The sequence below is a fragment of the Bradyrhizobium sp. SRS-191 genome (genome assembly GCF_024586915.1).
Taxonomy (GTDB): Bacteria; Pseudomonadota; Alphaproteobacteria; order Rhizobiales; family Xanthobacteraceae; genus Bradyrhizobium.
This window is the reverse complement of sequence record NZ_JANBVS010000004.1, coordinates 285,281-342,402: the sequence shown is the minus strand read 5'-3', so window position 1 is coordinate 342,402 and position 57,122 is coordinate 285,281. Positions and strand designations below refer to the sequence as shown.

Genomic DNA, 57,122 nt, shown 5'->3' with positions numbered 1-57,122 from the left:
CTCGGGCTCGGCACGCTCGGGATCGACGCAGCCGAGGTGCTCAAGCGCATCGGCTTCCAGGTCGCCGGCTGGAGCCGCAGCGACAAGCAGGTCGATGGCATCGAGACCTTCCACGGCGCGGCACAGCTCGACGCGTTCCTGGCGCGGACCGATATCCTGGTGTCGCTGCTGCCGCTGACGCCGGATACGCGCGGCATTCTCGACCGCAGGATGTTCACGAGGCTCCGGCGCTCTTCCCCGCTCGGCGCGCCGATCATGATCAACGCCGGCCGCGGCGGCCTGCAGAACGAGGCCGACATTCTCGCCTGCCTCGACGACGGCACGCTCGGCGCCGTCTCGCTCGACGTGTTCGGCCAGGAGCCGCTGCCGGCCGACAGCCCGTTCTGGCCCCATCCAAAGGTGGTGCTGACGCCGCACAATGCCGCCGACACCGACGCCGACGCGATTTCGCGCTATGTGGGCGAACAGATCGCGGCCTTCGAGGCCGGCGGCGCGCTGCGCAACCTGGTCGATCGCGTCAGGGGGTACTGAGGCGTCACTTGCCGCCCAGCATCACATCGATCGCACCGGCGACGATCGCCTCCAGCTCCTTCCGCGGCACCCGCGCCCGGGCGCGGACCGCAATGGAGTGGATCGTCGCCGACGCCAGCTGCGCCAGCACCGCGGGATCGGCGTTCTCAGCCAGCTCGCCCTTCTCCTTGGCGCGCCGGAAGCAATGCCCAAACGCCTTGTCGAGCTCGGTCAGCGCATTCTGCACCATGGCGCGGATATCGGGATCGGCGACCGCTTCCGAGCCCGCCGTCATCACCGTGAAGCAGCCGCGCGGCCCCTCCTCGCCGGACAGATAGATGTCGAGCGCCGAGGCGAAGATCTGCTCGAGCTGCCGCCGCACCGGCCAGTCGTTGCGGAAGATGTCGCCCATCAGGGCGCGCGCGTTGTCGCGGTAGCGCTGATAGCTTTTGATATAGAGCTCGCGCTTGTCGCCGAACGCGCCATAGAGGCTCGGCCGGTTCATGCCCGTGGCGGCGCTGAGATCATCGAGCGAGGTCGCCGCGAACCCGGTTGTCCGGAACAGATCGAGCGCCTTGCCGAGCGCGACCTCCGGTTCATAGGCACGCGGCCGCCCGCGCCGCTTCGGCTCGGCGGCCGCTGCTTCCTTCTTATGCGGAGGGTCGCCATTCGGCGGCCCTTTCTTTTTTTGTACCATTTCGCACTAAATTCCTTGGCCCGCGTTATATTATGCAAGACAGTATAAAAATCAATCAACGCTCCAATAGGGAGCCCCAGGGAGACGTCCAATGGACCTGTATTTCTCGCCACTCGCCTGTTCGCTCGCCACGCGCATCGCGCTCTACGAAGCCGGCGCGCAGGCAAACTATCTCGAGGTTGATCCGAAGACGAAGATCGTGCGCAAGGACGGCTCGGACTTCCGCACCGTCAATCCGCTCGGCCTCGTTCCCACGCTTCGTACCGATGACGGCGAGCTGCTGACCGAGAACGCCGCCATTCTTCAATACGTCGCCGACCGTTTCGCCGCCGCGAAGCTCGGCACCGGGCCCGGCATGGACCGCAGCCGGCTGCATCAATGGCTGTGCTTCATCGGCACCGAGCTTCACAAGGGCTTGTTCATTCCAATCCTCGACAGGACCGCGCCCGAGGAGATGAAGGTCCATGTCCTCAAGAAGAACCTGTCGCGGCTCGATCATCTCGACACTCATCTTGATGACCGCGAGTTTCTGCTCGATCATTTCACCGTCGCCGATGCCTATCTCGTGACCGTGATCAACTGGACGATGGCCACGCCGCCGATCGAGCTCGCCAAATGGCCGGCGGTGAAAGCCTACTACGAGCGTCTGCGCGCGCGGCCGTCGATCGCACGCGCCATTGCCGAGGAGTTCGAACTCTACAAGGCGGAACTCGCGCGGCACAAGGCCGCGGCATAGACGCGCACGAGTCTCATCTCCCTCTGCCGGGGAGATGAGACCTCTGCAAGGAAGGCGAACCTGCGTTCAATGAACACCACTCCACCGCGCCGAACGCTTGACCGCGAAGAGTTCGGGTTGCAATCCTCGAATCGCAGGAGGATTGCAGGTGGCAGGAACATCCGTACGAGACCGATTGCTGGCGGACCGGCGCGCGCTGCTCGATCTGGGCACGCGCAACCGGCTCGTGCACATCCCGCTCAAGACCAAGACCACCCGCACGATCGATATCGTCGGCGCACGCTCCGCGACGCTGTTCGAACTGCTCGGCGAAGGCAAGCGCTTCACCTTTCTTCCGAGCAAGACCCTGACCTCTGCGGAGCAGGAAACGGCATCGGCTCCGACGCTGCCACTTCCCCCGCCCAACGCACCGGCTGTCGACGGCGAGCAGACCAACAACGAATCGGAGACGCAAAGCCGTCCAGCCGACACACGGCTCCAGACACGCTTGTCGTCGGAGGCGCTGCAGAAGCGCCTGCTCGACATCTGGTACGACGCGCGCACGCTGGAAGAGGAACAGGGCGTCAACATCCTCTATCTCGCCTTCGGCCTGCTAAAATGGTTCGAGGACGACAAGTCGGACACCGAACGGTTCGCACCGCTCGTCCTGCTGCCCGTGCGTCTCGAGCGCAGCAGCGCAGCTGATCGGTTTCATCTGGTCTCGCGCGCCGAGCCGCCCTCGCCGAACCTCTCGCTCCAGGCCAAGCTCGACGCCGAGTTCGGATTGAAGGTCGCCGATTTCGGCGACGAGGACGATGTCGACATCGCGGCCTATCTGGCGGGCATCGCGGAGACCGTCGCCAACAAGAAGAGATGGGAAGTCAGGGCAGACGCGATCGTCCTCGGCTTCTTCTCATTCTCCAAGTTCCTGATGTATCGCGACCTCGATCCGGAAAACTGGCCTTCCGACGGCGCGCTGGACCGGCATCCGCTGATCGCGGCGCTGCTGCAGAATGGTTTCGAAGCAAGTGAGCCGATCGTCCCCGACAACGGCAAGATCGATCCCGTGATCCAGCCGATCGCGATGAACCACGTCGTCGATGCCGATTCATCGCAGGCCGTGGTGATCGAGGAGGTGGTTCGCGGCCGCGACCTCGTCGTGAAGGGACCACCGGGCACCGGCAAGTCGCAGACCATCACCAACATCATCGCCTCTGCTGCGGCCGAGGGCAAGACGGTGCTGTTCGTCGCAGAGAAGATGGCAGCGCTGGACGTCGTACACCGGCGGCTGAAGGCCGTCGGTCTTGGCTCCCTCGCGCTCGAGCTGCACTCCAACAAGGCGAACAAGCGCGTGCTGCTCGAAGAGCTGAAGCGCAGCAAATCCGCGGCGGTCCCGGTGCCGCGGGGCGAGGCAACCCTGGTCCAGCGCCTGACCGACAGTCGCGACGCTCTCAATCACCACGCCGACATGATGCACCAGCCGCATCAGCCGAGCGAGCTGACACCTTTCCGGCTGCTCGGCCACCTCGTCCGCTGCGGCGAGATATCCACCCACCCGGCGCTGCCATTGCAAGGCGCGCCGTCCTGGACTCCGCTGGACCTGGAACGACGGCGCGAGCTGATCGCAGAACTTGCCGAGCGGATTGCCGCCGACGGAGCCCCGCATCAACACCCGTGGCGCGGCGTCGGCCGTGACGCGCTGGATCCGGCCGAGATGGCGGAGCTGCGCAAGCTGCTAGGCGACACTTCAAGCCTGCTTGGACGCGTCGGGACGGGCACCTCACGCATCGGCGCTCTATTGGAGGTGCCGCTGCCGTCGACGTTGGCAGATGCTGTGGGCCTGCTGGCGTTAGCCGAAGCCACCGCCGCGATGCCGGAGAGCGACAAGGCTGCTCTTCGCGACCCGATCTGGAGCCGGCCGCAGGAGGTTGCCGACGTCGTCGACAGAGGGGTCCGCTACGCCAAACTGAAAGCCGCATTCGAATCGGCGTTCGTCGAGTCCGCCTGGGATGCCTCGATGGCCGACTGCCGCAAGGTCATTGCCGAGAAGGGCAGTTCCTGGCTGCGCATATTGAGCGCTAGCTATCGCGCACAGATGGCGCTGCTGACCTCCTATTTGAAGGTACCCATGCCGAAATCGCTCGACCAGCGCCTGCTGCTGATCGATGGTCTCATCGCCGCGCAAGCCGCGCGCAAGTCCTTCGAAGCGGTTGATAGTGCCGGCAGCGCGGCTTTCGGCACGGCCTGGCGGAAGGAGCAGTCGGACTGGGACGCGCTTGCGAAGCTGACAGCCTGGTGGAACGCCTTCCCGAAACCATTCGCGAATGACGAGACTCGTCAACGCCTGACGCAGCTGACGCTGTCCGCTGACGACCGGCAGGCGATCGATGAACTCAAGAACGATCTCACCGGCCTTCGGTCCAGCCTTCAGCGTCTGATCGATTTTCTCCAGATGGAGCCGGGCCGCATTCCGCTCGACCCCGGCGATCGGCTTCGTGTAGACGAACTATCGCAGACCCTTTCCGAGTGGCAGAGTTCGACAGAACGCCTCACCCGCTGGATCGCATTCATGGAGCGCGTCCGGCGCGCCCGCGCGGACGGTCTCACAGCGCTGGCCGACCGCACGCTGGACGGCACGCTGCCGGGCGATGCGCTGGTACAGACCTTCGACAATTCCTATTACGACGCCATGCGCGGCGTGATCTTTGCGCAGCATCCGCAGCTCAAGCGCTTCGACGGCGAATCGCATGACAGGCTGGTCGACGGCTTCCGCAAGCTCGATGTCGAGCGCATGCAGCTCGCCCGCGACCAGATCGCCCATGAGCATGCCGCGGCGCTGCCGCGCAACGCTGGCGGCATCGGTCCGCTTGGGGTGCTCAACGGCGAGCTCGCCAAGAAGCGCAATCACCTGCCCATCCGCCAACTCCTGGAGCGCGCGGGTCCGGTCATCCAGCAGATCAAGCCGATCTTCCTGATGAGCCCGCTGTCCGTCGCTCAATTCCTGAAGCCCGGCGCGATGGCGTTCGACCTGCTCGTCGTCGACGAAGCCTCCCAGATCGAGCCGGTCGATGCGCTGGGCGCAGTCGCGCGCTGCCGGCAGATGGTGGTCGTCGGCGACGAACGGCAGCTGCCGCCGACGCGCTTCTTCGCAAAGCTCACCGGAAACGATGAGGAGGACAGCGACGACGAAGATCAGCCGACCTTCCAGGTGAAGGATGCCGAGAGCATTCTCGATCTCTGTCTCGCCAAGGGTCTGTCGCACAGGATGCTGAACTGGCACTATCGCAGCAAGCACCAGTCGCTGATCGCGGTGTCGAACAAGCAGTTCTATGACAACCGGCTGTTCATCGTGCCGAGCCCCTATGACGCCGTCGCCGGGATGGGGCTGAAGTTCAACTACAACCCCGATGCGCATTACGAACGCGGCAGCAGCCGGACCAATCCGAGCGAGGCCCGGATCGTGGCGGAGGCGGTCATGCGTCATGCGCGTGAGATGCCGGAGAGAAGCCTCGGCGTGGCGACCTTCTCCGTGGCCCAGCGGCAAGCGATTCAGGACCAGCTCGAAGTCTTGCGGAAGGAGCGCCCCGACACCGAGGAGTTCTTTTCCCGCGGGACCAGCGAGCCGTTCTTCGTGAAGAACCTGGAGAACATCCAGGGCGACGAGCGCGACGTCATCTTCATCTCGATGGGCTACGGCAGGACGAAGGAGGGGTTCGTCTCGATGAGCTTCGGCCCGCTGAACTCGGACGGCGGCGAGCGTCGGCTGAACGTGCTGATCTCCCGTGCCAAGCTGCGCTGCGAGGTGTTCTCCTCGATCACCGGCGACGACATCGACCTGTCGCGCGCCAAGGGCCGCGGCATGGCGGCGCTGAAGACGTTCCTGACCTTTGCGCAGACGGGCCAGCTCGGCATCGCACAGGAGACCGGCCGCGATCCAGATTCCGTGTTCGAGGAGCAGGTCGCCGCAAAGCTGCGGGCGCTCGGCCACGATGTGAAGACCCAGATCGGCACCGCCGGCTTCTTCGTCGATCTTGCGATCGTCGATCCGGACAAGCCGGGTCGCTTCCTGCTCGGTATCGAATGCGACGGCGCGCAGTATCACGCGTCGCGATCGGCGCGTGATCGCGATCGCCTGCGACAGAACGTGCTGGAAGCGCACGGCTGGGTGCTGCATCGGATCTGGTCGACCGATTGGTTCCTGCGTCCCAAGGAGGAGACCGAGAAAGTGCTTCGCGCGATCGACGCCGCGAAGGCGCATTGGAGGGAGGTCGACGAAGGGACTGCTGCAAAGCGGCCCGAGCCTGCAGTTGGTGCCGATGTCGGCGCGCCGGAGCCGACCGACGACCGCCCTCCGGCGGTCCTCGCTCCAACGCCAATGATGGCGCCCTACGAGGAGGCCAAGCTGCGGGTACGCCGGGAGACCGAGCCGCACGAGACGTCGCTTGCCACGATGACGAAGCATGTCGTCGAGATCGTCGCCGTCGAAGGGCCGGTGCATGAATCGGAAATCATCGTCCGCATCAGGTCGGCCTGGGGCCTTGCCCGCGCCGGCAATCGCATTCGCGATGCGGTGAAAGCGGCGCTGAACGCGGCGGTCGCGAAAGGCCAGATCGCTGGAGGTCCGTTCTATGTCGTGCCCGGCCAGACGATCGTCGTGCGCAACCGCGAGGACGTACAATCGACGACCTTGCGCAAGCCCGAGATGCTGCCGCCTGATGAGATCAAGGCCGCCATATTGCAGGTCGTCGAGCAGAACTTTGGCGCCGAGGAGGACCAATTGATCCAGGCGGTCGCCCGCCTGTTCGGCTTTGGATCCACCAGCGCCCAGCTGCGCGAAGCCGTGCAGGGCGGCCTCGAGGATCTCATCGACGCCGGCGGCCTGCGTCGCGAGGGAGAGCTGCTGACCAAGCCGCAGGAGGTCTCCCCGGCCGCACCCACTTGACCGGCCAGACTAGGCGAGGTCGGCCTTCATCAGGTCGCGCAGCGCCTTCGGAATCGGCTGCGCCTTGCCGCCGCAGATGAAGGCGACGCGGACCTCGGCCTTGACGAGCACCTCCTCGCCGCGCCGCACCTCCTGCGCCAGCGTGATCGAGGCACCTTTCACCGCGATCGGCCAGGTCACGACATCGAGCACGTCGTCCATGCGCGCCGGCCGAAGAAAATCGAGCGTCATCGAGCGCACGACGAAGGCGAAGCCCGGGGCTTCGCTGGCTGCCTCTGCAAAGAGAGCATGCTGCTCGGCGCCCATCAGCCGCAGATGATTGGTGCGGCCGCGCTCCATGAAGCGGAGGTAGTTGGCGTGGTAGACGATGCCTGAAAAATCGGTGTCCTCGTAGTAGACGCGCACCTGCATATGATGACGGCCGTCGCGGATCTCGCCGTCGAGATGCTGTTGGGTCATTGGAAATCCTCGATCGCCGGACATGCGATCGTTTCGCGCAAGTCAGCCGCGAGCGCAAGCTTAAGACGTCACCTCCATTTGTTCCCCGCCGATCGTGACCTGCACGATCTCCGGGGGCACGCCGATTCGCACGGGCATCAGGCTGCAGCCGAGACCGCCGGAGACGATCACGTCGCATTGCGTGCGGATGTGGCCATAGGCAAGGTCAACGCCGTTGCGGGCCGGCACGGCGGGCGACCAGCCGAGCACGCGGACCTGGCCGCCATGCGTGTGACCAGACAGTTGCAGCGAGACCCGGGACGGCACGCGCAATGCCACGTCAGGCTCATGCGCAAGCAAGATGACCGGTGCACCGTCCGTGACCTTGCGCAGCGTGCCGGCAAGATCATCAATTCCGATCCGCGGCACCGAGCGGAAGCGGCGCGCCGCCATATAGGCCAGTTGATCTCCGAGGCCGGCCAGCCAGAAGGCATGTCCATCCTTGGTGAGTCGCACGACCTCGTTCTCGTAGACTGGAATGCCGGCGGCCTCGAGCGCTTTCTGGGCGTAGGGCGCGCCGCGGCCGTCGCGCTGCACAGTCTTGTCGTCCCAATAGTCGTGGTTGCCGAGAATGGCGTGGACGCCGAGCGGCGCTTTCAATCCGCCCAGCACGGGCGCCCAGTCCGAGGCATCGATACGTCCGATGTGGTGACGATGACCGGCGACGTAGTCGCCGAGCAGCACGATCAGGTCCGGCCGCAGCGCATTGGTCCGCTGCACGATGCCGTCGATATGCGCGAGCGACATCCAGGGATCGCAGGCATGAATGTCGGCGATGGCCGCGATCTTCAGCTTCAGCCCGGCCGGCCAGCCGCGTGGATGAATATGATAGTCGGTAATGCCGAGGCGGAGCGGCTCGATGCCGACGCCGTAGGTGGCGGTGGAAAAACCGGTGGCGGCGAAAGCGCCTGAGAATTTCAGAAAGCGACGGCGTGACAGCATGGACGAACTCCTCGCACGCAATCCTTTTCCTCGCTCATTGCAACCGATTTCGGGTGCGTCTGTGCAGATTGTCAGCAGTTTCGTTAATCATCACCGTCATTGCCGAACAGGCCGATCTGGCTGGGATCGCGGTTCGCAGGCTCGGCCATGCCGAGATGCTTGAAGGCATGCGACGTCAGCAGACGGCCGCGCGGGGTGCGCTGCAGATAGCCGCATTGGATCAGGTAGGGCTCGATGATGTCCTCGATGGCATCGCGCGGCTCCGACAGCGCTGCGGCCATGGTCTCGACGCCCACCGGGCCACCACCGTAGTTCAGCGCGATGGTCGAGAGATAGCGCCGGTCCATCGCATCGAGCCCGGCGGCATCCACCTCCAGCGCGCTCAGCGCGTGATCGGCGATGGCGCGATCGATCGCACTGGCATCGGCAGCGGAGGCGAAGTCGCGCACGCGGCGCAGCAGACGGCCGGCGATGCGCGGCGTGCCACGGGCGCGGCGCGCGATTTCATTGGCGCCGTCGGGGGTCATGCCGATCCCGAGCACGCGGGCGCCGCGCGTCACGATGCCTTCGAGCTCCTCGACGGTGTAGAAGTTCAGGCGGATCGGAATGCCGAAACGGTCGCGCAGCGGATTGGTCAGCAGGCCCGCGCGCGTGGTCGCACCGACCAGCGTGAACTTCGAGAGATCGATCTTCACCGACCGCGCCGCCGGGCCCTCGCCGATGATGAGGTCGAGCTGAAAGTCCTCCATTGCCGGATAGAGCACCTCCTCGACCGCCGGGCTGAGACGATGGATCTCGTCGATGAACAGCACGTCGCGCTCTTCGAGATTCGTCAGCAGCGCCGCGAGATCGCCAGCCTTGGCAATCACGGGCCCAGAGGTCGCGCGAAAACCGACGCCGAGCTCGCGCGCGACGATCTGCGCCAGCGTTGTCTTGCCGAGGCCAGGAGGACCGACGAACAGCACATGGTCGAGCGCCTCGCCGCGCTTGCGCGCCGCCTCGATGAAGATCGACAGGTTCGCGCGCGCCTGCTGCTGGCCGACGAACTCGGACAGCTGCTGCGGACGCAGCGCGGTGTCGCCGACATCATCGGAGCGCCGCTCCGGGCTGACCATGCGCGCAGGCGGCTTCATTCGTTGCCGCGCCGGTATTTGTTCGGCAGCAGCTCGCCGATGGTCACGACATCCGGTCCCTTGCCGTTCGACGGCACGATGACGCGCGCCTTGGCATCATAGTCGTGGATCAACTCGCGGCAGGTGCCGCACGGTGAGACCACGGCGACCTCGCCGGGCTCACCGGGTTTGGGATGGCGCACCGCGACGATGGTCTCGATGCCGTGGTCGCCGTGCTCGGTGATGGCCCGGCCGATGGCGATGGCCTCGGCGCAGACGGCGTTGCGGCCGAGATAGGCGTCGATGTTGACGCCGGTGATGATGCGGCCGTCGCGGGTGCGCATGGCCGCGCCGACCTCCTGCCAATCGTTGCGGTAGCGGTTCTTCACCGCCGATGTCGCCGCCTCGATCAGCTCCTTGTCCTTCTTGCTCACCATGGGGAAGATCGTTGTCCTTCTGCTCGCCCGGTGCGGCGACCTATTTGGCCAGCTCCTTGAGGCCGAGGCGGATGAGTTGCGCGGTCTCGGCCTTGTCGCCGGCCGCGCGCGACGCCGCGGCGATCGCGGCGGCCGCCTGCGGCTGGCCATAGCCGAGATTGATGAGCGCGGAGATCGCATCCGCGATCGGCTGCGGCGCGCGGGATTCTTCGATGGCGCCGGACAGGCGGACCACGCCGGGATCGACATCGGCAAAGGCCGGCGCCTTGTCCTTGAGCTCGGTCACGATGCGCTCGGCGACCTTCGGCCCCACACCCGGCGTGCGCGCCACCGCAGCCTTGTCGCGCAGCGCGATCGCATTGGCGAGATCGGCCGGCGGCAGGGTGCCGAGCACCGCGAGAGCGACCTTGGCGCCGACGCCCTGCACGGTCTGCAAAAGACGAAACCATTCCCGTTCGACATCCGAGCGAAAACCGAACAGCTTGATCTGGTCCTCGCGCACATAGGTCTCGATCGACAATGTGGCGGCTTCACCCGGCGACGGCAAGGCCTGCAGGGTGCGCGCCGAGCAATGCACCTGGTAGCCGACGCCGCCGACATCGAGGATGACGAAATCCTCGGCGTAGGAATCGATCAGGCCCTTGAGCTTGCCGATCATAGGCCGGCCACCTTCATACGCAGCGCCTGGCCCTGGCGGTGGTGCGCGTGGGTGATCGCTATCGCCAACGCATCGGCAGCATCCGCCGATGGCGGCTCGGCCTTGGGCAGCAGGATCTTCAGCATCACCGCGATCTGGCCCTTGTCGGCATGCCCGGCGCCGACCACGGTCTTCTTGACCTGGTTGGGGGCGTATTCGGCGACCGAAATTCCGAACATGGCCGGCGCCAGCATGGCGATGCCGCGGGCCTGGCCGAGCTTCAAGGTGGCGACGCCGTCCTTGTTGACGAAGGTCTGTTCGACCGCGGCCTCGAGCGGCTGGAAGTCGTTCAGGACCTTAGCCAGTCCCTCGTGGATCGCCAGCAGCCGGTTCGCCAGGGGAAGATCGTCGGCCGGCTCGACCGAGCCGCAGCCGACATAGATCAGCCGGTTGCCCTCGCTCTCGATCACGCCCCAACCGGTGCGGCGGAGGCCGGGATCGATCCCGATGATGCGGACGGCGGCGCGAATCGGCTGGGCTTTCATGGGTTAGAGATAGCCTCGCGCCGCGCCAGTGGAAACATAAACGGAACGGCCGGAGCAGTATGGTTAACCGTCCGTCAACCGCCCATCTTCGCCATCAGCGCGTCCGAGATCTCGAAATTGGCGTAAACGTTCTGGACGTCGTCGTGCTCGTTCAGCAGATCCATCAGCTTCACCAGCTTCTCGCCGGTTTCGTCGTCGACCGCGACCGTGTTCTGCGGCTTCCAGGTCAGCGCCGCCTTGCGCGGCTCGCCGAACTTGGCCTCGAGGTTCTTGGCGACCTCGTGGAAACTGTCCGGCGAGGCGTAGACCTCGTGGCCGCCCTCGCCCGAGATCACGTCGTCGGCGCCGGCTTCGATGGCGGCATCCAGCACCGCATCGTCGGAGGCGACGCTGCGGTCGAACTCGATGATCCCGACGCGGTCGAACATGAACGCGACCGAGCCGGTCTCGCCGAGATTGCCGCCGGACTTGGTGAAGTAGGAGCGGATGTCCGAGGCAGCGCGGTTACGGTTGTCGGTCAGCGCCTCGACGATGACGGCGACACCGCCGGGACCATAGCCCTCGTAGCGGATCTCGGCATAGTTCTCGCCCTCACCGCCCAGCGCCTTCTTGATGGCGCGCTCGATATTGTCCTTCGGCATGTTCTCGGCGCGGGCCGCGACCACCGCGGCGCGCAGCCGCGGGTTCATCGCCGGGTCCGGCGTGCCGAGCTTGGCCGCGACGGTGATTTCGCGCGCCAGCTTGCCGAACAGCTTGGACTTCATCGCATCCTGCCGGCCCTTGCGATGCATGATGTTCTTGAATTGGGAATGGCCGGCCATGCGAGATCTCTTGCAATCGTCTGGAGGTCAGTTGGGGAAGCGCGGCCTTATAGGCCGGGAATCGTCAAAATCAAAGATTTGGGGTGGTTTCAAGGGGGGGCGAGCAGCATTGGGGACCGCCGCGCCGCCTGCCCTCATAAGCCAAATGTTAACCATGGCTTCACTGTCAAGTGCAAGGATACCGGCCTTGTGCACCTTTTCACGCGCGACCCGGGGGCTACCCCAATGGCGTTTGGTTTGTTTGCGAGACGTGCCCCTGCGCCCGAACCGGTGGTTGAGCCGAAGCCGGTGGCAGCGCCTGAACCGCCGGCGGCGCCGGATGATTCGGCCAAGGCGATTCTCGACCTCCTGGAGCTCGAACTCGGCGGCATGATCCGCCAGCTCGAACGCGCCGCCAATGCGGTGGCGAGCGGCGCCGAGGCGACGGCGGGGACGCTGACCGACATCCGCCAGCGCGCCGACGCCCTGTCCGGCCGCAGCAGCGCCGCGCAAGGAACCGCCGCGACCTTTGCCCACGCCGCCGAGAAGGTGACCCAATCCGCGCACGGCATCCGCTCCCAGGTGCAGGACGCCGGGCAGCTCGCCGACCAGGCCAGCGCCGCCGCCCGCGAGGCGCGTGAGAATGTCGACCGTCTGCGCGAATCCTCCGCGGCGATCGGCAACGTCGTCAATCTGATCTCGCAGATCGCCCGCCAGACCACGCTGCTCGCCCTCAACTCCACGATCGAGGCCGCCCGCGCGGGCGAGGCCGGCCGGGGCTTCGCGGTGGTCGCGACCGAGGTCAAGGCGCTGGCGGTGCAGACGCAGAACGCCACGGAGGAGATCACCCGCAAGATCGAGGCGCTGCAGAAGGACGCCGCCGGCTCCGCCGACGCCGTCCACCGCATCGCCCAGGCGATCGAGGCGATCCGCCCGGTCTTCACCAACGTCAACGGCGCGGTCGCCGAGCAGAACCAGACCACCGGCGAGATGTCCGATAACGCCGCGCAGGCCTCGCAATTCATCTCGTCCGTGGTCGACAGCGCCGCCGACATCGGCAGCGCCACCCAGCAGGCGGAAAGCTATGGCGAGCGGGTCACCAGCGCCGGGCGCGCGGTGACGATGTATGCCCAGAAGCTGAAAGCGCGCTGCGCCGTGCTGCTGCGCCAGGGCGATCGAACCGCGCGCAGCGGCAGCGAACGGCTGCCGTGCCATCTCAAGCTCGAGATCAAGTCGGGCGGCCGCACGATCAGCGCGCCGGTCTACGAGATTTCCAACGACGGCATTTTGATCACCGGCCCCGATGCCAGCCGCCTTCCCGTGAATGAGCGTGTCGACGCCGTGCTGGAGGATGTCGGCCCCTGCCGGCTGCGCATCACCGAGCAGGTCAAAGCCGGTGCCCAGGCGCGGTTCGATGCGCCGGGCGCGGAGCTGCGCGAGAAGATCGAAGACAAGCTCTGGGCGCTGCACGAGGAGAACAACGAGTTCGTTGCGCGTGCCATGGAGGCCGGCACCGAGCTGAACCGGATGTTCGAGAGCGCCATCGTGCGCGGCGAGATCACGCTCGAGGACATGTTCGACACCAACTATGTCGAGATCCCCGGCACCAATCCGCAGCAGCACCGCAGCCACATCCTCGACTGGGCCGAGCGCGCCTTGCCGTCCTTCCAGGAGGCCTTTCTGGCCAAGGACACGCGCATGGCGTTCTGCGTCGCGATCGACCGCAACGGCTATCTGCCGGTGCACAACAAGATCTATTCGCATCCGCAGCGGCCGGGCGATGTCGCCTTCAACACCGCCAACAGTCGCAACCGCCGCATCTTCAACGATCCGGCGGGGCTGGCGGCCGGCCGCAACCAGCGGCCCTATCTGATCCAGAGCTACGCGCGCGACATGGGCAACGGCAACACCGTCATGATGCGCGAAATCGACGTGCCGATCCGCGTCCGCGGCCGGCACTGGGGCGGCTTCCGCACCGCCTACAAATTGTGAGCCGCGCAGCGATCTGCTGAATTCGTCAAGTCCGGGAGCATGAACATGTCGGTCGCGCAACGCGCCATTCTGGAAAGTCACGATGCGCGCACCGGCGCCGAACGGCTGATGGACGAGATCGCCGACCGCATCGGGGGGCTCGGCGTCGAGCTCGCCGACGTCGCCGGCAACGTGCAGGAGGTCGCCAACCGCGTCAGCTATCAGTCGCAGCGCTTCGGGCACCTGCAGGCGACCGCCAAGACCATGGTCGCGGCCAACCACGACATCGCCACTGCCTCGCAGGCGGTGCAATCGGCCACGACGGCCGCGGTCGGCGACATCGCGCAGTCGCGCAATGTGGTCGAGACGGCGGTGCGCCACATCTCCGAGCTGGTCGATTCCGTCGAGCGCATCGAGCAGCGGCTCGGCTCGGTCGGCGATGCCCTGTCGCAGGTCGCCAAGGTCTCGGTCGCGATCGAGGCGATCGCCAAGCAGACCAACCTGCTGGCGCTCAACGCCACCATCGAGGCGGCCCGCGCCGGCAATGCCGGCCGCGGCTTCGCGGTGGTCGCGAGCGAGGTGAAGTCGCTTGCCGAGGCGACGCGGCAGGCGACGCAGCAGATCGGCGACACCTTGCGCGGGCTCGATTCGCAGGTGAAGAGCCTGCTCGGCGAGAGCGGCCAGGCCTCCTCGCGCGCCAAGACCGCGGGCGAAGGCGCCCAGCAGATCGGCGGCATCATCGTCCGCGTCCAGGACGGCTTCACCAGCGTCGGCCAGGAGATCGACGGCGTCGCGAAGGCCGCGACCTCCAACCTCGCGCATTGCGACACGGTCATCAGCGAGCTCGCGGAGCTCGCCAAGGGCGTCGACCAGTCCTCGCTGGAGCTGAAGCAGGCTGACAGCCGCATCGCCAAGCTTCTCGATCATTCCGAGGCGCTGATCGGGCTGATCGCCGAAAGCGGCGTCGAGACCGCGGACGCGCCGTTGATCCGCACCGTGGTCGAGACGGCACGGCAGATCTCGGCCACCTTCGAGGCGGCGATCGATCGCGGCGAGATCGCGCTCGCCGACCTGATGGACGAGAACTACCGCGAGATTCCCGGCACCAATCCGAAGCAATATCTCACCCGCTACGTCGAGTTCACCGACCGCGTGCTGCCGGCGATCCAGGACCCGATCCAGGGCAGCGACCCGCGCATCGTGTTCTGCGTCGCCTGGGCCCGCGGCGGCTACCTGCCGACGCACAATCCGAACTACCGCAAGCCGCAGGGGCCCGACCCCGTCTGGAACAACGCCAACTGCCGCAACCGCCGGCTGTTCGAGGACCGCGCGGTGAAGAAGGTCGCCGCCGCCGGCAACAAGCCGTTCCTGCTGCAGACCTACCGCCGCGACATGGGCGGCGGGCAGTTCGTGCTGATGAAGGACCTCTCCGCGCCGATTGTCATCAAGGGCCGGCATTGGGGTGCGTTCCGGATGGGCTTCCGCATCAAGGCCTGATCCCGTTCGTTCGTCTCACGCGCCCCAGAAGGTCGGTTTCGCCTGCGACAACCGGCCGCCGATCCGCACCGGCGCGATCCGCTCCGCCAGCCCCGTGGCGTCGTCGGTCTCGACCGCGACGCCGCTCAGGGTCGCCTCGCCCATCGCCGGCTCGAAGCGCGCCGACGGAATGCCGGACTGGAAGCGGCGCAGCGGCTCGTCCTTCTGCATGCCGATGATCGAATCATAGTCGCCGGTCATGCCGGCATCGGTCATGTAGCCGGTGCCGCCCGGCAGGATCTGGTGATCGGCCGTGGGCACATGGGTGTGGGTGCCGACGACGAGACTGACGCGGCCGTCGCAAAAATGGCCGAAGCCCTGCTTCTCGCTGGAGGCCTCGCAATGCACGTCGACCACGATCGCATCCGCCGCCTCGCGCAACGGACAGGCGCCGATCTCGCGCCCGATGGCGGCGAACGGATCATCGAACGGAGTCATGAAGACGCGGCCCAGCACGTTGACGACCAGCGCGCGGGCGCCGGTCTTGGTTTCGATCAGCGCCGCACCGCGCCCGGGCGTCCCCGGCGGATAGTTCGCGGGCCGCACCAGGCGCGGCGCGCGCTCGATGAACACCAGCGCCTCGCGCTGATCCCAGGAATGGTTGCCGAGGGTGACGGCATCGGCGCCGGCATCGACCAGCTCCTGATAGATCGCTTCGGTTATGCCGAATCCGCCGGCCGCGTTCTCGCCATTGACGATGACGAGATCGAGCCGCCAGTCGCGGATCAGGCCTGGAAGATGGTCTGTGACGGCGCTGCGGCCGGCCCGGCCGACGACGTCGCCGACGAAGAGAATGCGCAACTCAATGGCTCCGGAAATCCAAGGTCTCGCGCTCGGTTAGCACATAATCCAGCGCCGCGTCGTGGGCCAAGGCCGGGACCTGCTCGGTTTCCTGGACCGCGAAACCGAGGCCTATGCCGATGACGTGGTGCGATTTCCGCAGGTGCGAGAAGGTGTAGTCGTAGTACCCACCGCCATAGCCGATGCGATGGCCGGTGCGGTCGAAGGCGGCGAGCGGCACCAGCATGACCTCCGGCACCAGTTCGGCGGCGACCGGCGACGGCTCTGGGATCCCCAGCGCGCCGAGCGTCAGCCGGTCGCCGGGCGCATAGGCGCGGAACGACAGCGAATGGCCGCGCGCCAGCACCACCGGCAGCGCCAATCGTGCGCCCTGCCCGGCCAGCGCGTGCATCAAGGGCGTCGGATCGAGTTCATTGCGGATCGGCGCATAGCCGGAGACCACGGTGCCGGGCTTCAGGGGGAATGGCAGGCCGCGCGCGGCGATGGCCTGCGCGGCCGCGCTCCTGGCATCCTCGCCGAGGGCGTCGCGGGCAGCTAGGGCGGCCGCGCGCAATTGCTGCTTGGTGTGCTGAGCGGCCTTCATCGGCATGCGACGGGACCTCCGTTCAGAGCGCGCGGACGCGGGCACTTCAACGTTGCAGAAACGCGGCAGGTCGGCAACCGAAGGGGGACAGGCAGGCAGGAAAGCAGGAAGGAAACAAGAGCGAAGCCGCAATCGCCGTTGAAACGCTCGATCCCGGAGTTCCCTACGAAAGTAGGTGGGCACCATATGTCCAGGTCCACGGACCTGGCCAGGGACAGTTCCCTTAAGGATCGATAAGGCCCCGGGGATATGTTGGTTCCGGACGCGCGTCGCAGCCTCGCCAAGGCAATGTAACCATGGCCGGGTGATTTTGCCAGCGGTCGACGTGGATTGAGCCGGGACACTGTGCCTCCCCCTCGGTGTCGTCGCCCGGCTCGACCGGGCGACCCAGTACGCCGTGACGGTAATGGATGAATCGACAGGCCGCGGCGTACTGGATCGCCCGCCTTCGCGGGCGATGACAATTTTCGAGTGGTGGGAGCCGGGCCGACCGCGGCAGCAGATCAGAACAGGCATGACTTCGCTTTCTCGCGGCGCGCAGCGTCCGAGTTCTTGAATTCGATCGCCCCCTTCGAAACAGAGGGCACAGGGAAGGCCGGGCGTCGGCTGACGCCCGTGGCCCGCCTGCGAGAAAAAATGCAGGCGGCAGGTACCACAGGTGCAGCCGGACACGCCCGGCCTTCCCTGCGCGACGGTTTTAACGGCTGCTTCGCGCTCTCTCCGGTCTACAAAAAAGACAGTTGCTCCCTGGTGCGCCGGGCTTGTTGGCCACCATGCCGCACAACGCGCTTCCGCACGTTGCGCGGGAGACACCAGCTTCGGGGTGTCAGGACCACGCGACTTGACCGGTCGTGTCTCGCCGTTCGTCCGCGCGAAGTTCATCACGCTGCGGCAATCCACGCCCATCGCATCCCACTGCCAACGTCTCGTGACGGTCGCGACACGCCCCTCATGCGGCAGCAGGACGAGCGAGAGCATCGGCCTGATTTGCCCGACAGGACAAGCCGCGCCGCCTGCGACATCGTAACGCGACGGGCAGTTTGCGCATGAGAGACATGCGCGGATGGCCCGTCGCGCAGCGCTGCGCGGGGGCGATGTGGGTGCACTTGCCTTGCCCCGACGCCAACCCAAAACTCCGCCGTCGTCCCTGCGAACGCAGGGACCCATACCGCGGATGCTATCGAGGAACATGGCTGTCAGTTATCTGTCTCATGGCCGCCGGTGGCTCTGAGTCCACGCTTGAGGCCGCGACGACGGCAGAGTTTCGGCGAGCCCACGCCCGTCTCGACACGCGCCGGGCCCAAAACTACGTCTGTCTCTTGTGTCAGTTGGTCTCGCCCACCGCGCCCAACTGATAGCTTCCGCGGTATGGGTCCCTGCGTTCGCAGGGACGACAGCGGCGGGCTTGGCCAGCGGATCTGCTCTTCACCGTCATTGCGAGGCGCCTTTGCGCCGAAGCAATCCAGAAATCTTTCTGCCGCCGCAGTCTGGATTGCCTCGCTACGCGCTGCGCGCGCAATGACGACTGGCGAGGATGACGGCGCTTGCGCGGCGAGTTCGCAGCGAGGCTGCATAGTCTCGCCATGATTGGGGCCCATCGAGTGCAGCTGGGGTTGTGGTGGATCACGGCCACATCCAAATGCCCTGCAGCGTACATAGTTGTCGCGTATCCGCGTTCATGGAGAGTTGGCATGCGCCTCGATCTCAGACCCGTCACAGCCGCCTGCGTGTTGTTGATCGCATCGACCGGCGCGGGCTTTGCCGCCGACGTCAAGATTCACCGCGTCTCGATCCAGGTCGATCAGAACGATCCGGCGATCATGAACCTCGCGCTCAACAACGCCAGCAACATCATGGAGACGTTCAAGGAGAAGGGCGAGGAGGTCGAGATCGAGCTCGTCACCTACGGCCCTGGGCTCAACATGCTGCGTGAGGACACTTCGCCGGTGAAGGACCGGCTGAAGCAGATTTCCGAGCTCAGCTTTCCCGCCAAGATCAGATTCTCCGCCTGCAACATCACCAAGCGCGGCATGGAGAAGCGCGAGGGGCATCCGATTCCGATCGTCTCCGAAGCGAGCCTGGTGCCGTCCGGCGCGGTCAGGCTGATGGAACTGCAGGAGAGCGGCTGGAGCTATCTGAAACCTTAGGTAGTTTCCGCCGCAAAACCGCCCGGTTTAAGTCGCACAACGATACGACCTTGGATTGAAGCGGTCACATCAGTCTGCTCACGGGGACACGAGGGCAGACGCGATCGGGGGACTATCGTCATGCGTCGAACGCTCGCGAGCCCAGCGCTGATGGCGCTGGCAACGATCTTTGCTGCCTTCTTCATTTTCGACACCACGGCGTGGGCGCAAGAGCAGCCCACAGCGCCACTCTCCCTAAAACCGGCGCGCGCACCCGAGCGACGCGCCGCCGAGCCTCGAGCCGCTGAAACTCGGGCCGCCGAAACCAGGGTGGTCGAGACCCGCGCGCCCGAGCCGCGCAGCGCCTCGGACGAGCTTGCCATCAAGGCGCGCATGAACCAGTGGACCGTCGGACTTGCCGCCGGCCTGCCCGATGGCGGCTTCGTGCGCTTCGCCAGCGAAATGGCACGGACGATGGATGACGGCGACAACATGCGCCTGATCCCGATGGTGACGCGCGGCACCACGTCGAACATCGCCGACCTGCTGTATCTGCGCGGCGTCGACGTGGCGATCACCTATGCCGATGCCTTCGACTTCTATGCCAAGCAGGCCGGCCTCTCCAACATCAACGACCGCATCCGCTACGTGCTGCGCTTCTTCATCTCCGACGTGCACATCTATGCGCGGGACGACATCAAGACGCTGCAGGATCTGAAGGGACAGAAGGTCGCGGTCGGCACCGCGGGCGTCGCCGCGGCGCATACGGGACCGCTGATCTTCCGGCGGCTCGGCATCGATATCGAGCCCGTCGCCGTCGGCGGGCCTGTCGCGCTGGAGAAGCTGCACAAGGGCGAGATCGCGGCGATGGTCTATGTCGCGTCCAAGCCCGGCGAGCTGTTCAGCGGCAAGAAGGCCGATCCGGGATTCCACTTCGTGCCGGTGCCGTACACGCAGCAGTTCGCCGACTTCTACTATCCGACCAGCATCAAGCCCGAGACCTATCCGGGCCTGGTGGCGCCCGACACCGCGGTGGAGACGATCGCGGTACCGTCGGTGCTCGCAGTCTACAACTGGAAGCCGGGCAGCGACCGCGCCGATCGCGTCAACCGCTTCGTCGACACGCTGTTCACCAACCTTGCCCGGCTGCAGCAGCCGCCGTTCCACCCCGGCTGGAAGGACCTCAATCTCGAGGCCCAGGTGCCGGGCTGGCAGCGCTACCCCTATGTCGAGACCGTGCTGGAGCGGATGAAGAAGGAAGCCGACATCGGCCTGCCGCCGGCCGCCACCGGCAGCCTGACCCAGCAGGAGCGCTTCGAGGCCTTTCTCGCCTCGCAAGCAAAGGCGCCGCCGTCGAAGGCAGAGAAGGAGGAGCTGTATCGCTCCTTCCTGGAATGGAGCCGGAAGCGGCAGAAGTGAGGGAGGTTGGAAAGGGCTGGGTACGGCGCTGCCGACTCATTCGTCGATGATAGTCGAGTGAGACGATCCGTCGCCACTCGCGCAGTCTGCTCCCTCTCCCCGTTCTTCACGGGGAGAGGGTTGGGGTGAGGGGCAAGCCGCATGGGCGGTGCATGTGCTTCTGCCACGTTGAGCCATCCTGCCCGTCCGATGGCCCCCTATGTGCCACGCCCCTCACCCGGATTGCTTACGCAATCCGACCTCTCCCCGCAAAGAGCGGGGAGAGGTTTGCACCGAGCGAGCTGCCGGACTCTTCGTCCAACAAACCTACGGATCAACTCAACAACAACGCCATCCCCGGATCACCCTTCGCCATCGCGCGCTGATAGGCCGGGCGGGCGCCGATGCGCGACAGATAAGCGCGGATGTTGGGATATGGCGCGAGATCGTAGGGTTGGAAGTAGCGCATCGTGGTCAGCGAGAACACCGTCATGATGTCAGCGGCGGTGAGCGCATTGCCGGCGAGATAGTCCGCTTCGCCGCAGCGCGCCTCGACGGCCGCAAAAGCACGGTCGAGCCGCGCCCGCATCGCGCCGAGCATGGCGTTGTCGTCCGGCAGATTGAGCCGGTTGAGGATCATCAGCCGGCCCATCGCCGCCTGCAAGGTGCCGTTGGCGAAATGAAACCAATAAAGATACGGCGCGAAGGCGGGATCATCGGGCCCGGGCCGCAGGCGGCCCTGGCCGTATTTGGCGATGATGTAGTCGACGACCGCACCGGATTCGGCGAGCACGAGCTCGCCGTCGGTGATGACGGGCGCCGCACCGATCGGATGCAGCGCCTTGTACTCCGCCGGCGCCAGGATGGTCCTGGCGTCGCGCGTGTAGCATTTCAACTCATAGGGGATCTCCAGCTCCTCGCAGAGCCAGACGATGCGTTCGGACTGAGATTTTCCGAGATGATGAACAATGAGCATGCGCTACCTTACCATCGCGCCATAGACGATGTCCTGCACCTGCTCGCGATAATATTTGCGCAGCTCGCCGGGCGCCGCCGTGCCGACCACCACCACGAGGCGCTCCTTAGGATCGCAGAAGAACTGCGTGCCGAAGGCGCCGTTCCAGCTGAATTCGCCTGGATTGCCCGGCACCGCCGACAGGCCCTCGCTCACGCGCACGGCAACACCGAGGCCGAAACCGAAGCCGGCGCGATGCGGCTCGACATTGGCGACGGTGTTCTTGATCTCGGGCCCGAGATGGTTCGAGGTCATGTGATGCACCGTCTTCGGGCTGAGGATACGCGCGCCGTCGAGCTCGCCGCCATTGAGCAGCATCTGGCCGAAACGGATGTAGTCGCCGACGCTGGCGAACGAGCAGGCGCCGCCGCAGTCGGACTTGGTCGGTGTGTCCAGCAGCCTGATCGCCTGCGGCTTGCCGGTGAGCGGATCGTTCGGGAACGGCCGCGCCAGCCGCGGCCGCTGCGCGTCTGACGGCGCGAAGGTCGCGTCCTGCATGCCGAGCGGCTTCCAGACATTGTTGGCGAGATAGTCACCGAGCCGTTGCTCGCTGACTTTCTCGACGACGGCGCCGAGCACGTCGATGGAGTAGCCGTATTCGAACTGCGTGCCCGGCTGATGCGCCAGCGGCAGCTTGGTGAGGCGCTCGATGAGAGCCTGCGTGTCGCCCTCGATCGCCGGCGAAATGCCGTCGGGATAGAGCCGTGCCACCGGGCTCGCGCTGTCGGGCCGGCCGCCATACATCAGGCCGGAGGTGTGGCGATAGAGATCGTGGATCAGGATCGGCCTCGCCTGCGGCACCGAGAGCAGCGCGCCGTTCTCCTGCACCACGCCGACCTTCATGTCGGCAAACGCCGGATAGTAGTCGGCGAGCTTGGACTGCAGCGGCAGCCGTCCCTGCTCCATCAAGGTGAGCGCGCCGACCGCCGCCATCGGCTTGGTCATCGAGGCCAGCGCGAAGATCGCATCCAGCGGCATCGCCGTGCCCTTGACCGGATCGAGCTGGCCATAGGCCTTGTAGTGCACCAGCTTGCCGTCGCGCGCGATCGCCACGACGGCGCCGGGCACGCGCTTGGCCGCGATCTCGCGGGCGAAGAAGTCGTCCATGCGCGCAAGGCCAGCCTGCGAGAAGCCCACCTCGTCGGGCTTGGCCTCGGGCAACGGCGCGGCGGAAAGCTGCGTGGCGAGCGTGGTGAACGCAAAGGCTGCGGCCGCCGTGATCAGCGTCTTCATGAAACCTCCCTGATGCGCGGACGATCCCGCTTATGAGTGCGAGAGTCGACAGATCCGCCGCTGCAAGCAGTAGGACAGCACGCGGCGAACGACAAGCGCTCGCAACACGATCGCATCGCGGCGATGTGATCGTGTTCGCTGCCGCACAACGGAGGAGTGGACAGACGAATCCAAGGGACGGGTGAGACCACGGTTGCGCGAGGACCGCATGCTGAGGACGATCGGACTCATCCTTCACGCGTTATGGGCTGTCTGCGCGATGGCAGCCGGCGCATTCGCAGGAGTGGCCATCGGCCTCCAATCGAGTGGCTGGATCGGCGCCGTCGTGCTCGGCCTCGTCGGCCTGGTCGTCGGCGCGCTGGCAGCAGCATTCCCGTTGGAAACCATCGCACTGATCCTCGAGGGTCTTTGATCGCGTTTCGGAACCGTTGCCGCTGCGACCAGTTGGCTCACTCTCGTCGTGTCGGACCGCAGCCCCATGAATTCAGCCGAACTGGCCAACCACTATCGCGCCTACATCGTCTGCCTGAATGCGCAGGCCTGGCCGGCGCTCGGGGATTTCGTGCACGAGCACGTCGTCCATAACGGCCGGCAGCTTGGACTGACCGGCTATCGCGACATGCTGATCGGCGACTTCGCCGCCATTCCCGATCTTCGCTTCAATATTGGTTTGCTGGTGGCGGACCCGCCGCGTGTCGCGTGCCGGCTGGACTTCGACTGCACGCCGTCAGGCGAATTTCTCGGCCTTCCGATCAACGGCCGGCGCATCGCCTTTGCCGAGAACGTGTTCTACGAATTCCGCGACGGCAGGATCGCGCAGGTGTGGTCGGTGATCGACAAGGCGGCGATCGAGGCGCAGCTGTGAGTGAGGCCTCACAGGCCATTCACAAGTATGTCGTCGACCGAGCCATCGCCAAGCCCACCGGTGTCGTCCCTGCGAACGCAGGGACCCATAACCACTGGCCTTGTTGAGGCAGGCAACTGGCAGCCACGTCCCTCGATAGCATCCGCGGTATGGGTCCCTGCGTTCGCAGGGACGACACCGATAGTGTTGCGCGAGTCGGGCAGACCGGCAGTCCGTGCCCCGCACGTGCGGCTACGAGGTACACGACCTACCCGATCGCCACTCCACCACCAATGGTGCGGTTCAGCACCTGCGTGGTACGCTCGATGCGTTCGGCGGCGGCGTTGAGGGCCTTGGCCACGGCGACTTGCGTGGCGCGGGCGCGGTCGACGGATTGGCTGCGCACGTTGCGCAGGCTGTCGAGCTCCTGCTCCAGCATCTGCACGCGCTGGTTGGCGTCGATCAGTTCGTCGCAGACGGTGAGCGCAGCCATCACGGTGAGCCTCGCATCGCCGATCTCACCGAACTTGCCGCGCAGATTGGTGATGCGCGTCTCCAGGCTCTCGGCGAGCTTGAGCAGCCGCAGTTCCTGGCCCTCCTCGCAGGCCATGCGATATTGGCGGCCGTTGATGGTGACGTTGATGTGGCTCATTCATCATCCTCGTCGTCATGTGCGCCGTCTTGGCCGGCGCCATTGAGCACTGCGCGGATGGTGCCGATTGCGGTGTCGAGCCGCTCGGCGATCTCGCGGTTGGTGCGCTCCAGCCGGCGTGTCTTCATCAGCGAGCCGTCGAGCTCGTCGGCAAGACGCGAGCGGTCGGCGCCGAGCGCCTGGATTCGCGTCGCCAGCTCGTCCTCGTCGCGATCGGCCTCGCGCCGCCGCTCGACCGCGCTCTCCAGCGCGTCGAGCGCGGTCATCAGGCGCCGCGTCGCCGCCTCCAGATCGGCAGCGCCGGGTTCCACCTGGCCGGCAAGATTGGCAGGGTGATCGTTCATGACGCGGATGCGAGGCCCTTATACCGCCTGGGGATAGCGATAAAAGGCGCTGTCCGGCAAGCGTTTACGGGCAGAATCTTACGTGCTGGGCGAGCCGAGTGCAACGCTCGGCGGAAACTATGCACTACTAAGCAACTTTTGGGACGCAAACGACGTTGCATTGCCTTTGATTCCCGGAACTGAGGTGCTAATCAGCCCGCAAAATCCCGGCCCGCCAGCGATACCGGCGGCTCCCCTGTCATCAGCATTTCACGTTTGGACGGATTCCAGCATGACGCAGGTCGATCACTCCCGCATGGCCAACGCCATCCGCGCGCTCGCAATGGACGCCGTCGAGAAGGCGAAATCCGGCCATCCCGGCCTGCCGATGGGCGCGGCCGACGTCGCCACCGTGCTGTTCACCCGCGTGCTGAAATACGATGCCGCGGCGCCCGCCTGGCCGGACCGCGACCGCTTCGTGCTGTCGGCCGGCCACGGCTCGATGTTGCTGTATGCGCTGCTGTATCTGACCGGCAACGAGGAGATGACGCTCGACCAGATCAAGCGCTTCCGCCAGGTCGATTCGCTGACCCCCGGCCATCCGGAGAATTTCCGCACCAAGGGCATCGAGACCACCACCGGCCCGCTCGGCCAGGGCATCTCCACCGCGGTCGGCATGGCGCTGGCCGAGAAGATGTTGCAGGCGGAGTACGGCAAGAAGATCGTCGACCATCACACCTATGTGCTGGCCTCCGACGGCGACCTGATGGAGGGCATCTCCCAGGAAGCGATCGCGATGGCCGGTCACTGGAAGCTCAACAAGCTGATCGTCCTATGGGATGACAACGGCATCTCGATCGACGGCCCGCTGTCGATCGCCGATTCGGTCGACCAGGTGAAGCGCTTCAAATCGGCCGGCTGGGCCGCCGAGCTGATCGACGGCCATGATCCCGAAGCGATCGCAGCAGCCATCGCGCGGGCGCAGAAGTCCTCGCGTCCGAGCCTGATCGCCTGCAAGACCACCATCGGCTATGGCGCACCGACCAAGGCCGGCACCTCCAAGGTGCATGGCGAGGCGCTCGGCGCCGAGGAGCTCAAGGGCGCCAAGGAGAAGCTCGGCATCTCCTTGGAGCCGTTCTCTGTGCCCGACGACGTGCTCGCCGCCTGGCGCGAGGCCGGCCGCCGCGGCGCCGCGGCCCGCACCGAATGGGAGACCCGGCTCGGCGAGATGGGCCCGCGCAAGCGTTCAGAGTTCGAACGCCGGCTGCGCCACGAGCGTCCCGCCGCACTGTCGAAGGCGCTGAAGGACCACAAGAAGGCGCTGCTGGAAACCCCGCTCAACGTCGCCACCCGCAAATCGTCGGAGGCCGCGATCGAGGCCATCGCCGCGGCGATGCCGTTCGAGTTCGTCGCGGGCTCCGCCGACCTCACCGGCTCCAACAACAACAAGGCGAAGTCGGCCACCTCGTTCTCGGCCAAGACGCCGAAGGGCCGCTTCATCCATTACGGCATCCGCGAGCACGGCATGGCCGCGGCCATGAACGGCATCTTCCTGCATGGCGGCTTCGCGCCGAACGGCGCCACCTTCCTGGTGTTCTCCGACTACGCCCGCGGCGCGATGCGCCTGTCGGCGCTGATGGGCGCCGGCGTCGTCTACGTGCTGACCCACGACTCGATCGGCCTCGGCGAGGACGGCCCGACCCACCAGCCGGTCGAGCATCTCGCCGCGCTGCGCGTCATCCCGAACATGCGCGTGTTCCGCCCGTGCGATTCGATCGAGACGGCGGAGTGCTGGGAGCTCGCGCTCAACCGCACCAACGGTCCGACCGTGCTGGCGCTGACGCGGCAGAACCTGCCGCAGCTGCGCACGTCGACCCCATCGGACAATCCTTGCAGCCATGGCGGCTATGAGCTGGTCCCAGCGCAAGGCGAGGCCAAGGTGTCGCTGTTCGCCACCGGCTCCGAGGTCGAGATCGCGGTCGCGGCGCAGAAGCAGCTCGCCGAGCGCGGCATCCCGGCGCGGGTCGTCTCGGTGCCGTCGCTCGAGCTGCTGCTCGAGCAGCCGGCCGACGCCAAGGCGAAGATCATCGGCAACGCGCCGGTCAAGATCGCGATCGAGGCCGCCGTGCGCTGGGGCTGGGACGCCGTGATCGGGACCGACGGCATCTTCGTCGGCATGCATTCGTTCGGCGAGAGCGGCCCGGCCAAGGAGCTCTACAAGCACTTCGGCATCACCGCCGAGGCGGCGGTGGATGCCGCGGTCAAGCGGCTGGGCTGAGCGTTCTGCCTCAAGCGGCTGCATCGTCAGCCTCAGATCTCGAACCTCATGGTGAGGAGGCGCGCAGCGCCGTCTCGAACCATGAGGCCAGAGTTCGGGCCTCGCCCTTCGAGACGCCCGCCTGCGGCGGGCTCCTCAGGGTGAGGAGCGGCATTGACTAGGACGCGGCGAGAAGTGGACAATACGAGAACGAGCGCGGATTGACGCGCTCGTTCATCGGACCTTTCGGAAGCTCCCGCACAGCCCATGCCCTCAGCCCCTAACGCCAAGACCGATACGGCCGATCGCGCGCTGGCGGTGCTGCATTCGGTGTTCGGGCTGCCGGGGTTTCGCGGCGCGCAGGAGAAGGTGGTCCGGCATGTCGCCGCGGGCGGCAATTGCCTGGTGCTGATGCCGACCGGCGGCGGCAAGTCGCTGTGCTACCAGCTGCCGGCGCTGCTGCGCAAAGGCTGCGGCATCGTGGTGTCGCCGCTGATCGCCTTGATGCGCGACCAGGTCGCGGGCCTGATCGAGGCGGGCGTCAACGCCGCCGTGCTGAACTCCACGCTGTCGCGCGAGGAGGCCGATGAGGTCGAACGGCGGCTGATCGTCGGTGATCTCGATCTGCTCTATGTCGCCCCCGAACGGCTGGTGACGCCGCGCTGCCTGTCGCTGCTGGAGCGCGCGGAGATCGCATTGTTCGCGATCGACGAGGCGCATTGCGTATCGCAATGGGGGCACGACTTCCGCCCGGAATATATCGGCCTGTCGATCATCGCCGAGCGCTTCCCCGACGTGCCGCGGATCGCACTGACGGCGACCGCCGACGAGCTGACGCGCAAGGAGATCGCCGAGCGGCTCAGCCTGACCGACGCGCCGCAATTCGTCGCGAGCTTCGACCGTCCCAACATCCGCTATGAGATCGTCGACAAGAACAACGGGCCGGCGCAGCTGAAGGCCTTCATCAAGGAGCGCCATCCGGGCGACGCCGGCGTCGTCTATTGCCTGTCGCGCGCCAAGGTCGAGGACACCGCGGCGGCGCTGACCGAGGCCGGCATCACCGCCATCCCCTATCATGCCGGGCTCGATCCGGCCGTGCGCTCGCGCAATCAGGACCGCTTCATCAACGAGGACGGCGTCGTCGTCGTCGCCACCGTCGCCTTCGGCATGGGCATCGACAAGCCTGACGTCCGCTTCGTCGCGCATCTCGATCTGCCGAAGAGCATAGAGGCCTACTACCAGGAGACGGGCCGCGCCGGCCGCGACGGCAAGGCCTCGACCGCGTGGATGGCCTATGGCCTGTCCGACATCGTGCAGCAGCGCCGCATGATCGACGAGTCCACCGGTGCCGACGCGTTCAAGCGGATGTCGATCCGCAAGCTCGACGCGCTGGTCGCGCTCGCCGAGACCGCCGGCTGCCGGCGCAAGTTGCTGCTCAGCTATTTCGGTGAGAGCCCGGCGGGTGAGAACTGCGGCAATTGTGACAACTGCGTGTCGCCGCCGAAGATGCGCGACGGCAAGGTGATCGCGCAAAAGCTATTGTCCTGCGCCTATCGCACCGGGCAACGCTTCGGCGCGATGCACCTGATCGACGTGCTGGTCGGACGCGCCACCGAGCGCGTCAAGCAGTTCGGACATGATCAATTGTCAGTGTTCGGCATCGGTCGCGAGATGAATGAGAAGCAGTGGCGCGCGGCGCTGCGCCAGCTGGTGGCGATGGGGTATCTCGCGCCCGACACCGAGGCCTATGGCGCGCTGAAGCTGACGGAGAGCTCGCGCGGCGTGCTGAAGGGCGACGTCCCCGTCATGCTGCGCGAGGAGACGGCGAGCACCCGCGCCATCCGCAGCAAATCGCGGCGGGGCGAATTGGTGCAGCGGCCGGCCGCGGCGGCCGATGCTCCGCTGCTCGCAAGCCTGCGGGCCTGGCGCTCGGAGATCGCGCGCAAGCGTGGTGTACCAGCCTATGTGGTGCTGCACGACGCCACCATCGACGGCATCGCCAGCGCCCGTCCGACCACGCTCGGCCAGCTGCGCGATATACCAGGGATCGGCGACAAGAAGCTCGAGCACTACGGCGACGAGCTGCTGGCGCTGATCAATGCTGCGCGCTCGGCAGGAGCAGGATCGCCGCCAGACAGTTGAGGTTTCCGCGAAAAAGGTCTACCAAAAGGCCCTTATCGTCCGCTCCCGCCCGGCAGAACCGGTCGGCATTAGTTCCAAAACCCTCGTGGCGCCCCTGTTGGGAGGACGCAGACGGGGACGAGAAACGTCATTGAAGGAGACGAAAATGGCAGTCCGGGTCGGGATCAACGGGTTTGGCCGCATCGGCCGCAACGTTCTGCGCGCCATCGCGGAATCGGGCCGCAAGGACATCGTGGTGGTGGGCATCAACGATCTCGGCCCGGTCGAGACCAATGCCCATCTGCTGCGCTTCGACAGCGTGCACGGCCGCTTTCCCCACACCGTGACCGTCGACGGCGACAGCATCGATATCGGCCAGGGCAAGATCAAGGTCACCGCCGAGCGCGACCCGTCGAAGCTTCCCTGGAAGGATCTCGGCGTCGACATCGCGCTCGAATGCACCGGCATCTTCACCTCCAAGGACAAGGCCTCCGCGCACCTGACCGCCGGCGCCAAGCGCGTGCTGGTCTCGGCGCCTGCCGACGGCGCCGACGCCACCATCGTGTACGGCGTCAACCACGCGACGCTGACCAAGGATCACCTCGTCGTCTCCAACGGCTCCTGCACCACCAACTGCCTGGCCCCGGTCGCCAAGGTGCTGAACGACACGGTCGGCATCGAGACCGGCTTCATGACCACGATCCACGCCTACACCGGCGACCAGCCGACGCTCGATACCATGCACAAGGATCTCTACCGCGGCCGTGCGGCGGCGATGTCGATGATCCCGACCTCGACCGGTGCGGCCAAGGCGATCGGCCTGGTGCTGCCGGAGCTGAAGGGCAAGCTCGACGGCGTCGCGATCCGCGTGCCGACGCCGAACGTCTCGGTGGTCGATCTCAAGATCGTCGCCAAGCGCAACACCGAGCCGAAAGAGATCAACGAGGCGATCAAGCGCGCTGCCGAGCAGGAGCTCAAGGGCGTGCTCGGCTACACCAACGCGCCGAACGTCTCGATCGACTTCAACCACGACCCGCACTCCTCGACGTTCCACATGGACCAGACCAAGGTCATGAACGGCAACCTCGTGCGCGTGATGTCCTGGTATGACAACGAGTGGGGCTTCTCCAACCGCATGGCCGACACCGCCGTCGCGATGGGCAAGCTGCTGTAACTCTCTCAGTCATTCCGGGGCGCCTCGCAGAGGCGAACCCGGAATCTCGAGATTCCGGGTTCGGTCCTTCGGACCGCCCCGGAATGACGGCTGAGCAAAACATCATGACCCTTCCTCACTGGCTTGGAATTCCCGGCGTGATCCTGCTGATCGGCTTGATCGCGTACGGCATGCGCCAGGGCGGCAAAATCACATCTCGGCAGGATTCGACACCGGAGCCACCACCTGGCGCTGGCTCCTCATGACCTCCGCCAACAAGCGAGCATGACATGACACAATTCCGTACCCTCGATGACGTCGATCCCAAGGGCAAACGCGTGCTGCTGCGCGTCGATCTCAACGTGCCCATGGAGAACGGCCACGTGACAGATGCAACGCGCCTGGAGCGCGTTGCGCCGACCATCAATGAGCTCGCGAGCAAGGGCGGCAAGGTCATCCTGCTCGCCCATTTCGGTCGGCCGAAGGGCCGCGACGCCAAGGACTCGCTGAAGCCGGTTGCTTCTGCATTGTCGCAGGTGATCAAGCGCCCGGTCGCCTTCGCCGAGGATTGCATCGGCGAGCCCGCGGCGAAGGCAATCGCCGCGATGAAGGACGGCGACGTGCTGTGCCTGGAGAACACGCGCTTCCACAAGGAGGAAGAGAAGAACGATCCGGCGTTCGTCGCCGAGCTCGCCAAGCTCGGCGACATCTGGGTCAACGACGCGTTCTCCGCCGCGCACCGCGCCCATGCCTCGACCGAGGGCCTCGGCCACAAGCTGCCGGCCTATGCCGGCCGCACCATGCAGGCCGAGCTCGACGCGCTCGACAAGGCGCTGGGACGTCCCGCCAAGCCGGTGATCGCGATCGTCGGCGGCGCGAAAGTCTCGACCAAGATCGACCTGTTGGAAAACCTCGTGACCAAGGTCGACGCTCTGGTGATCGGCGGCGGCATGGCCAACACCTTCCTGCATGCGCAGGGCGTGCAGATCGGCAAGTCGCTCGCCGAGAAGGATCTCGCCGCGACCGCGCTGCGGATCATGGAGAAAGCTGAAGCGTCGAACTGCGCGATCATCCTGCCCGTGGATGCCACCGTGTCGTTCCACTTCGCAGCCAACTCGCCGTCATTCGCCTATGGCCTCGACGCGATTCCGCCTGACAGCATGATCCTCGACGTCGGCCCGCAATCGACCGCGCGCATTCATGCCGCGATCGACGACGCGGCGACCCTGGTCTGGAATGGCCCGGTCGGCGCCTTCGAGCTGACGCCGTTCGACCGCGGCACCATGGTCGCCGCCAAGCACGCGGCGGAGCGCACCAAGGCCAAGAAGCTGGTCTCGGTGGCGGGCGGCGGCGATACGGTGGCGGCGCTGAATCAGGCCGGCGTGGCCGGCGATTTCAGCTACGTCTCGACCGCCGGCGGCGCCTTCCTGGAATGGATGGAAGGCAAGCCGCTGCCGGGCGTCGAGGTGCTGAAAGCCTGATGCTTTAACGATTGTCAGCCATGGATGTTTCTGTTATGTTCCATCCATGGCTGATCTCCCGACAGACGCCGTCCATTCGATCCTGATCAAGATCCAGGAGAGCATTGCTGCACTCCGGATGGAGGTCGGGCAGTTCAGGCAGGACAACCGAGCCGAGCACGAGCGGATGGAAGCCTTGATCCGCAAGCAGCGCCGAGATTCCGCTGGCATGCTGGTCATGATGCGTGCGGCTGCCGGCGACTTCGACGAGCGGGTCAGCGCGGTTGAGGAGCGCATGGCGGCTCTCGAAGCCAGGAAGACTTAAGCTGAAGACCTGACCTGGCGCTTTCGAGGCTGTGAGCCAATGGCGCTCGCTCGGGCTGCTGACCTAAACATCGCCTGACTGCTCCCTCCACTTATCTGCGTCGCCGCCACCCTTGGATTCCGCCGATCACCGCGTTATGCACGGTGCAGCCGTTTCGACGCGTGCGCCAGCTGCCGCACGGTCCAATTCTTGATCAGGGAGTTCCAGCCATGGCCCGCATTACCTTGCGTCAATTGCTCGATCACGCGGCGGAGCACGACTACGGCGTCCCGGCGTTCAACATCAACAACATGGAGCAGGCGCTGGCGATCATGACGGCGGCAAGCTCTGCCGACGCTCCGGTCATCATCCAGGCTTCGCGCGGCGCCCGCGCCTACGCCAACGACGTCATGCTCAAGCACATGATGGACGCGCTGACCGAGATCTATCCGCAGATCCCGATCTGCGTGCATCTCGACCACGGCAACGGCGCCGACACCTGCATGACCGCGATCCAGTCCGGCTTCACCTCGGTGATGATGGACGGCTCGCTCAAGGCCGACGGCAAGACGCCGGCCGACTGGGACTACAATGTCGGCGTCACCAAGACGGTCGCCACCATGGCGCATCTCGGCGGCATCTCGGTCGAGGGCGAGCTCGGCGTGCTCGGCTCGCTCGAGACCGGCATGGGCGACAAGGAGGACGGCCACGGCGCCGAGGGCAAGCTGTCGCACGACCAGCTGCTGACCAATCCCGACGAGGCCGTGAAGTTCGTCCAGGAGACCAAGGTCGACGCGCTGGCGATCGCGATGGGCACCTCGCACGGCGCCTACAAGTTCACCCGCAAGCCGGACGGCGACATCCTCGCGATGAACGTCATCGAGGAGATCCATCGCAAGCTGCCGAACACGCATCTCGTGATGCACGGTTCGTCCTCGGTGCCGCAGGACCTGCAGGAGATCATCAATTCGTTCGGCGGCAAGATGAAGCCGACCTGGGGCGTGCCGGTCGCCGAGATCCAGCGCGGCATCAAGCACGGCGTGCGCAAGATCAACATCGACACCGACAACCGCATGGCGATGACCGGCCAGATCCGCAAGGTCCTGTCGCAGCATCCGGAAGAGTTCGATCCGCGCAAATATCTGAAGCCGGCGATGGAAGCGATGACCAAGCTCTGCAAGCAGCGCTTCGAGGAATTCAACACCGCAGGCCAGGCCGGCAAGATCAAGCGCGTGCTGACCACCGCCGAAATGGCCAAGCGCTACGCCAGCGGCGAGCTCGATCCGAAGGTGGCGTGAGCGACCAGCTCAGGTTCGGTATTGCTCAACCTCGTAGCCGGCCGCGACGGCGGTGAGCTCCCCTCCCCCTTGCGGGGAGGGGTCGGGGGTGGGGGTCTCCGAGTCGGACTGTTGATGATGAGTATGCTTCCGCCTGTATGCGATATTGCTCTGACGACCAGTTGAGGTGTGTACGAGTTCTCTTGCGCACACCGTCAACGAGGCGGCGGACGAGCCCGGGCGCAGATCATTGAGTTCAGCGCCCGTGGCCCCCACCCCCACCCCCAACCCCTCCCCGCAAGGGGGAGGGGAGCCGACTGCCGCGGACGTGAGAGATCGTTCAGCCAACGACAATGAACTCCCCGTTCACCTCTGTGAGAGCCTGCCCCAGCCGCGGCCAATGTTTGCTCGGCAACCGCCCGAGAACGGTCTAGTTTGACGGGCAGGGCAGATGTCGTCTGGAGCAGATGATGGACATCTTCGCACTGAACCCCGTCGCCGCACCGACGCCGGCACCCGGCACGGCGATTCGTGCCCCCCGACCGGAGGCGTCCGGCGGGCTTGCGGATCACCGCACCAGGGTTTACCCGCAGAGCGCACGCCCCGCCTCCGGGCGCGCCGTGGCTCACTGCATCGACAATGACAGGATTCCCCGCTACCTGATGGCGCGGCGCGACAAGAAGGCGGCATAAATTGTCCGGCAAAACCACTCCCGCGCGGCCCGAGCCGCGCCTCTATCTGGCGACGCCGGTCGTGGCCGACGCGGCGGCGCTCGCCGCCAGCCTGCCCGCGATCCTCGCCAGCGCGGATGTCGCCGCGGTGCTGGTGCGGCTCAAGGACAGTGATCCGCGCAGCATGATCACGACCGTGAAGACGCTGGCGCCCGCGATCCAGGGCACCGGCGCCGCGCTGCTGATCGACGGCCATCCTGACATCGTCGCCCGCGCGGGTGCAGATGGCGCACATTTGACCGGCATCACCGCACTGGAAGAGGCGCTGCCGGGCCTGAAGCCGGACCGCATCGCCGGAGGCGGCGGGCTGTCGACACGACACGATTCGATGCGGGCGGGCGAGGTCGGCGCCGACTACGTGCTGTTCGGCGAGCGCGACGCGCAGGGCCGGCGGCCGTCGCCGGATGCCGTCAATGAGCGCCTGGCGTGGTGGGCCGAGCTGTTCGAGCCGCCCTGCGTCGGCTATGCGATCTCGTTGAAGGAGGCGGCCGACTTCGTCGCCGCGGGAGCGGATTTCGTGCTGGTGGACGATCTCGTCTGGAACGATGCACGCGGCCCGGCGGCCGCGCTGGCCGAGATCGGCGCGACGATCCGGCAGGCCCATGCGGCGGCCCCCGTCGCCATCGCCGGAAGCTGAACGGCCGACCATGACGATGCTGCGCCTGACATGCCTCGTTGCTGCGCTCCTGGTCATGGGAGCGGGTGCGCGCGCGCAGATCTCGTTGACACCGCCCGCCCTGCAGCCGCCGCCGGCGGAAAAGCCCAAGCCGGTCGAAAAGCCCGCCGAAAGGGCTGTCGAGAAACCGAAGCCGCCTGCGGCCGCGGCGAAAAAGCCGGCCCCCGCTCCCTCGGCCAAACCGGCCGCGCCCGCCCCCGCCCCGACGCAGCAGCCGGCGGCCAACGACCCCAATGTCGATCTGGTCTACGGCGCCTATCAGCGTGGCCAGTACAAGACCGCCTTCGACCTGGCGACGCCCCGCGCGCAGGCCGGCGACCCCAAGGCGATGGCCATGCTCGGGCAGCTCTATGAGAACGCCCAGGGCATCCGCCGCGACTATGAGAAGGCAGCGATCTGGTACAAGCGCGCCGCCGAGGCGGGCGACCGCGAGGCGATGTTTGCGCTCGCGATGATGCGGCTCGCGGGCCGCGGGGGCGCCGTCGACAAGGCGGAGGCGGTCAAGCTGCTCGCCTCTGCCGCCAAGCTTGGCGAACCCAAGGCGGCCTACAATCTCGCACTGCTCTATCTCGACGGTCAGACCTTCCCGCAGGACCTCAAGCGCTCGGCCGAGCTGCTGCGCCTGGCGGCGGATGCCGGCAATCCCGAGGCGCAATATGCGCTGGCCACCTTCTACAAGGAGGGAACCGGCGTGCCGAAGGACCTGGAGAAGGCCGCGCGCCTGCTGCAGGCCGCAGCCCTCGCCGACAATCTCGATGCCGAGGTGGAATACGCCATCGCGCTGTTCAACGGCACCGGGGTGCCGAAGGACCAGCCGGCCGCGATCGCGCTGCTGCGCCGTGCCGCCCGGCAGAACAGCCCGGTGGCCCAGAACCGGCTGGCCTGGGTGCTTTGGTACGGCATCTCCACGCCGCTGGATAAGATCGAGGCGTACAAGTGGCATCTGGTGGCCAAGACCGCCGGCAAGGGTGATCCCAAGCTGGAGGAGAAATTCGCCGACATGCCGCCCGAGGACCGCGCCAAGGGCGAAGCGGCCGCCAAGCGCTGGCTCGGCACGATCAAGTAACCTCGACAAGTCACCCGGACATGAGCCGGCGCCTGATCCGGCCTTGACGCGGCGGCCCCTTCAGGGCACCCACAGCCAGCCATTTTCAACCGCCTCTCCCGCTTCGGCCGAGGCGCGCACCGCAAGGTGCGGTCAGCGCAGCGCATCGAGCACATGATTCATTCCGCCCTCATCAATGTCATGGTCAAGGCCGCGCGCCGGGCCGGCCGCAACCTCAAGCGCGATCTCGGCGAGATCGAGCATCTCCAGGTCTCGCTCAAGGGCCCGGCGAACTTCGTCTCCCGTGCCGACAAGAAGGCCGAGGAGATGCTGTACGAGGACCTCTCCAAGGCCCGTCCCGGCTACGGCTTCCTCGGCGAGGAAGGCGGCAAGCGCGAAGGCAGCGACAAGTCGCACACCTGGATCGTCGATCCGCTCGACGGCACCACCAACTTCCTGCACGGCATCCCGCAATTCGCGATCTCGATCGCGCTGCAGCGCGAGGACACCGTGATCGCCGGCGTGATCTACAATCCGGCCAATGACGAGCTGTACATCGCCGAGCGCGGCAAGGGTGCGTTCCTCAACGACCAGCGGCTGCGCGTCGCCGCCCGCAAGCAGCTGCATGAATGCGTCATCGCCTGCGGCCTGCCGCATATCGGACGCGGCGACCACCAGCAGTTCCTGCGCGAGATGACCTCGCTGCAGGTCAAGGTCGCGGGCCTCCGCCGCTTCGGCGCCGCCTCGCTCGACCTCGCCTTCGTCGCCGCCGGCCGCTTCGACGCTTATTGGGAGCGCGACCTTCAGCCCTGGGACATCGCCGCCGGCATGATCATGGTGCGCGAGGCGGGAGGTACGGTGTCGGGCATCGACGGCAAGGAGGATGCGCTGGCGACCGGGCACGTGGTGTGCGGCAACGAGGTCATCCACCGCGAGTTGGTGAAGGTGCTGAAGGCGGCGGCGTAGGTCCTTCGATCTCGCTGGCGTTTGGACCCAGGCTATCGCCTCGCATTCGGTGTCATCATCCGCGAAAGCGGATGATCCAGTACGCCGTGACGATTGTGATGAACACTACGACCTGCGTTTACTGGATGCCCGCCTTCGCGGGCATGACGGCTGTGGGTAACGCTGCCACAGCGGCCGCCCCGAACACGGTGCCGTCCCGGCCTTGAGCCGGGACCCATAGCCACCGGCCGTCGTAATTGAGCGAGATGGGGCGACCAGCGTGCCTCGAACATTTCCCTGGGGTTATGGATCCCGGATCGGCGCGCGCGTGCCGCGCGCTTGTCCGGGACGACAGCGAGGGTGGAGTTGGCGGCCGAACTCTATCGCCTGAACGCCATCTGCAGCCTGAACGCTATCTGCGCCCGCTGGTGAACGCCTGCGGCGTCGCGCCGGGCAGTGCCGGCGAGTTGATGTCGCTGTCCATCCGGTCCGACGACTGGCCGGCGTAGCTGAAGCCGAGCGACAGGCTGACGTTTGAGGTCGGCTTGAATTCGACGCCGCCATTGATCGCGTAAGCCGGGGTCGAGGTGGAGCGCCCGTCGAACGTCGCGAACGGGCCGCCGAGGCCGGGCGTGACCTTCAACGCCTCGAAGCCGCCATAGAAGCTGACGCCGCTCTTGAACGTATAGCCGTATTGCGCGCCTTCAGTGGTGTAGGAGCCGAGCGAACCGTAGCGATTGACGAGGCTTGAGCTCAGGCCGACGCCGGCCAGGCTCGACCAGTTGTTCGCCACGCTGTAGCGCCGCGCGAAGAACCCGCTGTCGCGGCCATCGGCGGTGAAGCTCGGAAAATTGCCGTAGGAATCGAGACTGCCGGACTCGCTGAAGCCGACCGGCCAGCCGGGCAGCCAGTATTGCACGGGGCCAGATTGGGCATGGGCCGCGGAAGTGCCGAAACAGAGCCCAGCGAGCACGAGCGCGAATACAGATTTGCGAGAGACCATCGACATGCCATTGCCGCTACACGTCGGCGGATCATACAGGCAGAGGACGAGGAACTCCAGTACTGGGGTAAACTCGACGTCAGCCGCGAAGACGGTGAGCTCCCCTCCCCCTTGCGGGGAGGGGTCGGGGGTGGGGGTCCACGAGTCGCGCAGGATGCGGTGAAAACGCGATTCTGTTCATCTCGACAGAGATGATCGGAGCTTAGCGTGAGCGTCGCCCGGCTGATTGATTTCTGACTTGTGAGCGGGCCCTAGCGCCGTTCGGCGCCCGGAGACCCCCACCCCCAACCCCTCCCCGCAAGGGGGAGGGGAGCGCGCCGGTCGCGGCGTGACAGTCGGGCTCAGTCTCTAAAGGTGACCATCATCACTCAGGGCTTCGCGGGCGCCGGCGGCCCGTAAGCCTCGCGCTCTGGCGCCGGCTCCGTCTTCTCCCGATCGCCCGCGAGCACGCGCTGCACCGAGACGAAGAAAACCGGCACCATCAAGAGCGCCAGGATCACCACCGCGATCATGCCGCCCATCACGTTGGTGCCGAGCGCCTGCTGGCTGGCGCCGCCGGCACCGGTGGCCATCGACATCGGCAGCACGCCGCAGACGAAGGCGAGGCCGGTCATGATGATCGGGCGGAAGCGCAGCGAGCAGGCCTCGATCGTCGCCGCGATTAGCGGCTTGCCATGGGCGCGCAGATCCTTGGCGAACTCGATGATCAGGATCGAATCCTTCGCCGCGAGGCCGATGATCGTGATCAGGGCCACCGTGAAGTAGACGTCGTTCGACAGGCCGCGCAGATTGGCCGCGACGACGGCGCCGAGGATGCCGAGCGGCACCGTCAGCAGCACCGCGAGCGGAATCGTCCAGCTCTCGTACAGCGCGGCGAGACACAGAAACACGACCAGCGCCGACAATCCCAGCAGCAACGGCGCCTGCGAGCCCGACAGCTTCTCCTGCAGCGACTGGCCGGTCCATTCATAGCCAAAGCCGCGCGGGAGCTTACCGGCAAGCCGCTCCATCTCGTTCAGCGCATCGCCCGAGGTGAAGCCAGGCTTGGCCTCACCGGAGATGCGGATGGCCGGATAGTAGTTGAAGCCGGCGATCTGGGTCGGTCCCTTGGCCCATTGGATGGTCGCGAACGACGAGAACGGCACCAGCTGCCCCTTCGTGTTCTTGACGCTGTAGTTCAGGATATCGTCCGCATTCATGCGGCTGATGCGGTCGGCCTGCACCACGACGCGCTGCATGCGGCCGCGGTTCGGAAAGTCGTTGACGTAGGTCGAGCCGAGATTGGTCGAGATCGTGTTGTTGATGTCCTCGAAGGTCACGCCGAAGGCGCCGGCCTTCTCGCGGTCGATCATCAGATTGACTTGGGGTCCCTGCGGCAGGCCTTCGACGTAGACCTTCTGCAGCACCGGGCTGGCATTGGCCTCCGCGATCAGTTGATCGGCAGCAGCAACGAGCGCGGTGTAGCCCTTCTGGCCGCGATCCTGAAGGCGGAAGCTGAAGCCGGAGGAGTTGCCGAGATTGTCGATCGGCGGCGGCTGCAATGCGGTGATCTTGGCGTCGCGGAGCGAGGCGAGGTCGCGGTTAATGTCGGCGACCAGCGCCGCGGCGCTGTCGTGCTTGCCGCGCTCCGACCAGTCCTTCAGCGAGATGAAGGCCTGTGCGGTGTTGACGCCCTGGCCGGCATAGCTGAAGCCGGTGAGGAAGGTGACGTCCTCGATGCCAGCGCGCTTGGCGAGATAGTTCTCGACCGCCTCGACAGCGGCTTGCGTCCGCGCGTAGGACGAATCCGCCGGCGTCTGCACGTCGGTCGTGATGAAGCCCTGGTCGTCGACCGGCAGGAAGCCGCCGGGCAATTGGATGAAGGCCCAGGACAGGCCGACGATGAAGATCGCGTAGATCATCATCAGCCGCCCGGTGCGCTTCAGCGCGCCGCCGACCACGCCGGTGTATTTGGTGCGGCTGAAATCCATGAAGCGGTTGAACCAGCCGAACACGCCCCTCTTCGCATGGCCATGACCGGCCTGCACCGGCTTCAGCAGGGTCGCGCACAGCGCAGGGGTCAGCGACAGCGCGAGCAGCGCCGAGAAGCCGATCGCGGCGACCATCGTGACCGAGAACTGGCGATAGATGATGCCGACCGAGCCGGGGAAGAACGCCATCGGCACGAACACCGCCATCAGCACAAGCGTGATGCCGATGATGGCGCCGGTGATCTGGCTCATCGCCTTGCGCGTCGCCTCCTTCGGCGACAGCCCCTCCTCGGTCATGATCCGCTCGACGTTCTCGACCACGACGATGGCGTCGTCGACGAGGATGCCGACCGCGAGCACCATGCCGAACATCGTCAGCATGTTGATGGAGTAGCCGACCAGCATCAGCGTGGCACAGGTGCCGAGCAGCGCCACCGGAACGACGATGGTCGGGATGATGGTGTAGCGGATGTTCTGCAGGAACAGGAACATCACCACGAACACCAGCACCACGGCTTCGACCAGGGTCATCAGCACGCGCTTGATCGAGGCCTTCACCACGGGCGTGATGTCGTAGGGGATCTCATAGGCGATGATCGACGGGAAGAAGCGCGACAGCTCCTTCATCTTGGCTTCGACCGCGCTCGCGGTCGCCAGCGCGTTGCCGGTGGGCGACAGCAGCACCGAGAGGCCGGCGGTCGGCTTGCCGTTGAGGCGGGTGTTGAACTGATAGCTGAGGCCGCCGATCTCGATGCGGGCGACGTCGCGCAGCCGCACCGTGGAGCCATCGGCATTGGCGCGCAGGATGATCGCGCCGAACTCGTCCGGCGAGTCGAGCTGGCCCTTGACCAGCACCAGAGCCGAAGTGCGCTGCACGGTCGTGGCCGGCTCGGCGCCGATGCTGCCGGAGGACACTTGCGCGTTCTGCGCGCCGATCGCCTTGGTGACGTCGTCGGCGGTGAGGCCGTAGCCGATCAGCTTGGCCGGATCGAGCCAGACGCGCAGCGAGCGTTCGGTCGAATACAGCGTCGCACGGCCGACGCCGGGGATACGCCGGATTTCGCCGAGCACGTTGCGGATCATGAAGTCGCCGAGGCCGACCTCGTCGAGGCTGCCGTCGGTGGACTGAAGCGTGATGATCTGCAGCACCGCGGCGGAGGCTTCCTCGACCAGGATGCCCTGCTGGATGACCGCGCGCGGCAGCCGCGCCTCGACGCGCTTGAGGCGGTTCTGCACCTCGACCGAGGCGTCGTTGGTCGACGTGCCCGGCACGAAGTTGGCGGTGATCTCGACCTGGCCGAGCGAGTCGCTGGTCGATTCGAAATTGAGGATGCCGGAGGCGCCGTTGAGCTCCTCCTCGATCAGCCGCGTCACGCTGTTGTAGAGATTCTCCGGCGAGGCGCCGGGATAGCTGGTCGAGATCGAGATCGAGGGCGGCGCGATGATCGGATATTGCGCCACCGCCAGCAGTGGAATCGCGATGGCGCCGATCAGGCAGATGAACAGCGCGACGACCCAGGCGAAGATCGGCCTGTCGATGAAGAAGCTCGGCATCAGGACTTACCGCGACGCTGACTTGGATTCGAGCTGCGTCGCGGCGCTGACTTCGGTCCAGGCCTGCGGCGCGACCTTGTCGCCGGCGGCGAACTTCTGGAAGCCGTCGACCACGACCTTGTCGCCGGCGCGCAGACCATCGGTGATCAGGACCAGGCCATCCTGCACCGGCCCAGTACGGATCGGGCGCGCGATCACGCGGTTGTCGTCGCGAATGACATACACCTCGGAGCCGCCGGCGGCGTTGCGCTGCACGGCCTGCTGCGGCACGCCGACGGAGTCACTGTCGATGCCCTGCTCGATGCGGACGCGCACATACATGCCCGGCAGCAGCTCGCGCTTGGGATTGGCGAACTCGCCGCGCAAGGTCACCTGGCCGGTCGCGGCATCGACCTTGGCGTCGGAGAACAGCAGCTTGCCGGGAATCGAATACGGCGTGCCGTCGTCGAGCACGAGCCTGACCTTGATCGCGTCCGGAGCGATCTGGTCGAGATCGCCGGACTCGAAGGCGCGGCGCAGACGGTTGAGCTCGCTCACCGACTGGGTGAAGTCGGCATAGATCGGATCGAGCTGCTGGATCGTGACCAGCGAGGTCTCGTTCTGCACGGCAATCGCGCCCTCGCTGAGCTGGGCCGCGCCGACGATGCCGTCGATCGGCGCGCGCACGGTTGCGTAGTCGAGGTTGAGCTGGGCGCGCGCGAGATCCGCCTTGCGCGCCTCGATGTCGGCCGCGGCCTCGCGCTCCCCGGAGATCGCCTTCTCGTTCTCGACGGCCGGCGCCGCGCGTTCCTTGAACAGCTGCGCGATGCGGTTCGCCTGCTGCACGGCGCGCTCATGCACCGCCTCGGCCTTGGCGAGCGCGGCGCGGCTCGACATGATCTCGACCTCGAACGGCTTCTGATCGAGGCGGTAGAGCGGATCGCCGGCCTTGACCTCGCTGCCCTGGCGGAACAGGCGCTCGACGATGATGCCGGAGACGCGCGGCCGCACGTCGGAGACACGGGTCGGCGCGATGCGGCCGGGCAGCTCGCGCACGATCGCCCGCGCCTTCTGCTCGACCGTGATGATGCCGACGTCGGGAACGACGACCTGCTCGTTGGCTGAAGCCTGGGCCGGCGTGGTCTCGTTACAGCCGGCGAGCGGCAGAGCGGCTATGAGGATCAATGCGGTGCCGAGCAGCGGCGCGCGAAAACGGGTCGTGGACAATGGAGCCCCTCGATCATGTTAAGAAGCAGTCGACCGGATGACCGGGACATGGCGCCATTCTGGTGCCGAGCGTGGGCCGCACCATAAAAGTGTGCTGCTGCGACGCAATGCAGCAACTGGGCGGCTGTATGTCACAGCCCCTAGGCGCTTGTTCTCAAACGTGTTTTCGGGCCTCACCCAATTGTGAGCGCATTGTGGCGGCGCTGTTCCCCCGAGTTCCGCGCGGGTCGACGCGAATCCCACGGCGGTTCCGGTACGATGCTAATCAGTTCGCTCGCGATCAGCTCGTGGGCCGCAGGCGATAGTGGCTGACGCCCCATTCGCGGCCCTCGTCGTGGCCAAACAGTCCGGCCGTGGCAAGGAAGAACCAGCGCCAGCGGCGCATCCACAGCGCGGTCTCGTCGCCATACACCGGCTGCAGTGTCTCGAGGATGCGGTCGCGGTCGGCGTCGAAATTGGCGAGCCAGTCTCTCGCTGTGCGCTGATAATGCGTGCCGCTCCAGCGCCATTCCTTCTCGACCGCGAACAGATCGTCGAACTGCCGGATCAGGCCGTGGCTCGGCATGATGCCGCCGGTGAAGAAGTGCTGCGCGATCCAGTCCTCGCGATCGTTGCGGTCGAACAGATAGGAGCCGGTGCGATGGGTGAAGATGTGCATGAACAGGCGGCCGTCCGGCACCAGCCATGACCTCACGCGCGATAACAGTTCGCGCCAGTTCATCATGTGCTCGAACATCTCCACCGAGACCACACGGTCGAAGCGCGCGTCGGGGGTGAATGCGTTCATGTCGGCGGTGACGACGCGCAGATTGAGCAGGCCGCGCGCGGCAGCCATCTCCTCGATCGCGCGGCGCTGCGAGTGCGAGTTGGAGACCGCCGTGATCTTGGCATGCGGAAACTGCCGGGCCATGAACAGCGACAGCGAGCCCCAGCCGCAGCCGAGCTCGAGGATGTTCTGGCCGTCCTGCAGATCGGCATTGGCCACCGTCTGCCGCAGCGCCTCCTCCTCCGCCTCCTGCAGGGTCGAGACCGGCTCCTTGTAGAAGCAGCAGGAGTATTTGCGGTTCGGCCCGAGCACCCGGGCAAAGAACGCGGCCGGCACTTCGTAATGCTGGCTGTTCGCGGCGTCGGTATGCTCGGCGATCGGGCGTGTCGTCAGCAGCCGGGCAAACTCGGCATCGCCCATCGCATTGACCCCGCCGAGCCGCGTCGCAGTGCGCGCGCACAATTCGTAGATCGCGGCGCGAATGACGGCATCGGGGAGCGGCACACGCTCAGCGGCGCCGATGATGGTCGAGATGAAGCTCATGCCGTGGCTCCGTTGCGGGGTGGCAGGGGAAAGAAGGCGCTGGTGCGCGCCTGATAGGCACGGTAGCGATCGCCGCGCGAACGCAGCATCTGTTCTTCCAGCGGCGGGATGCCGGTGACGTGGACCAGGATGTAGTACATCAGGAGCGGTGCCAGCAGGCTGGCGAGACCCCAGGGGTTGTCAGGTGACAACGCGATGACAGGGTAAGCGAGCCAGCACACCCACTCGAAAAAGTAGTTGGGATGGCGTGACCAGCGCCACAGGCCGATGTCGCAGACCTTGCCTTTGTTGGACGGGTCGGCGCGGAACGCCTTCAACTGGGCATCGGCCAGCGCCTCGCCGGCGATCCCTAGGAACAGCACGAGGATGCCGAGATAGTCCTGCAGGCGCAGCTCGGGCGCCGGGGCATGTGCGGCGACGAACATCGCGAACACCAGAGGAATGGCGCCCCAGGCCTGCTGCTGCAGGAACACGAACATCCGCCGCGGCGCGGCATCGCCCCATTGCCGGGCGAACTCGGCGTAGCGCGGGTCATCGGAGATGCCGCGGCTGCGCGCCGCGACGTGGCCGCCCAGCCGCAGCGACCAGATCGCGACCAGCACTGCAACCAGCCATTGCCGCGCGTTGGGAGGAGCACCGTCCACGGGCCAGATCGCGCCGATCGCCCCGACGAGGCCGACGGAAAATGTCCAGATCGTGTCGACCCAGCCGGAATTCCCGGTGCGCTGCTGCACCACCCAGGCGCCCGCCATCAGGACGGAAAGAGCAAGTGCCAGCGCCACCAGCGCCTGCAGATATTCAACGACGGTCATGACAAAGCCCGGGCATTCCCGCTAGAAATGGTCCACGGGACTAACTACGCCGCGGAAGCCCGCCGGTTTCAGCCATGGTTCCGTGCAGGGATAAGGAGAGCGCCGTTCGCGGCTGTTCTCCCGACCGTGCTATGCCATAGTGGATTTCGGGACCGGTCCCCCCGCAACGGATGTCAACGACAATGCCTCAAGGCTCCCCTCCCCGCGCCGCCATGGGCGTCGACCCGACCAAACTGTCGACGCCCCGGATCTTCCTGGTGCGGATGCTGGTCTTCCTGGTGCTGTGCGGCCTGGTCGGGGTCGTGCTCTACAAGCAGATCATCATGGCGTTCTTCGCCAATCCCGGGCTCAACGCCCTGATCGGGGCGGTACTCCTGATCGGCGTCATCCTGGCGTTCCGGCAGGTCGTCCGGCTGTATCCCGAAGTCTCCTGGGTCAACAATTTCCGCATTGCCGATCCCGGCCTGGCGGTGCCCCGCCACCCGGTCCTGCTGGCGCCGATGGCCGCCATCCTCGGCCGCGAGCGCACCGGGCGGATGTCGATCTCGCAACAGACCATGCGGCACCTGCTCGACTCCATCGCCACCCGGCTCGACGAGGCCCGCGACATCTCGCGCTACATGACCGGCCTCCTGGTCTTCCTCGGCCTGCTCGGCACCTTCTGGGGCCTGATCGAGACCGTCGGCTCTGTCGGCAAGGTCATCGACGGGCTCAAGGTCGGGGGCGACGCCGGCGCGCTGTTCGACACGCTGAAGGGCGGCCTCGCCGCCCCGCTCAGCGGCATGGGCATCTCGTTCTCGTCGTCGCTGTTCGGCCTCGCGGGCTCGCTGATCCTCGGCTTCCTCGATCTGCAGTCCAGCCAGGCCCAGAACCGCTTCTATACCGATCTCGAGGACTGGCTGGCCGGCACGGTGCGCGAATATGGCGGCACCGGCGACACCGGCGCGGACCTCTCGGTCGCCATCGAGCGGCTGCGCACCGCCATGGAAGAAGGCTCCAACCGCGGCGCGACCGCGGCGATGGCCAACCTCGCCGAGGCGATCCAGGGCCTCGTCGCGCACATGCGCACCGAGCAGCAGATGATCCGCGAATGGGCCGACGGCCAGGGCGAGCAGAACCGCGAGATCAAGCGGCTGCTGGAGCGCCTGGCCAGGCAGCCGGAGAAGAGTTGAGGATCTCGGTCGTTGACGCTCAACGAGGTCAATTCTTTCGCCACGGCGGCCGTGCACCCTCTCCCCTTGTGGGAGAGGGTGGCGCGCATGAGCGCAGCGAGATCCGCGCCGGGTGAGGGGTTCTTTCCGCGGAGACAGACCCCTCACCCGGCTCGCGCCCGCTCCGCGCGCGCGATCCACCCTCTCCCACAAGGGGAGAGGGTGCACCGAGCTCGCGGATCCATCTTCGGTTACATCGACGCTGCAGGCCAATCGTTCGTGAGGAGACACTGAATGGCGCTTGCCCGTTCCCGCCGGGGCGACTCCGGCCTCAACTACTGGCCCGGCTTCGTCGACGCGCTGTCGACCCTGGTGCTGTCGATCGTGTTCCTGCTCACCGTGTTCCTGGTGGTGCAGTTCTTCCTGTCGCAGGAGGTCACCGGCAAGGACAAGGCGTTGGAGCAGCTCAACGCCAAGATCGCGCAGCTCAACGAAATGCTGTCCTTGGAGAAGCTCGGCAAGCTGTCGCTGGACGACCAGGTCGCACAGCTGCGTGCGGGTCTGTCCAACGCCGAGGCCGAGCGCGACCGCATCAAGGGCCTGTATGACGGCCTCGCCAATGCCGGCAGTAATGCCGCCGGCCGTGCCACCGAGCTCAACCGCGCGCTCGATTCCGAGAAGCAGGTGACGGCACGCGCGCTGGCGCAGATCGAGGTTCTCAACCAGCAGATCAGCGCGCTCAGGCGCCAGCTCGCGGCGCTCGAGGACGCGCTCGATGCATCCGAGAAGCGCGACAAGGAATCGCAGAACCGCATCGCCGATCTCGGCTCGCGCCTGAACGTCGCGCTGGCGCAGCGGGTGCAGGAGCTGACGCGCTATCGCTCGGAGTTCTTCGGCCGGCTGCGCGCCATCCTCGGCAACCGCCCCGACATTCGCGTCGTCGGCGACCGGTTCGTGTTCCAGTCGGAAGTGTTCTTCGACACCGGACAGGCGACGCTCCTGCCGGAGGGACAGCAGGAGCTGAACTCGGTGGCGACGGCGCTGGTCGATCTCGACAAGCAGATCCCGACCGAGATCTCCTGGGTGCTGCGCGTCGACGGCCATACCGACCTCCGTCCGATCAACAGCCCGGTGTTCAAGTCGAACTGGGAGCTGTCCTCGGCGCGCGCCATCTCGGTGGTGCAGTATCTGATCTCGCTCGGCGTGCCGGCCCAGCGCCTCGTTGCCGCCGGTTTCGCCGAATTCCAGCCGCTCGACGCCGCGAACACGGAAGAGGCCTTCCGCCGCAACCGCCGCATCGAATTGAAGCTGACGGAGCGGTGACGTCGACCTTCACCTTACGGCCCTATCGCGCCGAGGACGAGGACGCGGCGATCGCGCTGTGGCGAGAGACGTGGCAGCTCGCTTATCCCGCAATCGACTTCGCCGCGCGCGTGCCGTGGTGGCGTGAGCGTTGGCGCAATGAGCTGGTGCCGAACGCCGAGGTGATCGTCGCCGAGGCGGATGGCACGCTTGCCGGCTTCGTGACGATCGATGCTGCGGGCTATCTCGATCAGCTCGTGGTCTCGCCGCAGCAATGGGGCTCACCGCTGGCGACCCAGCTCGTCGATGCGGCCAGGCAGAAATCTCCTGTCGGCATCACCCTCCTGGTCAACAAGGACAACGCCCGCGCCATCCGTTTCTACAAGCGCAACGGCTTCGTGGATGATGGCGAGGACGTCAACCCGACCTCCGGCCGCCCCGTGCTTCGGATGGCTTGGCGCCCCTAGGCGAAAACTTCCGCGCCTAGGCGAAGACTTCCACGTCGCAGCCACACCCTCCGCCGTCATCCCGGACAACCGAGCGAAGCGAGGGCAGATCCGGGATCCATACGCCGCAGCAGATGTGTTGCGAAGAACGATGTGGCGAGCATTGCCTGCCACATGTTCGACCGGGGTTATGGGCCCCTGCGTTCGCAGGGGCGACACCGAAGGTGCCGCAATCAGTAAACTACACACACCAGCGGTAGCCCGCGTCGCAGCCACGCCCACTGCTGTCGTCCCGGACAACCGAGCGCAGCGAGGGCAGATCCGGGACCCATACGCCGCAGCAGATGTGTTGCGAAGAACGATGTGGCGAGCATTGCCTGCCACATGTTCGACCGGGGTTATGGGCCCCTGCGTTCGCAGGGGCGACACTGTGGCGATGGCGGGCTGCAACTACACGCCGCGGAACAGCACGCCGATGGTCAGCACCACGAAGGCGATCGCCAGCGCGTCGAAGGCGTGGGCGGCCGACAACAGCGGCACCGAGGCGTGCATGTAGTGGGCGAGCATCGCGACCAGTGCGAGCACGAGCGCGATTGCGAAGATCACGAATGACGGGGGCGTAAGGGCAAAACTGCCACGACGATAAGGCATGTCCGTTGCTCCTGTTGGTTCGGGTACGCGCATGAGCGCACCCTCGGTTCCGGCAGGGAACGTACAAAGCTGGAGAAAGGTTGCAGGGCCCGCGACGAGAATTCGCGGTGTTGCAGATCGCCCACTCGTGTTGCTGAAACTACACGGTCTCGAACTGCAGCCGCGCCAACCGCGCGTAGAGGCCGTTGGCCGCAACCAGCGACGAATGCGTGCCCTGCTCGACGATGCGGCCGCGGTCCATGACCAGGATGCGGTCGCAGGACAACACCGTCGCGAGGCGATGCGCGATCACCAAGGTCGTGCGGTCCTTCATCAGGCCTTCGAGCGCGGTCTGCACCAGGGTCTCGCTCTCCGCATCGAGCGCCGAGGTGGCCTCGTCGAGCAGAAGCAAGGGCGCGTCACGCAGGATGGCGCGGGCGATCGCGATGCGCTGGCGCTGTCCGCCCGAGAGCGTCACGCCGCGTTCGCCGAGCTGCGTCTCGAATCCCTCCGGCAAGCGGCGGATAAACTCGCTGGCATGGGCGAGATCGGCGGCGCGCTCGACCTCGGCATCGGTCGCCTCGGGACGGCCGAAGCGGATGTTCTCGCGCGCGCTTGTCGCGAACACCACGGACTCCTGCGGCACCAGCGCCATCCGCTCGCGCACCTTGCGCGGGTCGGCGGCGCGCACCGGCACGCCATCGACCGCGATCGAACCGGAGGCCGGATCGTAGAAGCGCAGCAGCAGATGAAACAGCGTGCTCTTGCCGGCACCGGAGGGACCGACGATCGCGACCTTCTCGCCGGCGCGGATCGCGAACGACACGTCCTCGAGCACACGCACGTCAGGCCGGCTCGGATAGGCGAAGCTGACGTGGTCGAACCCGATGTCGCCGCGCGCCGGCTCCGGCAGCGCCGTCGGATGCGCCGGCGCGGTGATCTGCGGCCGCACGTGCAGCAGCTCGAACAGCCGCTCGGCAGCGCCGGAGGCGGCCGAGACTTCGCCCCAGACCTCGGAGAGCTGGCCGAGGCCGGCCGCCGCAAACGCCGCGTACAGGACGAACTGGCCGAGCCGCCCCGCACTGATGTTGCCGGTCAGCACATCGTGCGAGCCGACCCAGAGGATCGCCACCACGCTGGAGAACACGATGAAAATGATGATCGCGGTGAGCACGCCGCGCGCCTGCGTCGAGACGCGCGCGGCCTCATAGGCCTGCTCGACCTCGCCGCCGAAGCGCCCGGCGGCGAGCTTCTCGCTGGTATAGGCCTGCACCGTCCTGATCGCGCCGACCAGCTCGGACGCGTAAGCCGATGCATCCGCCAGCGTGTCCTGCGCGTTGCGCGACAGACGGCGGACCCAGCGGCCGAACGCCACCAGCGGCAGCACGATCAGCGGGATCGCCAGCAGCACGAACAGCGACAGCTTCGGGCTGGTGAACACCATCATCGCGGTGGCACCGAGAAACAGCAGCAGATTGCGCAACGCGATCGAGACCGAGGCGCCCGCGGCAGCCTTGATCTGGGTCGTATCGGCTGTGAGGCGGGAGACCAGTTCGCCGGAGCGCGCAGAGTCGAAGAACGACGGCGACAGCGACATCAGATGCGCGAACACGTCGCGGCGGATGTCGGCGACGATGCGTTCGCCGATCGTCATCACCAGGTAGTAGCGGGCGGCGCTGGCCAGCGCGAGCACGGCCACCACGGCGATCATGACGCTGAAATAGCTGTTGATCAGCTCGATGCCCTTCGGCGTGAAGCCGAAATCGATCATGCGGCGGACCGCGACCGGCACCAGCAGCGTGGTGAGTGCGGCGACCGTCAGCGCGATCAGGGCGAGGAAGGCGCGGATGCGGTAACGGGCGATATAGGGGGCCAGTGCGAGCAGCGGGCGCAGCTTGGAGCGGCGGACCGGGGCATCCGGTTCGGTCAGCGCCTCGACGGCGGCGACGGCATCCTCGACCACGTCCTGCGCCGAGGGGCCAGCATTCTGCCGCTCGTCAAGCCGTTCCACTGCACTCATGCGATCACCTTGGGGCCACCTGAGAATTCATCCAATCTGACGTCGTGATAGGCCTGCCGGACCGGCCTTGGCAAATCCGGAAACATACCAAGGTAACAGACCTGAGACCCTGGCTTGTTTGGCGACCTTGGCTTGTTTTGGGCGGGACCTTGGGCTATAGAGCGCCCCAATTGTCCCCCTTCAGTGACGACAGGATCAGGCGCGACTGCGCCGCGTCATGTCTTCGCATCACGCCGTAGGATCTGCCATGAAAGCCGACATTCACCCGAATTATCATACGATTACGGTCGTGATGACCGATGGCACCGAGTACCAGACCCGCTCGACCTGGGGCAAAGAGGGCGACAAGCTCAACCTCGACATCGACCCCAAGTCGCACCCGGCCTGGACCGGCGGCACCCAGCAGCTCATGGACCGCGGCGGCCGCGTCTCGCGTTTCCAGAAGAAGTTCCAGGGCTTCCTCAAGAAGGATTGATGCCTGCCGGGCCGCTTCGCGGCCCAAGGCTCCTTCCATAGACCCTCACAGCAAAACGCCCCCGGAAACGGGGGCGTTTTTGTTTGGACCATTTTATTGAGCCGGTGTTGCGGTGAACAGCCGGCTCGGCCAAGGCCGAGCCGCGGATCTGCGGCTTATTGCTCGAAGGCAGCCTTCAGCCGGTTCAGGTGCGGCACCAGGGGATTGCCGATCGCGCTCTGGTCCGGCGGCGGCGAGTGGATGGTGGAGTCGAGGCGGCGCACCCGGGCCTGCAGGCTCATCGAGCGGGCGATCAGGTCCTGCAGCTGCTGCGGCAGCTTCTCGAGCAGGTCGGACGGACCCGGATCGGCGGCGGTCAGCTTGACCTTGGTCTTCTCGCGGTTCGCCTGGCCGAGGGTCATCTCGCCCTCCTTCACCGCGCGGTGCAGCAGCAGCCAGGAGGCGAGCTGCATCAGACGCGTGGTGAGCCGCATGCTCTCGGTCGCGTAGGTCAGGCTGACGGCCCGGTCCAGCGCCTTGGCTTCGTTGCGGCCCTCACCGTCGAGATAGGCGGCGGTCTCTTCGACCAGATCCATGCCTTCCCGGAACAGCGCGCCGAATGCAGCTGAGTTGGTGAGCCGCTCATTGAACTGAACAAGAGCGCCATCGCCCAGCAAACGGTCCGACATGGTTAACGCCTCATATACGCGACTGATTACGCAATCCGGCAACCGCGCCGGTATGATGAACAAATCATTGCGCGGCCGGTTTCGAGAGTCCAGCAGCAACGGCTTTTATGGTTTCCACGGCGTGGGACGTACCGTGCCCTCGTACCACTTGCGGCTGCAGCACGGCTGATCGCGCTGAGTCGCCTCACACGTCCAACTAGCAAACACGATCACGGCAATAATGTGCGGTCCAAGACCGGATGATTGCTGCTCGCCTGCGGCGCCGCACAGAATTCTGCCGGTATCGGCCGATCGAGACGACCGAGACCTTGGCTCAAGACGGACCCGCGATCATCGTTCCCGGCAGCAGCCGGCCGCCGCCTCCTCGAGCTCGGATGCGTTAACAACCTTGCAATGGCCGGGCTTCGAACGCCGGATGGCGGGCCGCGCAAAAAAAGAGCCGCCGTTGCCGGCGGCTTTGAAGTTGATAACAGGGAGGCGTCAAACAGAGTGGACAGGAGCCACTCGGTGTCCAAACGAGGACGGTTACGGTTGTAAACGCGAAAGCTTAATCAACCGTAAATGGCGGAAATTTTTCAAACTTCGTTAGCCATGTCGGCCACTGGCCGACCGTATTTCCACGTGCCGCGGAACCAGGTCAGGACTTGAAGATGCTGGCGGCGGCGTCGCGCGAGGCGCGCTTCTTGGCGACGGCCTGCTCGATGCGCTCGATCTCGCCGCGCAGCAGCACGATGCGGCCGGTCAGCTCCTCGACCGAGAGCATCGACAGGTCCTGGCCGATCTCGTGCGAGGTGGCCTTGCGCGGCCGGTCGTCGTCCTCGTTTGCCATCTTAACCCTCTCCCGGTTGCCAGCGGGGCCCGGGCTGGCTTAAGCACGCCGCAGTACCCGCCCGTTCAATCGCCCAAGCAATCGCCCAAGGATCTCTCATGGAACAGCTGCCCGCGCAAATGACCGTGGTTGCCATCAGCCAGCCGGGCGGACCGGAAGTGCTGAAGCCGGAGACCCGGCCTGTTCCCAAGCCCGGCCCGGGCGAGATCCTGATCAAGGTGAAGGCCGCGGGCGTGAACCGTCCCGACGTCGCCCAGCGCTCCGGCAGCTATCCGCCGCCGCCCGGCGCCAGCGACCTGCCGGGGCTGGAAGTCGCGGGCGAAGTCGTGGCGCTCGGCGACGGTGCTATCAGGCACAAGCTCGGCGACACCGTGATGTCGCTGGTCGCCGGCGGCGGCTACGCCGAATATTGCATTGCGCAGGACGCCCAGGCGATGGCGGTGCCGCCGGCGCTGTCCGTCAAGGAGGCCGGCGCCCTGCCCGAGACCCTGATGACGGTCTGGCACAACGTGTTCGAGCGCGGCGGCCTCAAGGAGGGCGAGACCCTGCTGGTGCATGGCGGCTCCTCGGGCATCGGCACCATGGCGATCCAGCTCGCCAAGGCATTCGGCGCCAAGGTACTGGTCACCGTCGGCTCGCAGGACAAGGCGGACGCCTGCGTCAAGCTCGGCGCTGACCGCGCCATCAACTACAAGACCGAGGACTTCGTCACTGTCGTCAAGGAGGCGACCGGCGGCAAGGGCGCCAATGTCATCCTCGACATGGTCGGCGGCGAGTATATCGAGCGCAATTACGACGCGGCGGCGACCGATGGCCGCATCGTCCAGATCGCCTTCCTTGGCAGCCCCAAGGCGACCGTCAATTTCGTCAAGTTGATGGTGAAGCGCCTCACCCACACCGGCTCGACGCTGCGTCCGCGCAGCAATGCCGACAAGGCGGCGATGGTGGCGGCGATCGAGGCCAAGGTGATGCCGTTCCTGCGCGAGGGCCGCATCAAGCCCCTGATGGACTCGACCTTTCCACTGGTGGATGCAGCAAAAGCCCATGCACGCATGGAGACGAGCCAACATATTGGCAAAATTGTGTTGGAAATCTAGTCGCTCTCTAAACAGAGCGTGTTTGGAAACTCTTTGATTTTCCTCGCTTTCGTGCCAATGATCGCGCACATCTGAACCGTGCCTGGAACGGCTCCAAATCCTTTGCGAACGTCGCTTTAAGTTTGAACTGTTTCGCTGTGGTTTGGTGTCGAACGCGGAGATTTGACATTGCGTCTGATCAGGTGCCTAGCGTCCATGGTGGCGCTGGGCCTCGTGATGTGTGGTGCCGCTGCCCCCGCTCAGGCCGTTGACGCCGTCAGCGTTCGCAGCGACGCGCCTGCGATCGACCTGACGGGCATCCTCGATCATCAGCGCAGCGAGAACGACCGCATCCAGGTCTCGACCGCGCCCGGCACCGACGGCATCGTCCGCCGCATCGAGGTGCGCGCCCGCGAGGGCGGCCAGCACTGGATCGTGTTCGCGCTGGCCAACAATACCGACGACCAGCTCGATCGCCTGATCGTGGCGCCGCATTACCGCGTGGTCGGCTCCGGCGTGCTGTGGCCCGATCTCGGCCTGTCGCGCATCGCCACCATCACGCCCTCGATCGGCGACCTGCCCGAGCGGCAGGAGAGCCCGACCGCCGACGTCTTCCGCGTCACCCTCGACCCCGGCTCGGTCGTGACCTTCGTCGCCGAATTGCGCACCGACAAGCTGCCGCAGCTCTATCTATGGGAGCCGGAGGCCTACAAGGACAAGGTCAACTCGTTCACGCTGTATCAGGGCATCGTGATCGGCATCTCCGGACTTCTTGCGCTAGTGCTGACGATCCTGTTCGTGGTGAAGGGCAGCATCATGTTTCCGGCCGCCGCGGCGCTGGCCTGGGCGGTGCTGGTCTATATCGGCGTCGATTTCGGCTTCTGGGGCAAGGTCCTGGACATGTCGAACAATGCCGAGCGGGTCTGGCGCGCCTCCGGCGAGGCGATCCTGGCGGCGACCCTATTGGTCTTCCTGTTCGCCTATCTCAATCTGTCGCGCTGGCACGTGCGCTATTCGCACATCACGCTGGGCTGGCTGTTCTTCCTGGGCTCGCTGGTCGCGGTGGCGCTGTTCGATCCCGCCGTCGCCTCTGGCATTGCCCGCATCTCGCTGCTCTTGATCGCGGTGCTCGGCTTCGCCCTGATCGTCTACCTCTCCAGCCACGGCTTCGACCGCGCGGTGCTGCTGATCCCGACCTGGTTCCTGCTGACCGTCTGGGTCGGCGCGGCCAGCATGACGGTCGCGGGCCAGGTCACCAACGACATCGTAGGTCCTGCTCTGCTCGGCGGCCTCGTGCTGATCGTGATGCTGATCGGCTTCACGGTGATGCAGCACGCTTTCGCGGGCGGCGGCGCTACCACCGGCATCGTCTCCGACGTCGAGCGCCGCGCGCTGGCGCTGGCCGGCTCCGGCGACCTGATCTGGGACTGGGACGTCTCCGCCGACAAGGTGTTCACCAGCCCCGAGACCGAAAGCCTGCTCGGCCTCAAGCGCGGCACGCTGGAAGGCCCGGCCGCGAAATGGCTCGAGGTGCTGCATCCGCTCGACCAGGACCGCTTCCGCGCCGCGCTCGACAGCGTGCTCGACCAGCGCCGCGGCCGCCTCGTCCAGGACTTCCGGCTGCGCACGCCCGACGGTCACTTCATGTGGTTCGCGCTGAAGGCGCGCCCGGTGGTCGGCTCCGACGGCGAGGTCTCGCGCGTGGTCGGCACGCTGACTGATGTGACCGAGTTCAAGAATGCCGAGGAGCGCCTGCTCCACGACAGCGTGCATGACAACCTGACCGGCCTGCCCAACCGCAAGCTGTTCATCGACCGCCTCGCCGCCGTCGCCAATTTCGCCAAGACGATGCCGACCTTGCGGCCGACCCTGATGGTGATCGATCTCGACCGCTTCAAGCAGGTCAACGATTCCGTCGGCATCGCCGTCGGCGATTCCATCCTGCTGACTTTGGCGCGGCGGTTGTCGCGAATCCTGAAGCCGCAGGACACGCTGGCGCGGCTGGCCGGCGATCAGTTCGGCCTGATCCTGCTGTCCGAGCAGGACCCCGCCCGCATCACCGCCTTCGCCGAGACCATCCGCAAGACCATCCGCGCGCCGATCGCCTTCAACGAGCGCGAGATCTTCCTGACCGCCTCGATCGGGCTCGCTTTGTCCGACCCGCAGACGCAGCTGTCGGAGGACATCATCAAGGATGCCGAGCTTGCGATGTATCACTCCAAGCGCATCGGCGGCGACCGCATCGACGTCTACAAGCCGGCGATGCGCGCGCGCAAGAACGACCGGCTGACGCTCGAAAGCGAGTTGCGCCGCTCGATCGAGCGCCAGGAGATCACCATCCTGTACCAGCCGATCGTGCGGCTGGAGGATCGCTCCATCGCCGGCTTCGAGGCACTGGCGCGCTGGGATCATCCCAAGCTTGGGCGGATGTCGCCGAACGAGTTCATCACCATCGCCGAAGAAATCGGCCTGATCGTCGATCTCGGCACCTTCGTGCTCGACCAGACCGCCCGCCAGCTCTCGGTCTGGCAGCGCGCAACAAGGCTGCGCGAGCCGATCTTCGCCAGCGTCAACGTCTCCTCGCGCCAGCTGCTCCGCCACGACCTCATCCACGACATCCGCTCGGTGCTGGCGCGCTCGTCCGTGGCGCGGGGCTCGCTCAAGATCGAGCTGACGGAATCGCTGGTGATGGAGAACCCGGAGCACGCCGCGCAGATGCTGACCCGCATCCGCGAGCTCGGCGTCGGCCTGTCGATCGACGATTTCGGCACCGGCCACTCGTCGCTTGCCTATCTGCAGCGCTTCCCGTTCGACACCCTGAAGATCGACCAGTCCTTCGTGCGCACCACCGCGCGCGGCACCCGCCCGGTGATCCTCAAGTCGATCATCGCGCTGGCCCACGACCTCGGCATGGACGTGGTGGCCGAAGGCGCGGAGACGGATTCGGATGCAGTGGAACTCTATCAGCTCGGCTGCGAATACGCCCAGGGCTACGCCTTCGGCGAGCCGATGGACGCCGACGCCGCGATGCGGCTGCTGACGGAAGAGCGGCTGGAAGCGGCGAGCTGAGATCTTCTCCGGCTCATCCCGATCAAAGGACGGCGCCGCTCTTCACGGCCGACACCCAAAGGATGTATCTTTTCTTTTCCCTGCCTTGAGGTAGACTTACCTCAGTACCGCGTTCGCGTGCTGGCTTGGTCCTGCCGATGCGCCTTGGTGCGGCAGGAGGCTCGCGACGATGCCGTCAGCCACGCGTCTCATCGGTCTCGAACTGCGCCAGCGCAGCGAGCGCGCGGCGATAATTGTCGACGCCGAGCCGGCGCGCCACGCGCTTCTCGTGGGCGGCCACCAGCGCATTCGCCTTCTTCAGGATCACGCGGCCGCGCGGCGTCAGGCCGAGCGCATGGGCGCGACGGTCCTGCTCGGATCGTTCGCGCACGATCAGCCCGGCCTGCTGCAGATCGTCGAGCAGCGCGACCATGCGCGCGCGCTCGATGCCGAGCGCGCCGGCAACGGCGATCTGCGCAGCGCCCGGATTGGCGGCGATCGTCTCCAGGATCGAATAGAGGATGACGTCGAGATCGATTGTCGCGAGCCCCGCGTTGGCGTCGCGGAAGATCCAGTGCTGCAGGCGGCGAACGAAATAGCCGAGATGGTTCTCGAGCTCGCCGAGGCGGATCGCAGCATCCTGCCTGGCCGCCTCTCGTTGCGCTCCGGCGCCGGCGCTCTTCGACATCAGGGGCTCGCTGCTGTGAGACGCCCATGCTTAGCCCGGCGGCCACCCGAGAACAAGCCGCCACAATTGGTCACGTCAGCAATAATTGCAGTTCACAACTATTCTGTTAGTCTGACCGGCAACGACTACAAAATGGAGGGAGGAGCCATGTCATCGGCGATGGCCATGGCTGAGCGCATTGCGATCGCAATGCGGCGGCGCAACAGAGCCGATCGCGGCTCTTCCGGTGAATCTCGGGGAGACATCGCATCGGCGGGCCCTGCGCCGTTCCGTCCGTCGTGGTCGGAGGCGGGCCATGATTAGCGCCGAACGCCATCCCCAGCCGGAACGCGCGATGTTCGCCGCTCCCTCCATCGAGGCCATCAGACGCGATGACGGCGCGATCATCCTGCGCTCGCGCATGAAGCTGCAGCCCACGGCCCGTTGCACCGGCGAATGGCTGGAGCACTGGGCACACAGCGCGCCGGACCGCACATTCCTCGCCGAGCGTCGCGGCGACACCTGGACCTGGCTCACCTATGGCGAGACGCTGACGCAGGTCCGCGCCGCCGCGGCGTGGATGCTGGCGCAGGGTCTCGGCCCGGATCGTCCGCTTGCGATTCTCTCCGACAACAGCATTGCCCACGCGGTGCTGGCGCTCGCGGCACAG

51 protein-coding genes and 1 other RNA gene (2 of these 52 running past the window's edge) are annotated in these 57,122 nt (G+C 66.1%); 27 read left to right on the top strand and 25 right to left on the bottom strand.

The features are described from left to right. A protein-coding gene (locus NLR35_RS10345; RefSeq protein ID WP_257166453.1) for a glyoxylate/hydroxypyruvate reductase A crosses the window boundary here: on the top strand, positions 1-531 show its 3' portion. It extends 435 nt beyond the left edge of the window; the window shows 531 of its 966 coding nt (coding positions 436-966); its start codon lies beyond the left edge, outside the window; the stop codon is at positions 529-531. Between the two features lie 4 nt (positions 532-535). Here the strand turns inward: NLR35_RS10345 and NLR35_RS10340 are convergent, their stop codons facing one another. Then, the gene (locus NLR35_RS10340; protein ID WP_257166452.1) at positions 536-1,207 is read right to left on the bottom strand and encodes a TetR/AcrR family transcriptional regulator; all 672 of its coding nucleotides are present in this window, start codon (positions 1,205-1,207) and stop codon (positions 536-538) included. A 91-nt stretch (positions 1,208-1,298) separates the two neighbouring features. Between NLR35_RS10340 and NLR35_RS10335 the strand changes: the two genes are divergently transcribed. Together NLR35_RS10335 and NLR35_RS10330 are read left to right on the top strand one after the other, a co-directional pair. Beyond that, positions 1,299-1,943, top strand: a complete 645-nt coding sequence (locus tag NLR35_RS10335; protein WP_257166451.1) for a glutathione binding-like protein — start codon at positions 1,299-1,301, stop codon at positions 1,941-1,943. Positions 1,944-2,091: 148 nt separating this feature from the next. Further along, positions 2,092-6,864 (top strand): DUF3320 domain-containing protein, encoded by a 4,773-nt coding sequence (locus tag NLR35_RS10330; protein WP_257166450.1) that lies wholly within the window; start codon positions 2,092-2,094, stop codon positions 6,862-6,864. A 9-nt stretch (positions 6,865-6,873) separates the two neighbouring features. Here the strand turns inward: NLR35_RS10330 and ybgC are convergent, their stop codons facing one another. The 7 genes from ybgC to NLR35_RS10295 all read right to left on the bottom strand — a co-directional run bounded on the left by ybgC (position 6,874) and on the right by NLR35_RS10295 (position 11,856). Further along, a complete protein-coding gene (gene ybgC, locus NLR35_RS10325) occupies positions 6,874-7,323 on the bottom strand; it encodes a tol-pal system-associated acyl-CoA thioesterase (protein ID WP_257166449.1) in 450 nt (149 codons plus the stop codon). A 60-nt stretch (positions 7,324-7,383) separates the two neighbouring features. Further along, the gene (locus NLR35_RS10320; RefSeq protein ID WP_257166448.1) at positions 7,384-8,304 is read right to left on the bottom strand and encodes a metallophosphoesterase; all 921 of its coding nucleotides are present in this window, start codon (positions 8,302-8,304) and stop codon (positions 7,384-7,386) included. Between the two features lie 83 nt (positions 8,305-8,387). Further along, positions 8,388-9,437, bottom strand: coding sequence for a Holliday junction branch migration DNA helicase RuvB (ruvB, locus tag NLR35_RS10315; protein ID WP_257166447.1), 1,050 nt, complete (start codon positions 9,435-9,437; stop codon positions 8,388-8,390). Then, a complete protein-coding gene (locus tag NLR35_RS10310) occupies positions 9,434-9,853 on the bottom strand; it encodes a cytidine deaminase (RefSeq protein ID WP_257166446.1) in 420 nt (139 codons plus the stop codon). Before NLR35_RS10310 ends, ruvB begins: the two co-directional genes overlap by 4 nt. A gap of 40 nt (positions 9,854-9,893) precedes the next feature. Further along, complete coding sequence (ruvA, locus tag NLR35_RS10305) at positions 9,894-10,511, bottom strand: Holliday junction branch migration protein RuvA (RefSeq protein WP_008961684.1); 618 nt, start codon at positions 10,509-10,511, stop codon at positions 9,894-9,896. Further along, positions 10,508-11,035, bottom strand: a complete 528-nt coding sequence (ruvC, locus tag NLR35_RS10300) for a crossover junction endodeoxyribonuclease RuvC (RefSeq protein ID WP_257166445.1) — start codon at positions 11,033-11,035, stop codon at positions 10,508-10,510. Before ruvC ends, ruvA begins: the two co-directional genes overlap by 4 nt. 74 nt (positions 11,036-11,109) lie before the next feature. Continuing rightward, entirely contained in the window at positions 11,110-11,856 is a 747-nt protein-coding gene (locus NLR35_RS10295) for a YebC/PmpR family DNA-binding transcriptional regulator (RefSeq protein ID WP_257166444.1), read from the bottom strand. Between the two features lie 225 nt (positions 11,857-12,081). Between NLR35_RS10295 and NLR35_RS10290 the strand changes: the two genes are divergently transcribed. Further along, positions 12,082-13,827, top strand: coding sequence for a methyl-accepting chemotaxis protein (locus NLR35_RS10290; protein ID WP_257166443.1), 1,746 nt, complete (start codon positions 12,082-12,084; stop codon positions 13,825-13,827). A gap of 45 nt (positions 13,828-13,872) precedes the next feature. After that, positions 13,873-15,303 (top strand): methyl-accepting chemotaxis protein, encoded by a 1,431-nt coding sequence (locus NLR35_RS10285; RefSeq protein ID WP_257166442.1) that lies wholly within the window; start codon positions 13,873-13,875, stop codon positions 15,301-15,303. Positions 15,304-15,318: 15 nt separating this feature from the next. On the opposite strand, the gene NLR35_RS10280 is transcribed toward NLR35_RS10285, so the two are convergent. The 3 genes from NLR35_RS10280 to ssrS all read right to left on the bottom strand — a co-directional run bounded on the left by NLR35_RS10280 (position 15,319) and on the right by ssrS (position 17,007). Further along, positions 15,319-16,143, bottom strand: a complete 825-nt coding sequence (locus NLR35_RS10280; RefSeq protein ID WP_257166441.1) for a TIGR00282 family metallophosphoesterase — start codon at positions 16,141-16,143, stop codon at positions 15,319-15,321. A 1-nt stretch (position 16,144) separates the two neighbouring features. Next, the gene (locus tag NLR35_RS10275) at positions 16,145-16,726 is read right to left on the bottom strand and encodes a 5-formyltetrahydrofolate cyclo-ligase (RefSeq protein ID WP_257166539.1); all 582 of its coding nucleotides are present in this window, start codon (positions 16,724-16,726) and stop codon (positions 16,145-16,147) included. A gap of 119 nt (positions 16,727-16,845) precedes the next feature. Then, a non-coding RNA gene (gene ssrS / locus NLR35_RS10270) (6S RNA) lies at positions 16,846-17,007 on the bottom strand. Between the two features lie 1,410 nt (positions 17,008-18,417). On the opposite strand from ssrS, the gene NLR35_RS10265 reads away from it, so the two are divergent. Next, a complete protein-coding gene (locus tag NLR35_RS10265; RefSeq protein WP_257166440.1) occupies positions 18,418-18,873 on the top strand; it encodes a DsrE family protein in 456 nt (151 codons plus the stop codon). A 120-nt stretch (positions 18,874-18,993) separates the two neighbouring features. Continuing rightward, a complete protein-coding gene (locus NLR35_RS10260; protein WP_257166439.1) occupies positions 18,994-20,271 on the top strand; it encodes a TAXI family TRAP transporter solute-binding subunit in 1,278 nt (425 codons plus the stop codon). Between the two features lie 313 nt (positions 20,272-20,584). Here NLR35_RS10260 and NLR35_RS10255 read toward each other — a convergent pair whose 3' ends face one another. Next, positions 20,585-21,226, bottom strand: a complete 642-nt coding sequence (locus NLR35_RS10255; protein ID WP_257166438.1) for a glutathione S-transferase family protein — start codon at positions 21,224-21,226, stop codon at positions 20,585-20,587. Positions 21,227-21,229: 3 nt separating this feature from the next. Then, on the bottom strand, positions 21,230-22,498 hold the full coding sequence (locus tag NLR35_RS10250; protein WP_257166437.1) for a serine hydrolase: 1,269 nt from the start codon (positions 22,496-22,498) through the stop codon (positions 21,230-21,232). A gap of 208 nt (positions 22,499-22,706) precedes the next feature. On the opposite strand from NLR35_RS10250, the gene NLR35_RS10245 reads away from it, so the two are divergent. Together NLR35_RS10245 and NLR35_RS10240 are read left to right on the top strand one after the other, a co-directional pair. Then, positions 22,707-22,910, top strand: a complete 204-nt coding sequence (locus NLR35_RS10245) for a hypothetical protein (protein WP_257166436.1) — start codon at positions 22,707-22,709, stop codon at positions 22,908-22,910. A 66-nt stretch (positions 22,911-22,976) separates the two neighbouring features. Next, entirely contained in the window at positions 22,977-23,363 is a 387-nt protein-coding gene (locus tag NLR35_RS10240) for an ester cyclase (protein WP_257166435.1), read from the top strand. A gap of 247 nt (positions 23,364-23,610) precedes the next feature. Here the strand turns inward: NLR35_RS10240 and NLR35_RS10235 are convergent, their stop codons facing one another. Together NLR35_RS10235 and NLR35_RS10230 are read right to left on the bottom strand one after the other, a co-directional pair. Beyond that, a complete protein-coding gene (locus NLR35_RS10235; RefSeq protein WP_257166434.1) occupies positions 23,611-23,994 on the bottom strand; it encodes a cell division protein ZapA in 384 nt (127 codons plus the stop codon). Then, a complete protein-coding gene (locus NLR35_RS10230; RefSeq protein WP_257166433.1) occupies positions 23,991-24,338 on the bottom strand; it encodes a DUF4164 domain-containing protein in 348 nt (115 codons plus the stop codon). The genes NLR35_RS10235 and NLR35_RS10230 overlap by 4 nt, the downstream gene beginning before the upstream one ends. A gap of 271 nt (positions 24,339-24,609) precedes the next feature. Between NLR35_RS10230 and tkt the strand changes: the two genes are divergently transcribed. From tkt to NLR35_RS10175, 11 genes are all read left to right on the top strand, one after another. Continuing rightward, positions 24,610-26,595, top strand: a complete 1,986-nt coding sequence (gene tkt, locus NLR35_RS10225) for a transketolase (protein ID WP_257166432.1) — start codon at positions 24,610-24,612, stop codon at positions 26,593-26,595. Between the two features lie 246 nt (positions 26,596-26,841). Further along, positions 26,842-28,716 carry a DNA helicase RecQ gene (gene recQ / locus NLR35_RS10220; RefSeq protein ID WP_257166431.1) on the top strand — a complete coding sequence of 625 codons (1,875 nt, stop codon included), beginning with the start codon at positions 26,842-26,844 and terminating at the stop codon, positions 28,714-28,716. Positions 28,717-28,861: 145 nt separating this feature from the next. Next, positions 28,862-29,869 (top strand): type I glyceraldehyde-3-phosphate dehydrogenase, encoded by a 1,008-nt coding sequence (gene gap, locus NLR35_RS10215; RefSeq protein WP_257166430.1) that lies wholly within the window; start codon positions 28,862-28,864, stop codon positions 29,867-29,869. An 83-nt stretch (positions 29,870-29,952) separates the two neighbouring features. Further along, on the top strand, positions 29,953-30,114 hold the full coding sequence (locus NLR35_RS10210) for a hypothetical protein (RefSeq protein ID WP_257166429.1): 162 nt from the start codon (positions 29,953-29,955) through the stop codon (positions 30,112-30,114). Positions 30,115-30,138: 24 nt separating this feature from the next. Continuing rightward, the gene (locus NLR35_RS10205) at positions 30,139-31,329 is read left to right on the top strand and encodes a phosphoglycerate kinase (RefSeq protein WP_257166428.1); all 1,191 of its coding nucleotides are present in this window, start codon (positions 30,139-30,141) and stop codon (positions 31,327-31,329) included. 46 nt (positions 31,330-31,375) lie between these two features. Continuing rightward, positions 31,376-31,633 (top strand): hypothetical protein, encoded by a 258-nt coding sequence (locus NLR35_RS10200; RefSeq protein ID WP_257166427.1) that lies wholly within the window; start codon positions 31,376-31,378, stop codon positions 31,631-31,633. A gap of 209 nt (positions 31,634-31,842) precedes the next feature. Beyond that, the gene (gene fba, locus NLR35_RS10195) at positions 31,843-32,910 is read left to right on the top strand and encodes a class II fructose-bisphosphate aldolase (RefSeq protein ID WP_257166426.1); all 1,068 of its coding nucleotides are present in this window, start codon (positions 31,843-31,845) and stop codon (positions 32,908-32,910) included. Between the two features lie 449 nt (positions 32,911-33,359). Next, on the top strand, positions 33,360-33,581 hold the full coding sequence (locus NLR35_RS10190; protein ID WP_257166425.1) for a hypothetical protein: 222 nt from the start codon (positions 33,360-33,362) through the stop codon (positions 33,579-33,581). 1 nt (position 33,582) lies between these two features. Beyond that, positions 33,583-34,257, top strand: a complete 675-nt coding sequence (locus NLR35_RS10185; protein ID WP_257166424.1) for a thiamine phosphate synthase — start codon at positions 33,583-33,585, stop codon at positions 34,255-34,257. 10 nt (positions 34,258-34,267) lie between these two features. Further along, a complete protein-coding gene (locus NLR35_RS10180) occupies positions 34,268-35,362 on the top strand; it encodes a tetratricopeptide repeat protein (protein WP_257166423.1) in 1,095 nt (364 codons plus the stop codon). A gap of 153 nt (positions 35,363-35,515) precedes the next feature. Further along, positions 35,516-36,307: an inositol monophosphatase family protein gene (locus tag NLR35_RS10175; RefSeq protein ID WP_257166422.1), complete on the top strand. Its 792-nt coding sequence runs from the start codon at positions 35,516-35,518 to the stop codon at positions 36,305-36,307. Between the two features lie 391 nt (positions 36,308-36,698). On the opposite strand, the gene NLR35_RS10170 is transcribed toward NLR35_RS10175, so the two are convergent. The 5 genes from NLR35_RS10170 to NLR35_RS10150 all read right to left on the bottom strand — a co-directional run bounded on the left by NLR35_RS10170 (position 36,699) and on the right by NLR35_RS10150 (position 44,140). Beyond that, a complete protein-coding gene (locus NLR35_RS10170) occupies positions 36,699-37,205 on the bottom strand; it encodes a hypothetical protein (protein WP_257166421.1) in 507 nt (168 codons plus the stop codon). A gap of 452 nt (positions 37,206-37,657) precedes the next feature. Next, positions 37,658-40,813, bottom strand: a complete 3,156-nt coding sequence (locus NLR35_RS10165; RefSeq protein ID WP_257166420.1) for a multidrug efflux RND transporter permease subunit — start codon at positions 40,811-40,813, stop codon at positions 37,658-37,660. Positions 40,814-40,819: 6 nt separating this feature from the next. Next, positions 40,820-42,019: an efflux RND transporter periplasmic adaptor subunit gene (locus NLR35_RS10160; protein WP_374940803.1), complete on the bottom strand. Its 1,200-nt coding sequence runs from the start codon at positions 42,017-42,019 to the stop codon at positions 40,820-40,822. A gap of 280 nt (positions 42,020-42,299) precedes the next feature. After that, entirely contained in the window at positions 42,300-43,328 is a 1,029-nt protein-coding gene (locus NLR35_RS10155) for a cyclopropane-fatty-acyl-phospholipid synthase family protein (protein ID WP_257166419.1), read from the bottom strand. Beyond that, positions 43,325-44,140, bottom strand: coding sequence for a DUF1295 domain-containing protein (locus NLR35_RS10150; RefSeq protein WP_257166418.1), 816 nt, complete (start codon positions 44,138-44,140; stop codon positions 43,325-43,327). Before NLR35_RS10150 ends, NLR35_RS10155 begins: the two co-directional genes overlap by 4 nt. A 182-nt stretch (positions 44,141-44,322) precedes the next feature. Between NLR35_RS10150 and NLR35_RS10145 the strand changes: the two genes are divergently transcribed. The 3 genes from NLR35_RS10145 to NLR35_RS10135 all read left to right on the top strand — a co-directional run bounded on the left by NLR35_RS10145 (position 44,323) and on the right by NLR35_RS10135 (position 47,060). Then, complete coding sequence (locus NLR35_RS10145; protein WP_257166417.1) at positions 44,323-45,312, top strand: flagellar motor protein MotA; 990 nt, start codon at positions 44,323-44,325, stop codon at positions 45,310-45,312. 273 nt (positions 45,313-45,585) lie between these two features. Then, positions 45,586-46,614 (top strand): peptidoglycan -binding protein, encoded by a 1,029-nt coding sequence (locus NLR35_RS10140; protein WP_257166416.1) that lies wholly within the window; start codon positions 45,586-45,588, stop codon positions 46,612-46,614. Further along, positions 46,611-47,060, top strand: coding sequence for a GNAT family N-acetyltransferase (locus NLR35_RS10135; RefSeq protein ID WP_257166415.1), 450 nt, complete (start codon positions 46,611-46,613; stop codon positions 47,058-47,060). The genes NLR35_RS10140 and NLR35_RS10135 overlap by 4 nt, the downstream gene beginning before the upstream one ends. Positions 47,061-47,489: 429 nt before the next feature. Here NLR35_RS10135 and NLR35_RS10130 read toward each other — a convergent pair whose 3' ends face one another. Further along, positions 47,490-47,690, bottom strand: a complete 201-nt coding sequence (locus tag NLR35_RS10130; RefSeq protein ID WP_006614616.1) for a hypothetical protein — start codon at positions 47,688-47,690, stop codon at positions 47,490-47,492. Positions 47,691-47,829: 139 nt separating this feature from the next. Further along, complete coding sequence (locus NLR35_RS10125) at positions 47,830-49,689, bottom strand: ABC transporter ATP-binding protein/permease (RefSeq protein ID WP_257166414.1); 1,860 nt, start codon at positions 49,687-49,689, stop codon at positions 47,830-47,832. A gap of 247 nt (positions 49,690-49,936) precedes the next feature. Between NLR35_RS10125 and rpmE the strand changes: the two genes are divergently transcribed. Then, positions 49,937-50,164, top strand: coding sequence for a 50S ribosomal protein L31 (gene rpmE / locus NLR35_RS10120; RefSeq protein WP_015664357.1), 228 nt, complete (start codon positions 49,937-49,939; stop codon positions 50,162-50,164). Positions 50,165-50,319: 155 nt separating this feature from the next. Here rpmE and NLR35_RS10115 read toward each other — a convergent pair whose 3' ends face one another. Continuing rightward, positions 50,320-50,832, bottom strand: a complete 513-nt coding sequence (locus tag NLR35_RS10115; RefSeq protein ID WP_257166413.1) for a DUF1465 family protein — start codon at positions 50,830-50,832, stop codon at positions 50,320-50,322. 637 nt (positions 50,833-51,469) lie between these two features. Then, complete coding sequence (locus tag NLR35_RS10110; protein WP_257166412.1) at positions 51,470-51,661, bottom strand: DUF1192 domain-containing protein; 192 nt, start codon at positions 51,659-51,661, stop codon at positions 51,470-51,472. Between the two features lie 98 nt (positions 51,662-51,759). Here NLR35_RS10110 and NLR35_RS10105 point away from each other — a divergent pair, with 98 nt between their 5' ends. Further along, the gene (locus NLR35_RS10105; protein WP_257166411.1) at positions 51,760-52,758 is read left to right on the top strand and encodes an NAD(P)H-quinone oxidoreductase; all 999 of its coding nucleotides are present in this window, start codon (positions 51,760-51,762) and stop codon (positions 52,756-52,758) included. 168 nt (positions 52,759-52,926) lie between these two features. Continuing rightward, positions 52,927-55,806 (top strand): sensor domain-containing phosphodiesterase, encoded by a 2,880-nt coding sequence (locus tag NLR35_RS10100; protein WP_257166410.1) that lies wholly within the window; start codon positions 52,927-52,929, stop codon positions 55,804-55,806. A gap of 175 nt (positions 55,807-55,981) precedes the next feature. Here the strand turns inward: NLR35_RS10100 and NLR35_RS10095 are convergent, their stop codons facing one another. Beyond that, entirely contained in the window at positions 55,982-56,473 is a 492-nt protein-coding gene (locus NLR35_RS10095; RefSeq protein ID WP_257166409.1) for a MarR family winged helix-turn-helix transcriptional regulator, read from the bottom strand. A gap of 295 nt (positions 56,474-56,768) precedes the next feature. Here NLR35_RS10095 and NLR35_RS10090 point away from each other — a divergent pair, with 295 nt between their 5' ends. Further along, positions 56,769-57,122 carry the 5' portion of a feruloyl-CoA synthase gene (locus NLR35_RS10090; protein ID WP_257166408.1) on the top strand. It continues 1,509 nt past the right edge of the window, so 354 of the gene's 1,863 nt are visible here — the first part of the coding sequence; the start codon lies at positions 56,769-56,771; its stop codon lies beyond the right edge, outside the window.

Excerpts from the sequence above, each read along its gene's own strand:
- NLR35_RS10340 (WP_257166452.1), bottom strand. The coding sequence starts at position 1,207 with ATGGTACAAAAAAAGAAAGGGCCGCCGAATGGCGACCCTCCGCATAAG.
- NLR35_RS10275 (WP_257166539.1), bottom strand. The coding sequence starts at position 16,726 with ATGAAGGCCGCTCAGCACACCAAGCAGCAATTGCGCGCGGCCGCCCTA.
- NLR35_RS10295 (WP_257166444.1), bottom strand. The coding sequence starts at position 11,856 with ATGGCCGGCCATTCCCAATTCAAGAACATCATGCATCGCAAGGGCCGG.
- rpmE (WP_015664357.1), top strand. The coding sequence starts at position 49,937 with ATGAAAGCCGACATTCACCCGAATTATCATACGATTACGGTCGTGATG.
- NLR35_RS10240 (WP_257166435.1), top strand. The coding sequence starts at position 22,977 with ATGAATTCAGCCGAACTGGCCAACCACTATCGCGCCTACATCGTCTGC.
- ruvA (WP_008961684.1), bottom strand. The coding sequence starts at position 10,511 with ATGATCGGCAAGCTCAAGGGCCTGATCGATTCCTACGCCGAGGATTTC.
- recQ (WP_257166431.1), top strand. The coding sequence starts at position 26,842 with ATGCCCTCAGCCCCTAACGCCAAGACCGATACGGCCGATCGCGCGCTG.
- NLR35_RS10110 (WP_257166412.1), bottom strand. The coding sequence starts at position 51,661 with ATGGCAAACGAGGACGACGACCGGCCGCGCAAGGCCACCTCGCACGAG.
- NLR35_RS10200 (WP_257166427.1), top strand. The coding sequence starts at position 31,376 with ATGGCTGATCTCCCGACAGACGCCGTCCATTCGATCCTGATCAAGATC.
- NLR35_RS10235 (WP_257166434.1), bottom strand. The coding sequence starts at position 23,994 with ATGAGCCACATCAACGTCACCATCAACGGCCGCCAATATCGCATGGCC.
- ruvC (WP_257166445.1), bottom strand. The coding sequence starts at position 11,035 with ATGAAAGCCCAGCCGATTCGCGCCGCCGTCCGCATCATCGGGATCGAT.
- NLR35_RS10190 (WP_257166425.1), top strand. The coding sequence starts at position 33,360 with ATGGACATCTTCGCACTGAACCCCGTCGCCGCACCGACGCCGGCACCC.
- NLR35_RS10115 (WP_257166413.1), bottom strand. The coding sequence starts at position 50,832 with ATGTCGGACCGTTTGCTGGGCGATGGCGCTCTTGTTCAGTTCAATGAG.
- NLR35_RS10230 (WP_257166433.1), bottom strand. The coding sequence starts at position 24,338 with ATGAACGATCACCCTGCCAATCTTGCCGGCCAGGTGGAACCCGGCGCT.
- NLR35_RS10105 (WP_257166411.1), top strand. The coding sequence starts at position 51,760 with ATGGAACAGCTGCCCGCGCAAATGACCGTGGTTGCCATCAGCCAGCCG.
- NLR35_RS10150 (WP_257166418.1), bottom strand. The coding sequence starts at position 44,140 with ATGACCGTCGTTGAATATCTGCAGGCGCTGGTGGCGCTGGCACTTGCT.
- NLR35_RS10140 (WP_257166416.1), top strand. The coding sequence starts at position 45,586 with ATGGCGCTTGCCCGTTCCCGCCGGGGCGACTCCGGCCTCAACTACTGG.
- NLR35_RS10310 (WP_257166446.1), bottom strand. The coding sequence starts at position 9,853 with ATGGTGAGCAAGAAGGACAAGGAGCTGATCGAGGCGGCGACATCGGCG.
- NLR35_RS10245 (WP_257166436.1), top strand. The coding sequence starts at position 22,707 with ATGCTGAGGACGATCGGACTCATCCTTCACGCGTTATGGGCTGTCTGC.
- NLR35_RS10255 (WP_257166438.1), bottom strand. The coding sequence starts at position 21,226 with ATGCTCATTGTTCATCATCTCGGAAAATCTCAGTCCGAACGCATCGTC.
- NLR35_RS10260 (WP_257166439.1), top strand. The coding sequence starts at position 18,994 with ATGCGTCGAACGCTCGCGAGCCCAGCGCTGATGGCGCTGGCAACGATC.
- NLR35_RS10335 (WP_257166451.1), top strand. The coding sequence starts at position 1,299 with ATGGACCTGTATTTCTCGCCACTCGCCTGTTCGCTCGCCACGCGCATC.
- NLR35_RS10250 (WP_257166437.1), bottom strand. The coding sequence starts at position 22,498 with ATGAAGACGCTGATCACGGCGGCCGCAGCCTTTGCGTTCACCACGCTC.
- NLR35_RS10290 (WP_257166443.1), top strand. The coding sequence starts at position 12,082 with ATGGCGTTTGGTTTGTTTGCGAGACGTGCCCCTGCGCCCGAACCGGTG.
- NLR35_RS10265 (WP_257166440.1), top strand. The coding sequence starts at position 18,418 with ATGCGCCTCGATCTCAGACCCGTCACAGCCGCCTGCGTGTTGTTGATC.
- tkt (WP_257166432.1), top strand. The coding sequence starts at position 24,610 with ATGACGCAGGTCGATCACTCCCGCATGGCCAACGCCATCCGCGCGCTC.
- fba (WP_257166426.1), top strand. The coding sequence starts at position 31,843 with ATGGCCCGCATTACCTTGCGTCAATTGCTCGATCACGCGGCGGAGCAC.
- NLR35_RS10205 (WP_257166428.1), top strand. The coding sequence starts at position 30,139 with ATGACACAATTCCGTACCCTCGATGACGTCGATCCCAAGGGCAAACGC.
- NLR35_RS10165 (WP_257166420.1), bottom strand. The coding sequence starts at position 40,813 with ATGCCGAGCTTCTTCATCGACAGGCCGATCTTCGCCTGGGTCGTCGCG.
- NLR35_RS10155 (WP_257166419.1), bottom strand. The coding sequence starts at position 43,328 with ATGAGCTTCATCTCGACCATCATCGGCGCCGCTGAGCGTGTGCCGCTC.
- NLR35_RS10285 (WP_257166442.1), top strand. The coding sequence starts at position 13,873 with ATGTCGGTCGCGCAACGCGCCATTCTGGAAAGTCACGATGCGCGCACC.
- NLR35_RS10125 (WP_257166414.1), bottom strand. The coding sequence starts at position 49,689 with ATGAGTGCAGTGGAACGGCTTGACGAGCGGCAGAATGCTGGCCCCTCG.
- NLR35_RS10175 (WP_257166422.1), top strand. The coding sequence starts at position 35,516 with ATGATTCATTCCGCCCTCATCAATGTCATGGTCAAGGCCGCGCGCCGG.
- ybgC (WP_257166449.1), bottom strand. The coding sequence starts at position 7,323 with ATGACCCAACAGCATCTCGACGGCGAGATCCGCGACGGCCGTCATCAT.
- NLR35_RS10130 (WP_006614616.1), bottom strand. The coding sequence starts at position 47,690 with ATGCCTTATCGTCGTGGCAGTTTTGCCCTTACGCCCCCGTCATTCGTG.
- gap (WP_257166430.1), top strand. The coding sequence starts at position 28,862 with ATGGCAGTCCGGGTCGGGATCAACGGGTTTGGCCGCATCGGCCGCAAC.
- ruvB (WP_257166447.1), bottom strand. The coding sequence starts at position 9,437 with ATGAAGCCGCCTGCGCGCATGGTCAGCCCGGAGCGGCGCTCCGATGAT.
- NLR35_RS10320 (WP_257166448.1), bottom strand. The coding sequence starts at position 8,304 with ATGCTGTCACGCCGTCGCTTTCTGAAATTCTCAGGCGCTTTCGCCGCC.
- NLR35_RS10145 (WP_257166417.1), top strand. The coding sequence starts at position 44,323 with ATGCCTCAAGGCTCCCCTCCCCGCGCCGCCATGGGCGTCGACCCGACC.
- NLR35_RS10095 (WP_257166409.1), bottom strand. The coding sequence starts at position 56,473 with ATGTCGAAGAGCGCCGGCGCCGGAGCGCAACGAGAGGCGGCCAGGCAG.
- NLR35_RS10210 (WP_257166429.1), top strand. The coding sequence starts at position 29,953 with ATGACGGCTGAGCAAAACATCATGACCCTTCCTCACTGGCTTGGAATT.
- NLR35_RS10180 (WP_257166423.1), top strand. The coding sequence starts at position 34,268 with ATGACGATGCTGCGCCTGACATGCCTCGTTGCTGCGCTCCTGGTCATG.